This window comes from Acinetobacter sp. 1424608 (genome assembly GCF_000588255.1).
Classification (GTDB): domain Bacteria; phylum Pseudomonadota; class Gammaproteobacteria; order Pseudomonadales; family Moraxellaceae; genus Acinetobacter; species Acinetobacter nosocomialis.
On record NZ_JFXL01000014.1, the window covers coordinates 57,672 to 113,004 of the forward strand.

50 protein-coding genes and 6 pseudogenes (1 of these 56 running past the window's edge) are annotated in these 55,333 nt (G+C 37.3%); 24 read left to right on the forward strand and 32 right to left on the reverse strand.

Features of this window, described 5'->3' with window-relative positions:
• Positions 1–1,003: the 5' portion of an OprD family outer membrane porin gene (locus J678_RS17280; RefSeq protein ID WP_017393652.1), read on the reverse strand. 278 nt of this gene lie to the left of the window's left edge; only the first 1,003 of its 1,281 coding nucleotides appear in the window; its start codon is at positions 1,001–1,003; its stop codon lies beyond the left edge, outside the window.
• A 31-nt stretch (positions 1,004–1,034) separates the two neighbouring features.
• Complete coding sequence (locus tag J678_RS17285; RefSeq protein WP_017393651.1) at positions 1,035–2,381, reverse strand: MFS transporter; 1,347 nt, start codon at positions 2,379–2,381, stop codon at positions 1,035–1,037.
• Between the two features lie 492 nt (positions 2,382–2,873).
• Here J678_RS17285 and J678_RS17290 point away from each other — a divergent pair, with 492 nt between their 5' ends.
• Positions 2,874–3,950, forward strand: coding sequence for an aromatic ring-hydroxylating oxygenase subunit alpha (locus tag J678_RS17290; RefSeq protein ID WP_017393650.1), 1,077 nt, complete (start codon positions 2,874–2,876; stop codon positions 3,948–3,950).
• A 12-nt stretch (positions 3,951–3,962) separates the two neighbouring features.
• A complete protein-coding gene (locus J678_RS17295; RefSeq protein WP_017393649.1) occupies positions 3,963–4,907 on the forward strand; it encodes a PDR/VanB family oxidoreductase in 945 nt (314 codons plus the stop codon).
• 43 nt (positions 4,908–4,950) lie between these two features.
• Here the strand turns inward: J678_RS17295 and J678_RS17300 are convergent, their stop codons facing one another.
• The 3 genes and pseudogenes from J678_RS17300 to mhpT form a co-directional block, all read right to left on the reverse strand.
• Positions 4,951–5,643 carry a GntR family transcriptional regulator gene (locus J678_RS17300; protein WP_079378087.1) on the reverse strand — a complete coding sequence of 231 codons (693 nt, stop codon included), beginning with the start codon at positions 5,641–5,643 and terminating at the stop codon, positions 4,951–4,953.
• Between the two features lie 106 nt (positions 5,644–5,749).
• Entirely contained in the window at positions 5,750–6,208 is a 459-nt protein-coding gene (locus tag J678_RS17305; RefSeq protein ID WP_000252463.1) for a MarR family winged helix-turn-helix transcriptional regulator, read from the reverse strand.
• 70 nt (positions 6,209–6,278) lie between these two features.
• Positions 6,279–7,510 (reverse strand): annotated as a pseudogene (gene mhpT / locus J678_RS0104385) (3-(3-hydroxy-phenyl)propionate transporter MhpT).
• 247 nt (positions 7,511–7,757) lie between these two features.
• On the opposite strand from mhpT, the gene J678_RS17310 reads away from it, so the two are divergent.
• The 8 genes from J678_RS17310 (at position 7,758) to J678_RS17345 (ending at position 17,899) form a co-directional block, all read left to right on the forward strand.
• On the forward strand, positions 7,758–8,597 hold the full coding sequence (locus J678_RS17310) for a p-hydroxycinnamoyl CoA hydratase/lyase (protein WP_002040868.1): 840 nt from the start codon (positions 7,758–7,760) through the stop codon (positions 8,595–8,597).
• A gap of 37 nt (positions 8,598–8,634) precedes the next feature.
• A complete protein-coding gene (locus J678_RS17315) occupies positions 8,635–10,086 on the forward strand; it encodes an aldehyde dehydrogenase (RefSeq protein WP_017393647.1) in 1,452 nt (483 codons plus the stop codon).
• Positions 10,087–10,168: 82 nt separating this feature from the next.
• A complete protein-coding gene (locus tag J678_RS17320) occupies positions 10,169–12,055 on the forward strand; it encodes a feruloyl-CoA synthase (RefSeq protein ID WP_171057484.1) in 1,887 nt (628 codons plus the stop codon).
• Positions 12,056–12,129: 74 nt separating this feature from the next.
• Positions 12,130–13,269, forward strand: a complete 1,140-nt coding sequence (locus tag J678_RS17325) for an acyl-CoA dehydrogenase family protein (RefSeq protein ID WP_017393645.1) — start codon at positions 12,130–12,132, stop codon at positions 13,267–13,269.
• Between the two features lie 81 nt (positions 13,270–13,350).
• A complete protein-coding gene (locus tag J678_RS17330) occupies positions 13,351–14,601 on the forward strand; it encodes an OprD family porin (RefSeq protein WP_004888090.1) in 1,251 nt (416 codons plus the stop codon).
• 79 nt (positions 14,602–14,680) lie between these two features.
• Positions 14,681–15,070 carry a PaaI family thioesterase gene (locus J678_RS17335; RefSeq protein WP_017393644.1) on the forward strand — a complete coding sequence of 130 codons (390 nt, stop codon included), beginning with the start codon at positions 14,681–14,683 and terminating at the stop codon, positions 15,068–15,070.
• Positions 15,071–15,103: 33 nt separating this feature from the next.
• A complete protein-coding gene (locus tag J678_RS17340) occupies positions 15,104–16,855 on the forward strand; it encodes a tannase/feruloyl esterase family alpha/beta hydrolase (protein ID WP_017393643.1) in 1,752 nt (583 codons plus the stop codon).
• Between the two features lie 144 nt (positions 16,856–16,999).
• Complete coding sequence (locus J678_RS17345) at positions 17,000–17,899, forward strand: DMT family transporter (protein ID WP_017393642.1); 900 nt, start codon at positions 17,000–17,002, stop codon at positions 17,897–17,899.
• Between the two features lie 40 nt (positions 17,900–17,939).
• On the opposite strand, the gene J678_RS17350 is transcribed toward J678_RS17345, so the two are convergent.
• Positions 17,940–18,380, reverse strand: a complete 441-nt coding sequence (locus tag J678_RS17350) for a hypothetical protein (RefSeq protein WP_017393641.1) — start codon at positions 18,378–18,380, stop codon at positions 17,940–17,942.
• A gap of 20 nt (positions 18,381–18,400) precedes the next feature.
• Positions 18,401–19,471: an AraC family transcriptional regulator gene (locus J678_RS17355; protein ID WP_017393640.1), complete on the reverse strand. Its 1,071-nt coding sequence runs from the start codon at positions 19,469–19,471 to the stop codon at positions 18,401–18,403.
• 129 nt (positions 19,472–19,600) lie between these two features.
• Here J678_RS17355 and J678_RS17360 point away from each other — a divergent pair, with 129 nt between their 5' ends.
• A complete protein-coding gene (locus tag J678_RS17360; protein WP_017393639.1) occupies positions 19,601–21,061 on the forward strand; it encodes a coniferyl aldehyde dehydrogenase in 1,461 nt (486 codons plus the stop codon).
• A gap of 71 nt (positions 21,062–21,132) precedes the next feature.
• On the opposite strand, the gene J678_RS17365 is transcribed toward J678_RS17360, so the two are convergent.
• From J678_RS17365 to J678_RS17375, 3 genes are all read right to left on the reverse strand, one after another.
• Positions 21,133–22,596 carry an amino acid permease gene (locus J678_RS17365; RefSeq protein ID WP_004709911.1) on the reverse strand — a complete coding sequence of 488 codons (1,464 nt, stop codon included), beginning with the start codon at positions 22,594–22,596 and terminating at the stop codon, positions 21,133–21,135.
• Positions 22,597–22,928: 332 nt separating this feature from the next.
• A complete protein-coding gene (astA, locus tag J678_RS17370) occupies positions 22,929–24,023 on the reverse strand; it encodes an arginine N-succinyltransferase (RefSeq protein WP_017393638.1) in 1,095 nt (364 codons plus the stop codon).
• Positions 24,020–25,255, reverse strand: coding sequence for an aspartate aminotransferase family protein (locus J678_RS17375; RefSeq protein ID WP_017393637.1), 1,236 nt, complete (start codon positions 25,253–25,255; stop codon positions 24,020–24,022). Before J678_RS17375 ends, astA begins: the two co-directional genes overlap by 4 nt.
• A gap of 135 nt (positions 25,256–25,390) precedes the next feature.
• Between J678_RS17375 and J678_RS17380 the strand changes: the two genes are divergently transcribed.
• The 9 genes from J678_RS17380 to J678_RS17420 all read left to right on the forward strand — a co-directional run bounded on the left by J678_RS17380 (position 25,391) and on the right by J678_RS17420 (position 35,139).
• Entirely contained in the window at positions 25,391–25,813 is a 423-nt protein-coding gene (locus J678_RS17380; RefSeq protein ID WP_009501788.1) for an Lrp/AsnC family transcriptional regulator, read from the forward strand.
• Between the two features lie 311 nt (positions 25,814–26,124).
• Positions 26,125–27,555: a gamma-aminobutyraldehyde dehydrogenase gene (locus J678_RS17385; RefSeq protein WP_017393636.1), complete on the forward strand. Its 1,431-nt coding sequence runs from the start codon at positions 26,125–26,127 to the stop codon at positions 27,553–27,555.
• Between the two features lie 28 nt (positions 27,556–27,583).
• On the forward strand, positions 27,584–28,354 hold the full coding sequence (locus tag J678_RS17390) for a nuclear transport factor 2 family protein (RefSeq protein ID WP_017393635.1): 771 nt from the start codon (positions 27,584–27,586) through the stop codon (positions 28,352–28,354).
• Between the two features lie 59 nt (positions 28,355–28,413).
• A complete protein-coding gene (locus J678_RS17395; RefSeq protein WP_004888103.1) occupies positions 28,414–29,133 on the forward strand; it encodes a FadR/GntR family transcriptional regulator in 720 nt (239 codons plus the stop codon).
• Positions 29,134–29,198: 65 nt separating this feature from the next.
• Positions 29,199–29,906, forward strand: a complete 708-nt coding sequence (locus J678_RS17400; RefSeq protein ID WP_000193721.1) for a cache domain-containing protein — start codon at positions 29,199–29,201, stop codon at positions 29,904–29,906.
• Between the two features lie 195 nt (positions 29,907–30,101).
• Positions 30,102–31,433 carry an APC family permease gene (locus tag J678_RS17405; RefSeq protein ID WP_017393634.1) on the forward strand — a complete coding sequence of 444 codons (1,332 nt, stop codon included), beginning with the start codon at positions 30,102–30,104 and terminating at the stop codon, positions 31,431–31,433.
• Between the two features lie 19 nt (positions 31,434–31,452).
• A complete protein-coding gene (locus J678_RS17410; RefSeq protein ID WP_017393633.1) occupies positions 31,453–32,898 on the forward strand; it encodes an NAD(P)/FAD-dependent oxidoreductase in 1,446 nt (481 codons plus the stop codon).
• Between the two features lie 144 nt (positions 32,899–33,042).
• Positions 33,043–34,401, forward strand: coding sequence for an amino acid permease (locus tag J678_RS17415; protein ID WP_079378169.1), 1,359 nt, complete (start codon positions 33,043–33,045; stop codon positions 34,399–34,401).
• Between the two features lie 378 nt (positions 34,402–34,779).
• A complete protein-coding gene (locus J678_RS17420) occupies positions 34,780–35,139 on the forward strand; it encodes a hypothetical protein (RefSeq protein WP_017393631.1) in 360 nt (119 codons plus the stop codon).
• A gap of 141 nt (positions 35,140–35,280) precedes the next feature.
• On the opposite strand, the gene J678_RS17425 is transcribed toward J678_RS17420, so the two are convergent.
• Genes J678_RS17425 through J678_RS17435 form a run of 3 tightly spaced genes read right to left on the reverse strand, consistent with a single transcriptional unit; the run spans position 35,281 to position 37,012 of the window.
• Positions 35,281–35,958 carry a DUF799 domain-containing protein gene (locus J678_RS17425; RefSeq protein WP_002047990.1) on the reverse strand — a complete coding sequence of 226 codons (678 nt, stop codon included), beginning with the start codon at positions 35,956–35,958 and terminating at the stop codon, positions 35,281–35,283.
• On the reverse strand, positions 35,955–36,323 hold the full coding sequence (locus J678_RS17430; RefSeq protein ID WP_002047997.1) for a DUF4810 domain-containing protein: 369 nt from the start codon (positions 36,321–36,323) through the stop codon (positions 35,955–35,957). Before J678_RS17430 ends, J678_RS17425 begins: the two co-directional genes overlap by 4 nt.
• Before the next feature lie 17 nt (positions 36,324–36,340).
• On the reverse strand, positions 36,341–37,012 hold the full coding sequence (locus J678_RS17435) for a CsgG/HfaB family protein (protein ID WP_016804332.1): 672 nt from the start codon (positions 37,010–37,012) through the stop codon (positions 36,341–36,343).
• Positions 37,013–37,319: 307 nt separating this feature from the next.
• Between J678_RS17435 and J678_RS17440 the strand changes: the two genes are divergently transcribed.
• Entirely contained in the window at positions 37,320–37,790 is a 471-nt protein-coding gene (locus J678_RS17440; protein ID WP_025466152.1) for a hypothetical protein, read from the forward strand.
• Positions 37,791–37,984: 194 nt separating this feature from the next.
• Here the strand turns inward: J678_RS17440 and J678_RS0104395 are convergent, their stop codons facing one another.
• From J678_RS0104395 to J678_RS17490, 18 genes and pseudogenes are all read right to left on the reverse strand, one after another.
• Positions 37,985–38,416 (reverse strand): hypothetical protein, encoded by a 432-nt coding sequence (locus J678_RS0104395; RefSeq protein WP_016805890.1) that lies wholly within the window; start codon positions 38,414–38,416, stop codon positions 37,985–37,987.
• Complete coding sequence (locus J678_RS0104400) at positions 38,409–38,840, reverse strand: hypothetical protein (RefSeq protein WP_031956049.1); 432 nt, start codon at positions 38,838–38,840, stop codon at positions 38,409–38,411. The genes J678_RS0104395 and J678_RS0104400 overlap by 8 nt, the downstream gene beginning before the upstream one ends.
• Positions 38,833–39,274: pseudogene (locus tag J678_RS17445) on the reverse strand (hypothetical protein). Before J678_RS17445 ends, J678_RS0104400 begins: the two are co-directional and overlap by 8 nt.
• Positions 39,271–39,717 (reverse strand): hypothetical protein, encoded by a 447-nt coding sequence (locus J678_RS17450; protein ID WP_017393627.1) that lies wholly within the window; start codon positions 39,715–39,717, stop codon positions 39,271–39,273. The pseudogene J678_RS17445 and the gene J678_RS17450 overlap by 4 nt, the downstream one beginning before the upstream one ends.
• A complete protein-coding gene (locus J678_RS0104405; protein ID WP_017393626.1) occupies positions 39,710–40,150 on the reverse strand; it encodes a hypothetical protein in 441 nt (146 codons plus the stop codon). The genes J678_RS17450 and J678_RS0104405 overlap by 8 nt, the downstream gene beginning before the upstream one ends.
• On the reverse strand, positions 40,134–40,565 hold the full coding sequence (locus J678_RS0104410; RefSeq protein WP_017393625.1) for a hypothetical protein: 432 nt from the start codon (positions 40,563–40,565) through the stop codon (positions 40,134–40,136). Before J678_RS0104410 ends, J678_RS0104405 begins: the two co-directional genes overlap by 17 nt.
• 188 nt (positions 40,566–40,753) lie before the next feature.
• On the reverse strand, positions 40,754–41,494 hold the full coding sequence (locus J678_RS17455) for a tetratricopeptide repeat protein (RefSeq protein WP_017393624.1): 741 nt from the start codon (positions 41,492–41,494) through the stop codon (positions 40,754–40,756).
• Between the two features lie 278 nt (positions 41,495–41,772).
• Positions 41,773–43,524: pseudogene (locus tag J678_RS17460) on the reverse strand (RHS repeat-associated core domain-containing protein); the annotation flags it as partial.
• Positions 43,512–43,778: pseudogene (locus J678_RS0104420) on the reverse strand (hypothetical protein); the annotation flags it as partial. The pseudogenes J678_RS0104420 and J678_RS17460, both read right to left, overlap by 13 nt.
• A gap of 236 nt (positions 43,779–44,014) precedes the next feature.
• A complete protein-coding gene (locus J678_RS17465; protein ID WP_017393620.1) occupies positions 44,015–44,572 on the reverse strand; it encodes a TetR/AcrR family transcriptional regulator in 558 nt (185 codons plus the stop codon).
• Positions 44,573–45,351: 779 nt separating this feature from the next.
• On the reverse strand, positions 45,352–46,611 hold the full coding sequence (locus J678_RS17470) for a ParB/Srx family N-terminal domain-containing protein (protein ID WP_017393619.1): 1,260 nt from the start codon (positions 46,609–46,611) through the stop codon (positions 45,352–45,354).
• 95 nt (positions 46,612–46,706) lie between these two features.
• On the reverse strand, positions 46,707–47,003 hold the full coding sequence (locus tag J678_RS0104425; RefSeq protein WP_004888124.1) for a hypothetical protein: 297 nt from the start codon (positions 47,001–47,003) through the stop codon (positions 46,707–46,709).
• 27 nt (positions 47,004–47,030) lie between these two features.
• Positions 47,031–47,783, reverse strand: coding sequence for a barstar family protein (locus J678_RS17475; RefSeq protein WP_017393618.1), 753 nt, complete (start codon positions 47,781–47,783; stop codon positions 47,031–47,033).
• A gap of 48 nt (positions 47,784–47,831) precedes the next feature.
• The gene (locus tag J678_RS23900; RefSeq protein ID WP_017393617.1) at positions 47,832–48,122 is read right to left on the reverse strand and encodes a barstar family protein; all 291 of its coding nucleotides are present in this window, start codon (positions 48,120–48,122) and stop codon (positions 47,832–47,834) included.
• A gap of 1 nt (position 48,123) precedes the next feature.
• Positions 48,124–48,603: a hypothetical protein gene (locus J678_RS23905; protein WP_017393616.1), complete on the reverse strand. Its 480-nt coding sequence runs from the start codon at positions 48,601–48,603 to the stop codon at positions 48,124–48,126.
• 90 nt (positions 48,604–48,693) lie between these two features.
• Entirely contained in the window at positions 48,694–49,140 is a 447-nt protein-coding gene (locus tag J678_RS17480; protein WP_017393615.1) for a DUF6334 family protein, read from the reverse strand.
• Positions 49,141–49,391: 251 nt separating this feature from the next.
• On the reverse strand, positions 49,392–50,270 hold the full coding sequence (locus J678_RS17485; protein ID WP_017393614.1) for a MetQ/NlpA family ABC transporter substrate-binding protein: 879 nt from the start codon (positions 50,268–50,270) through the stop codon (positions 49,392–49,394).
• A 561-nt stretch (positions 50,271–50,831) separates the two neighbouring features.
• Positions 50,832–51,176, reverse strand: coding sequence for a DUF3969 family protein (locus J678_RS17490; protein WP_017393613.1), 345 nt, complete (start codon positions 51,174–51,176; stop codon positions 50,832–50,834).
• Between the two features lie 548 nt (positions 51,177–51,724).
• Between J678_RS17490 and J678_RS17495 the strand changes: the two are divergent.
• The 3 genes and pseudogenes from J678_RS17495 to J678_RS17505 form a co-directional block, all read left to right on the forward strand.
• Positions 51,725–52,081: pseudogene (locus J678_RS17495) on the forward strand (tyrosine-type recombinase/integrase); the annotation flags it as partial.
• Positions 52,082–52,153: 72 nt separating this feature from the next.
• The gene (locus tag J678_RS17500) at positions 52,154–53,032 is read left to right on the forward strand and encodes a TIR domain-containing protein (RefSeq protein WP_000027438.1); all 879 of its coding nucleotides are present in this window, start codon (positions 52,154–52,156) and stop codon (positions 53,030–53,032) included.
• Between the two features lie 333 nt (positions 53,033–53,365).
• Positions 53,366–54,079, forward strand: a pseudogene (locus J678_RS17505) (chromate resistance protein ChrB domain-containing protein); the annotation flags it as partial.
• 45 nt (positions 54,080–54,124) lie between these two features.
• Here J678_RS17505 and J678_RS23265 read toward each other — a convergent pair.
• A protein-coding gene (locus tag J678_RS23265) for an IS3 family transposase (protein ID WP_085944219.1) occupies positions 54,125–55,269 on the reverse strand; the annotation gives its coding sequence in 2 pieces (ribosomal slippage) (positions 54,125–55,005 and positions 55,005–55,269; 1,146 coding nt in all).
• Positions 55,270–55,333 lie beyond the last annotated feature (64 nt).

Below are 55,333 nucleotides of genomic sequence, written 5' to 3' on the forward strand. Positions count from 1 at the left end.
AGTCATATTCATAACGAATCGAATAGACTTTTTCATCTTTATTTGAATAGTCCGAACTCATAAAATCAAGCACGACTGGACTTTCAGTTCCCGACAAAAACGGTAAACCAGTCGAGCCAAACGACTGCATATAGCCCAAAGAAACCGTATGATTTTGATAGTTCAAACCAAATAAGCCACTAATATGTCGGTTATCAACTTCTCCAATTTTTTTGCTGCCCGTTTCTTCGCTATTAAAAAACCGCACGTCACTTAAAAAATTAAGCTGATCGTTTAAAGGTTGTTTTCCGTTAAAGCCTAAAAACTGTTGCTGGTAAATATCTTTAAGTTCAGCATGGTAAGCCCGTAAACGATAGTCTTTTAACTGATAACTTCCACCTAAAGTATAAAACGAGTCAGTGGTGGCAGCTTTGTCAAAACGATGATTGATATTGTCTGTTCCAACATCGGTATAACGAATCGAATCGCGCTGCCGCACTTCGTCGACATAAAAACCTTCGAGTTGAAGATTTGGAATTTCATTTGAAACAAAGCGAATACCGCGATAAGTCTGAGGGAACAAACGCGCTGGCGCTGAAAATATGGTTGGCAATTGTGGAACCAAATCGCCCACAAAAAGCTCATTTTTTCTAAATTTAGCCTTTCCTGTAATGCCGATTTTTCCATAATAATCATCACGCGAGTTATCGGTATTCACTGGGAGTAAGCCACTACGTGCATAGTCATCAGCACGGCTTCCCATCAGGTTAAAACCTGCCATTGCCAGTACATCAACACCAAACCCAACTGTCCCTTCGGTATAACCCGACTGTCCTTTAAAAATTAAACCCTGTGCCCAATCTCTAGCTGCGGTATACGGATATGGGTCTTTTTTATAGTCTCGGTCAAAGTAAAAATTACGCAGTGTCAGCTCAGCTTTACTGTCTGCTATAAACTCGGCATGCACAACTTGACTAAATAATGGGCACAAGCATACCCCCACCCATAATGGTGTCTTTTTCATTTTTTAACTCAACTATTTAATTTTTAGTGGATTAAGGTGCTGTTTTAAGTGAGAAGTTTTGCTCTTTTTGACTGCGGTAAAAAGCGCTACCCAAACTCAAAATCAGGAAAATAGCCAAAATAAACACCACACCGTAATAGGCATACAGCGTTGCAGGTGCAATACCTTTATCTAAGAAAATGCCTGCGACCGTTGGCGATAAAATTGCCCCAATCCGACCAAAACCAATGGCATAACCCACGCCGCGACTACGGATTTCAGCATCATAAATTGTTGGAGAAATAGAATATAAACCTGCCACACAACCGTTAATGAGGGTGCCAAGTAATAAACCGACTATGAGTGCAATGCTGACTTGAGATGAGACAGCAACAAATAGGAAAACACATGCCGAGGTTAGCCCTAAAAACAGACTTAAGGCATAAAAGACTTTCATGCGCGATGCCAATAAACCAATAATGGCCGCCCCGAAAATACCGCCAATACTAATTAAAATGCCGGTACTTACACCTTGTTCAGGCGACATTCCCATTGAAATCAGAATTTTTGGTGTCCAGCTCATGACAAAGTAAAAGCCAAACATCACTAAAAAGAATGCAAACCAAAGACAAAGTGTCTGGAACCCCTGCTGCCCTGAAAATAATTTACCAATATCACCTGTATTTTTTTGATTATTCTGGCCGTAATAAGATAAAGCTTTTAAAGCAGTTAACCCCATACGATTTACTGTTGCGTTAATACGTTCTAATGCCTGTTTTGGTCTTTTTGCCAACAAATAATCTAAAGATTCAGGTAATAACCAGGCACTAATCAGCAACATCACTATGGTTGTGATCCCCCCTGCCAAAAAGATTGAACGCCAACCTAAATGCTCAATCAAGGCCAGTGAGAGTACTCCGCCTAGTGTCGCACCAATGCCATAACCTGTAGACATTAAGCTCACTGCGAGACTGCGCCAGCGTGCATTGGCATACTCACTTGCCAAGACATTACTACTCGCAAGAATCCCGCCTACCCCAATTCCGGTAATAAACCGAAGTGCTGCCAACATGCCATGACTTTGCACCAAAGCACAGCCCAACATGCTAAGACCTGCAATCACTAAACAAACCAAGATAAGTAAACGGCGACCGATTTTATCGGCTAAAGGCGCAAGAAAAATTGAACCGGCAGCCATCCCAAAAAGACCTGAACTCAGCAATAAGCCAATTTGTGCCCCTGAAAGTGACCATTCTGCTGACACTGATGGAGCAGTAAATGCCATTACCATCACGTCAAAGCCATCAATAATATTGAGACAAATACAGATCAAAATGATGAACCATTGATAACGGCTCATATTATTTTGATTAATCTCACTTAGAACATTTCTTTCCATTTGTGCATCTCCCAATGTGGATAAGAGATACACACGACATTGCTAATATGAGCGATTGGGTAGTTATGCATATCCGTATCCATCATGACCTAGAGGAATATTTGTTTTTTTGGAGCATCCTGCTCTTTTTCTATACTGAATATCTGGATCCAAAAAATCAATAATATTTTTAAAATTTAATCATAATTAAATTAAATAACTGAAAAGTATAATTATAATTTATTTAAAATTAAAAATATGGATCCATAAAAATTTAACTATTTTCAATTTTACAACTCAAAAGAATTCCCCTTATCCCTCTTTTAACCCAATAAATATGGATCCAAATTAAACTTTAATGACCTAAACTTTTAAAAAATAAAAAAATCTGAATTAATATTAAAAATATACACAATCAAGGAAAGTAATGTAAAAAAAGATCCTGCTTATCAATTGACCAATATTTTTATTTATTATAAATTGGATCCAATAAGTGATAAGGAGTCGTCACAAATGTTTATTAAAAATGCATGGTATGTAGCCTGCCGTCCAGAAGAAATCCAAGATAAACCATTAGGTCGTACCATCTGTGGTGAAAAAATCGTTTTTTACCGTGGCAAAGAAAACAAAGTAGCAGCCGTTGAAGATTTTTGTCCGCATCGTGGTGCCCCACTTTCACTGGGCTATGTCGAAGATGGCAACCTTGTCTGTGGTTACCATGGCTTAGTTATGGGCTGTGATGGAAAGACTGTTTCAATGCCAGCTCAGCGTGTAAACGGTTTTCCATGTAATAAAGCATATGCAGTTGTTGAAAAGTTCGGCTTTATTTGGGTATGGCCAGGTGAAAAAGCTTTAGCAGATGAAGCAAAACTGCCAACTTTAGAATGGGCAGATCATCCCGAATGGAGCTATGGCGGAGGCCTGTTTCACATTCAGTGCGACTATCGTCTAATGATCGACAATCTCATGGATTTAACCCACGAAACCTATGTTCACTCAAGCAGTATTGGGCAAAAAGAAATTGATGAAGCCCTGCCAGTGACTAAAGTTGACGGTGACCATGTCATTACCGAACGCTATATGGAAAATGTGATTGCACCTCCATTTTGGCAAATGGCCCTTCGCGGCAATCATTTGGCAGATGATGTACCTGTTGACCGTTGGCAACGTTGCCACTTCTTTGCGCCAAGTAATGTTCACATTGAAGTAGGTGTAGCGCATGCCGGACAGGGTGGTTATCACGCACCAAGTGACAAAAAAGTTTCCTCAATCGTGGTCGATTTTATTACACCGGAAACTGAAACATCACATTGGTATTTCTGGGGAATGGCACGCAACTTCCAGCCAGATAATGCCGAACTCACCGATCAAATTCGTGAAGGCCAAGGCAAAATCTTTACTGAAGATTTAGAAATGCTGGAGCAACAGCAGCAAAACATTTTAAACAATCCACATCGTAAATTACTGATGCTCAATATCGACGCAGGCGGTGTCCAGTCCCGTAAGGTCATTGACCGACTACTTGCCGAAGAAAATAAAACGCCTCCTGAAACGTCCGCACAGAAGTTTCCAAACATTCGGATTATTTAAAGGAGCATGAACATGGACGTTATTATTCAAAAAATTCATCAACTCACCCCAACCATTCGTGCGTTTGAATTGGTTGCAGCAAATGGTACGGAGCTGCCGAGTTTTGAAGCAGGTGCACATATTGACGTGCACCTGAAAAATGGCCTCACTCGCCAATATTCACTTTCAAATTGCTGTAGTGAAAAGCATCGTTATGTGATTGGTGTTTTACATGATGCCAATTCACGCGGTGGCTCACGTTGCATTCACACCGAATATCGTGAAGGCGATCATTTAAAAATTGGTGAACCTCGTAATTTATTTGAAATTCATCCTCAAACCAAACAAGCGGTTTTATTTGCGGGTGGTATTGGTATTACCCCTATTTTGTCGATGGCGTATCGGCTTAAGTCGGCCAATACTCCTTTCGAATTGCACTACTTTGTTCGTAGTCATGAAATGATTGCTTTTTATGGCAATTTAACCGAGCACTTTGGTGCCCACGTCCATTTTCACATTCAAGACCAACCGGATACCGAATGTAATATGGCAGAGGCTTTGGGCCAAGCTTCACCTGATAAACATTTATATGTGTGTGGGCCTACAGGATTTATGCAGTTTGTCATGAACTCTGCCGAGCAAGCGGGTTGGCATAGCGAACAGTTACATCAAGAGCATTTTGTCGCGCAAAAGGTAGATGCATCTAACGATGAAGCTTTTACTATCGAAGTGAAAGGTACGGGCCGCCGAATTGAAGTCTTACCAGAGCAGACTGCTACTGAAGCATTAATTGCGAATGGTTTTGATATTCCAATCTCATGTGAGCAAGGTATTTGCGGCACATGTATTACCCGCGTTGTAGAAGGTACGCCAGATCATCGGGATCTATTTATGACCGATGAAGAACATGCTTTAAATGATCAGTTTACGCCCTGCTGTTCTCGTGCAAAAACTAAACATCTTGTGATTGAGCTTTAACTCGAAAGTTCCTTTATTCAAACATAAAGGAACTTCTTTCACCTTAAGCACTGAGAATATTTCTTAGCGTTTCACCTAAAATTACCACACTACTGTGTTCACGCATTAAGGTTTCAGCACGCCCTGCCTGACGATTTACTAATGCATCGAAAATCGAACAATGCTGCAAATGTGCATAGTGCAAACGGCGATATTCCGACAAAGCTTGGTTCTGATCATAAGTAATGGCTTGAGCAGAAGCCATCGGCAATTGGTTGTTTTTCGCTAAGGCTTGGATGAGCGCAACGTTTTGCGCGCCCTCAATAATGGTGTCATGAAAGATGATATTAAAATGATGATAACGTTCTAGTTCAGCATCACCAAACTCGTCCTTTTCATTAAAGAGTTTTTCAGTTTCCTGAATGCAATGTTGCAACGTCTTTTTCTGCTCTTCGCTTAAGCCTTGTTCTGCCAAAGTTTTCGCAGCCAATCCTTCCAGTACCCCTCGCACTTCAAGTGCGTCATGCACCAGTTTTCCGGAAATTTCACGAACCGTGTAACCACGAGTTGGTTTTTTAATGAGGAGACCTTCTTGTTCAAGCAACCGAAAGGCTATACGAACAGGCTGGCGCGAAACACCAAGTAACTCGGCAGTAGGAATCTCGGCAATTCTGGCACCGCCTTCAAGTTCCCCTGAAATAATCATTTTTCTTAGTTTTAGTAAAACTTGTTGTCCTGAAGACATTCGTTGCCACACATCATCAAAAACGTCACTTCGATGCTAGCAAGTTCATTTGCAAAATGAAATCAATTTTCTGTGTGAATCAGTACTTAGCAATTTATCTCAACCTAAACAAATACACTTATTTAAAATTTTTAAGATTATTGACCATAATATCGAGGTTATTTCGAATTAAATAAGCCAAGTTAATATCAATACCTTCAAGCATTTTTTCTTCGACTTTTAAAACCACTTCATTGCATTTGTTTAACTTTTCAATCCCGCTTTCGGTCAAGGTAATTAAAATACGGCGGCCATGTGTCGGATCCGGTTTTTTCTCAATCCAGCCATTCACCAGTAAATCTTGCAAAATTTTATTGGCAGATTGCGGCTTTATAAAAGAACGCTCAGCGAGCTTGGCATTAGATAAATTACTTTTTGAAGCTAAAACAGAAAGTGCGGTAAATTGCGGTAAGGTAATTTCAAGCTCTTTTAAATGTTCTGTTAAATGTTTACTAATAATTCGGTCAACACGAGCAATCATGTAACTTAACTTAGGCTCATCTTCTACTTTTTTTTGAACTAAATTCGAACGTACCATAACCTTTCAATCATCATAAGAAAATCTGTAGTGAAAGTATGAGGTTCTAACCCCATACTTTCGTTAAAACTTAGCGAGCACCTGAGCTTTGTACTAAATGTACAGGCTGTTTAGGTTTTTTGACAAGAAGTAATGCAGAGATCGCTGCAATTAAAATCACTGGAATACTTGAACCAATCACAATGGTCGAGCTTTGTCCAAGTGAAAGTAAAAAACCAGCCATTAAAGGCCCAGCAAATGAACCAATACGCCCGATTGCAACCGCTGCGCCAACTCCGGTTCCACGCATTTCGGTTGGATAATACATGGCAGCCAGACCATACAACGCCGATTGTCCACCCACAATAAATAAACCACAACCCACTGCCGAAAGTGCAAGTAAAGCCACGGTTGGAGAAATTGCTAAACAACACAGCGAAAATAAAATGCCGAGATAAATCAGCTTAATCACAAAGCTCATGCGTAATTTATCAAGCAAGACGCCCATCAGAACCGAACCTAAAATTCCGCCAACGTTGTAGCCCATCTGTACATAGTTCGCCTGTAGTTTTGATAATCCCTGCGCACCCATGAGTAACGGCAACCAGTTCAACAAGAAGTAGAGCACCACTAAGGTGCAGAAAAAACTTATCCAAAGTTGAATGGTTGACATACGACGCTCTTTGGCAAATAAAACCTCAAAGAATGGCGTGGTTTGCTGTGCTTGAACTTTGCGTTGCAGGTAGTCATTTGACTCAGGTAAAAAGCGCATAATTAGTGGTATTAATAAATAGGCGCAATCCCCCCGATATAGAAAATATGACGCCACTCTGCATCGCCTGCCAACGACATAGCAACGACGGAAGTGAGTAAGCCACCAAAAGGAATGCCACTATACATCACACTAACCGCAGTACCTTTGTGCTGGTCAGGTACAGCTTCAGAAGCAAGTGTAATCATCATGGGTAGCGCCCCACCCATTCCCAAGCCGGTACAAAAACGAATGAGTAGTAACAGACTAAAATTGGCCGCATAGGCGGTTAGCAAAGACATAATTCCAAAAAGTAAGATACTAAAAATCAGAATTTTCTTACGCCCGACAATATCAGCAAACCGACCACCTAATATTGCGCCTGGGAGTGTTCCCAAAATTGCAGCACTAAATGCCCACGCCATCTGGGCATTATCTAACATAAACTCAGCCCGCATTCGTGGAGCGGCTACCCCCATTGATTGAAGATCAAAGCCTTCAAAAATCGCTATGGCAAAGCACAGTAGCAACGTGATTTTTGCCCTTGAAGGCTGTCCTGATATTTTTTCCATTGTGTTGTCCTTTATTGACTAGTCGTTCCATTTAGCCCTTTGTGTATTATTTTCAAACACACCAAAAATATCAGTTAAACTTATTAAAAAATCAACACATTTTTATTTAAAATTAATTTTTAAAATAATTAATTTTTAAAATACAACAATTTATAAAATATTTATGAAATTTTCCAAAAAAGACTTGAATGTAAGTTTAACTGATATTAGATTAAATCCCAGAACAGCAAGAAATCATTCAAGGAGTATGAAGATGAGTTATGAAAACCGCTGGGAAACAGTAGATGTTAAAGTTGAAGATGGAATTGCATGGGTCACTTTAAACCGCCCTGAAAAGAAAAATGCCATGAGCCCAACCCTCAATCGTGAAATGATTGATGTGCTTGAAACCCTTGAGCTTGATCAAAATGCTAAAGTTTTGGTTCTGACTGGTGCAGGCGACTCTTGGACAGCGGGTATGGATTTAAAGGAATATTTCCGTGAAGTCGATACTCAACCAGAGATTTTCCAAGAGCGTATTCGTCGTGACTCATGTCGCTGGCAGTGGCAACTTCTTCGTATGTATTCAAAACCAACCATTGCCATGGTTAACGGCTGGTGCTTTGGAGGCGGTTTCTCACCTTTAGTGGCGTGTGACCTAGCAATTGCAGCAGATGAAGCAACTTTCGGTTTATCTGAAATTAACTGGGGTATCCCACCGGGCAACCTTGTAAGTAAAGCAATGGCAGATACCGTAGGTCATCGTGCATCTTTGTATTACATCATGACGGGTAAAACTTTTAGCGGTAAAGAAGCCGAAACCATGGGCCTTGTGAACAAAAGCGTACCGCTTGCCCAATTAAAAGCAGAAGTAACTGAACTTGCAAATTGCTTACTCGAGAAAAACCCTGTGGTTCTTCGTACTGCTAAAAATGGCTTTAAGCGTTGCCGTGAACTCACTTGGGACCAAAACGAAGATTACTTATATGCCAAGCTTGATCAATGTATCCACCGCGATACTGAAAACGGTCGCCAAGAAGGTTTGAAACAATTCTTAGATGAAAAATCGATTAAACCGGGTTTACAGAGTTATAAACGTACTGGTTAACTTTTGATTCTTTAATGGCAATGTAAGGACACAACCCATGCAAAATGTACAGTTACTTATTCACGGTCAATCTGTTGATGCATCAAATCAGGCAACTTTTGAGCGTATTAGTCCAATTGATGGATCAGTGGCAACTAAAGCTGCTGCTGCAACGTTGGAAGATGTTGATCGTGCAATCGATTCAGCGCAGCAAGCTTTTAAAGTATGGTCGAAACTCTCGCCTACCGAGCGCCGTTTACGCTTATTAAAAGCAGCCGATTTAATGGATCAAAAGACCGAGCAATTCATTCAAACTGGAATGCAAGAAACAGGTTCAACTGCAACATGGTATGGGTTTAACGTTCAGCTTGCTGCCAACATGTTACGTGAAGCAGCAGCAATGACCACACAAATTGACGGAAGCCTGATTCCGTCAGATGTGCCGGGCAATCTTGCAATGGGTGTACGGGTTCCTTGCGGTGTCATTGTTGGCATTGCACCTTGGAATGCACCTGTGATTTTGGCAACACGTGCGCTTGCCATGCCTTTGGCTTGTGGTAACACGGTTGTGTTAAAAGCGTCGGAAGCCTGCCCAGCAACGCATCGTTTAATTGGTGAAGTGTTACATGAAGCAGGACTAGGTGAAGGTGTCGTGAATGTGATTACACATGCCGCCGAAGATGCCCCACAAATCGTGGAGCGCTTAGTGTCTCATCCAGCTGTGAAACGCATTAATTTTACCGGTTCAACCAAAGTCGGAAAAATTATTGCCGAGACTGCTGCTAAATACTTAAAACCAGTTTTACTTGAACTTGGTGGTAAAGCCCCTGTTGTGGTTTTAAATGAGGCTGATATTAATGAAGCCGTAAATGCAGTCGCTTTTGGAGCATTCTTTAATCAGGGGCAAATTTGTATGTCGACCGAACGTGTTTTGGTTCAAGACAATATTGCCGACCAGTTTATTGAAAAACTGATTGAGAAAACCCGTTCCATCCAGGCAGGTAATCCAACCTCAAAAAACAATGTACTCGGTGTTTTAGAAAGTCGCCGCGCTGCAAACCGTATTCAGCATTTGCTTGAAGATGCTCAAAACAAAGGGGCTGACTTACCTTTAGGTATCCATATTGAAGACACCACCATGCAACCGACGTTAGTGCTCAATATTAAACCTGACATGCTGCTTTATCGTGAAGAATCTTTTGGGCCTGTATGCACAGTTCAACGTTTTTCAAGCATTGAGGAAGGTGTAGCACTGGCAAATGATAGTGAGTTCGGCCTTTCTTCAGCTGTGTTTAGCCAGAATATTTCACAAGCATTAGAAGTCGCTAAACAGATTGATTCGGGTATTTGTCATATTAACGGCGCAACCGTACATGACGAAGCTCAAATGCCATTTGGCGGAACAAAATCAAGTGGATACGGACGATTTGGTAGTAAAGCATCTATTGCCGAGTTTACCGATTTACGCTGGATTACCATTCAAACCCAATCACGTCATTACCCGATTTAGTCAGGCTAATGCGAATACCGACATATTAAATAAAAATTGCATGATGCAAAAAAATAAAGCGCAGTGATGCGCTTTCCATGGAGTGAAAGAAATGCAAATGAATGCCACTCAATCACAAGACCGCGAACGGTTCGTAAAATTAGGGCAACACGATATTCATTATCACTATAAAGATCAAACGCTCTATATCAGCCCAAAAGAGCAATTAAAACCGTATCCACAAAAACTGACAGATCGGTTAATTCATTTTGCACAAACCAAACCCGACCATATTTTTGCAGCAAAACGCAATGCTCAAGGCGAATGGGTCAAACTGAGTTATGCAGAAGTTCTACAACGCGCATGGCACATTGCTCAAGCTTTGCATGACCGTAATTTAAGCCAAGAACGACCACTCGTTATTTTAAGTGGCAATGATCTCGAACATTTAACACTTTCTATGGGTGCCATGCTAGCGGGTGTGCCTTTCTCGGCTATTTCCCCTGCCTATTCTCTTATTTCTCAAGACTTCGGCAAACTCAAACATGTGTTTGAAGTGCTCACACCTGGTATGGTTTATGCCAGCGATGGACAAGCTTTTGCCAAAGCCATTCAGGCATGCATTACATACGATATTGAAGTGGTGACCAATAAAGGTATTGTAGGCGATCAGATCTGCACGTCTTTTCAATCGCTGTTAGATACACCGGTTTCAAATGTTCAAGAGTTTTATCAAACCCTTGATGAAAACCAGATTGCCAAATTCTTATTTACATCAGGTTCAACCAAATTGCCTAAAGCTGTACCGACCACACATTTAATGTTGTGTGTTAATCAGCAAATGTTATTGCAGACTTTCCCTGAGTTTGAAGAAACGCCGCCTGTCCTACTCGACTGGCTGTCTTGGCACCACACTTTTGGCGGCAGTCACAATGTCGGCATCGCGCTCTATAATGGCGGTACGATTTACATTGATGATGGCAAACCCGTTGCAGGAAAATTTGAAGAAACCATTCGTAACCTCAAAGAAATTTCTCCAACAGTTTATTTAAATGTGCCAAAAGGTTGGGAAGAACTCACCGAAGCGTTAGAAAAAGATGAAGAATTAAGAGACCGCTTTTTTGCCAAAGTTAAAATTTTATTCTTTGCAGGCGCAGCGCTTTCAGAAGCGGGCTGGAATAGGCTCGACAAAATTGCTCAGCAACATTGCGGAGAAAAAATTCGCATCATGAGCGGATTGGGTATGACTGAAACTGCTCCCTCTTGTGCTTTTACAACTGGCCCACGCGTAATGGCTGGCTTTATTGGTTACCCTGCTCCGGGATGCGAAATCAAGCTAGTGCCATGTGGTGACAAACTTGAGTTTTGTGTTCGTGGCAAACATGTCATGAAAGGCTATTGGCGGTTAAAGGCAGACCAGCAGAGCACTATTTTTGATGATGAAGGCTTTTTCCATACAGGCGATGCAGTTCGTTTAGTCGATGTCAATGATCCAACTAAAGGTCTCATGTATGACGGACGAATTGCCGAAGACTTTAAACTCAATACGGGTACTTTTGTGAATGTGGGCACACTACGCAATAAAGTACTGATTCAGGGTAATTTACTGATTCAAGATGTTTGTATTACAGGTTCAAACCTAAATGCGGTTGGCTTTCTGATTTTTCCAAAATTAGAAGCTTGCGCTCAATATGCAGGTCTTAAGCTTGGTGAACATTCTCAAGCAGAGATACTGCAACACCCTAAAGTCCAACAATGGTTCCGCCAATTTTTAACAACCTTTAATAAAGATGCGACTGGCAGCTCAAATACAGTCTCAATGCTTTATTTAATGACCGAGCCACCTCAACTCGATGCAGGCGAAGTAACCGATAAAGGCAACCTCAATCAAAGCAGTATTACCAAGCGTCGTGCTGCTTTAATTGATGAACTTTATCAAAAGCAGACTGATAACCCACTAATTATTCGGGTGCCCACCTTAAAACAATAAGCAATTGAAATAAAAAAGGAAGCTCAAACTTCGGTTTGGGCCTTAGCCTCACTTTTGCCAAAAAAAGGTTCAACATGCTACACGATACAGAATTTGAACTATTTCGGAACAGCTATCGCAGGTTCTTAAAAGAACAGGTTGCTCCGTATTATGAACAATGGGAACACGAAGGCCTCATCCCACGTGATCTATGGCTTCGTCTTGGGGAAAATGGTTTTTTGTGTGTCGATGTGCCTGAGGAATATGGCGGCTATGGCGCTCCTGTTCATTACTCCCTCATGCTGATTCAAGAAACTGCTCAAGCTGGCTTTGCGTCTTTGGCAGTCGCCATTGGTGGGCAAAATGAGCTGGTCTCTCCTTATCTACAAAATATTGGATCTGAAGAGCAAAAACGTTATTGGCTACCCAAAATGGTGACAGGTGAAGTCGTCACTGCAATTGCCATGACAGAGGCCAATGCGGGTTCAGACTTACAGGCTATACGCACTCAGGCCATTTTAGAAAATGACCAATATCGTGTGAATGGTTCAAAAACATTTATATCAAATGGCTTGCATGCCGACCTGATTGTTCTTGTAGCAAAAACCGGTCCGCAAGCCAAAGCAAAAGGCATATCAATTTTATTAGTGGATGCTGCTTTAGACGGCGTTAAAAAAGGTCGCTCTTTACAAAAAATCGGACTCCATGCCCAAGATACAGCCGAACTATTTTTTGATGATGTTTGTGTGCCTGCAACTCAGCGTTTGGGTGAGGAAGGACAAGGTTTTGCTTATTTAATGCAAGAGTTACCGCGTGAGCGTTTAAGCATTTCAATGATGGCTTTGGGGTCAATTTTAGGCGCCATCGAACTGACCAAAGACTATGTATTAGAACGTAAAGCCTTCGGACAACCTTTAAGCCAAATGCAAAACACGCGATTTGTACTAGCAAACGCGCAAATCAAAGCAAAAGCCGCCCAAGCCTTTGTAGATCAATGTGCAACGCTGTATCAACAACACCAGTTAAGCGTGACTCAAGTTGCCGCACTGAAATGCTTTATTACCGATGTCCAATGTGAAGTGATTGACCAATTACTTCAGCTTTTCGGTGGCTACGGCTACATGCAGGAATACCCGATTTCACGCTTTTTTGTGGATGCACGGGTACAAAAAATTTATGGGGGAACCAATGAAATTATGAAAGAAATCGTGGCCCGAGAACTGCTCGGAAAATAATTCGATTTAAAAACCGAATAAGACAGACACAACAACTATGCCTTGTTGAAAACAAAAAATGTTATTTCAGGAAGAAATGCTATGTCGAAATTATGGATGTACTCTACCCTTATGCTCTCAGGCTCGGTCTGGGCTGGCAGTTTTATTGATAATAGTTCAGTAGAACTCACCACACGAAATTTCTATTTTGACCGCGACTACCAAGAGCAATCCGCTTACCCTGCTGCCAAGGACTGGACACAAGGGTTTATTCTTAAAGCCAATTCAGGCTATACCGAAGGAACCGTTGGTTTTGGGCTGGATGTACTTGCAACGGCAGGCTTTAAACTGGATGCCAGCGCAAAATACGCAGGTACAGGAAACTTACCTAGAGACACGCGTACCAATGAGCCTGCTGACTCTTATGGAGAAATTGGCGTCACAGCAAAAGCTAAAATGAGCCAGACCGAGCTACGCATCGGTACATTAATGCCAATGAACCCTGTTTTAGTGGCTTCACCTGCTCGTTTGCTTCCTCAAACCTATCGAGGAATTTCACTCACCAGTAAAGATATTAAAGATTTTGATTTACAGGCAGCTTACCTCGATAAAGTGAATCATCGTGATTCGACCAACTATGAAAAAATTAAAATTTCAGGCGTAAATGGACGATTTAAAAGTGCTGAAACTGATGGGCTTTATTACTTAGGTGGAAACTATCAGTTTAATCCTGCACTAAAACTCACCGCTTTTTACATGGATGTTGATAATCTTTATAACCAAACTATGGTCGGTGCATTACACCAATATAAAATTAATGATACGTCCAATCTGAGTTCACAATTACGCTACTACCGCAGCCGAGACGACGGACAAGCAAAAGCAGGCTTAGTCGATAATGACCTTTACCATGCGCATTTCGAACTCAAACATCAAAACCATAAGTTTATTTTTGGAACTTTCCAACATCACGGCGATACCGCTTTCCCGTATTTGACTGGTGGTGAAACTGGACTCCTTATTGATACATGGCCGGGCGAGTTTTTAAACCCAAAAGAAAAGGCCTATAGCTTCCGTTATGAATATGACTTTAAAGATTTTGTACCGGGTTTACGTTTTATGACCCGTTACACCACAGGTCACAATATTTATGCACCTAACTTAGGCGGAACTAATCTAAAAGAGCGAGAAACAGACTTTGATTTAGGCTACACCGTTCAAAGTGGCTGGTTAAAAAATCTAGGATTACGCGCACGCTATGCCATATATGACAACAATATGCTCTCTACAGCCAATATCAAACCTGTAAACGAAACCCGTCTCAACATCGACTACACATGGAAATTTAAATAATTCAAAACAGGAGGTTCTGTTACACATAGAACCTCTTTTTATTTTCGGGAAATAAATAATTCAGCATGGAGCCTTCATTATGGATCAAAAAACTTTAGAACACTTACCGCCCATTCATCACCATTTGGGTGGACACAATATCCATTGGAATGAAGAAAATACTGAACTTAACATCCACTACACAGCGCTAGAAAGCTTTACCAATCCACGCGGCACGGTTGAAGGCGGCATGATCTGCGCCATGCTTGACGACGTGATGGGACTTTTTGCATTTCTCGTCAATGACCATAAACCCGCCACCACCATCAACTTAACAATGGATTTTTTAAGGCCCTGTGCTGTGGGCGAAGTCATTACAAAATGCCGATTCATTAAACAAGGCAAAACCGTACTGAATCTCGAAAGTGAAGCTTGGCAAAACAACAAAATGATTGCTCGAAGCACAGCTAATTTTCTGGTTTTAGATTAATTACGACCATTCATTCAAAAAGGATTTGAATAAATGAATTACACCAACAATAAGCGAATTTTGACCCACTCCGCTTTAGTGCTTGCCATGCTTGGCGCTTTGGCAGGCTGTGGAAGTGATAATGATGACACATCGGCTCCTTCTACAAACAAGCCACCGCAGTTGTCTCCTGCTGTTGGCGTAAAAATGACAGGAAGCTGTTCAGACTTACTCGGATTTCAGTACAACAATACCGTTATTAGCTCAGCTACCCTTCAAGAAGCAGGCACATTGTCTGTCGCCAACAAACCGATTGGCGCACATTGTTTGGTCAAAGGATATATGGATCAACGGGTAAGCCCTGTTGATGGACAAACTTATCAAATTGGTTTTGAAATGCGCTTACCAATAGACTGGAACGGCCGTTTTCTCTATCAAGGCAATGGCGGAACCGATGGCAACTTAGTGCCTGCAACAGGTCAGGTCGGCAGCGGTGGTCCACTGACCAATGCCCTGCATGATGGTTTTGCTGTTATTTCCTCTAATGCCGGACATAATGCTTCACAAAATCCAATGTTTGGTTTAGACCCTCAAGCTAGAATTAACTACGGCTATGGTGCAATTACCAAACTCACGCCTATGGCAAAAAACCTAATTAAAGCCGCATATGGTAAATTGCCAGACCGCTCCTATGCAGGTGGTACATCGAACGGCGGGCGTCATGCCATGATTGCAGCAACTCGTTTGGGTGACCAATATGATGGCATTTTAGCAAGCACACCAGGTTTTCACCTACCTCGTGCAGCTGCAGCCCAACTCTACACCGCACAACAGCTTCGTCGTGTCGCAACAGATGAAAATGACTTAAGTACCGCCCTGACCCTTTCAGAACGTAAAGTTTTAGCAAAAGCGATTTTAGATCGATGCGATGCTTTAGACGGTATTGCAGATGGACTGGTTCAAGACGTTGAGGCTTGCCGTACAGCTTTTGATATTCACAAAGATGTACCTGTTTGCTCAAGCACAAGAGATGGCACCTGCCTAAGCACTGAACAAATTGATGTATTAGCCAACATTTACCGCGGCCCAGTAAACTCTGCTGGACAAGCGCTCTATGCAACCCAGCCTTTCGACCCCGGTTTAGTCGGTAGTAACTGGGCAAGCTGGAAATTTGAATCTTCAGTGGGAACAGCACGTGACCCCGTTGCTGTTGGCATTCTTTTTCAGGTTCCACCAGACCCAACTGTGACTCAAAACTCTAGACAATTTGCCTTTAATTTTAACTTCGATACCGACTATCCAAAACTCTCGGCAACCAATGATGTGTATACCGAAAGTTCGATGTCATTCATGATGCCACCTGACGAACTTAATCTAGACAAACTCCGTAATCACGGTGGAAAAATGATTGTGGTACAAGGCACAGCAGATGGCGTTTTCTCTGTAGATGACACCCAAAATTGGTACGATCAACTGCTACAACACTATAAAAGTGATGCGAAAGGTACAGCGCCTGAATTTGCGCGTTTCTTTAGAGTTCCGGGCATGAACCATACCCGTGATGGCATTGCGACCGATCAATTTGATGCATTGACTGCTTTAGTTAACTGGGTAGAATACGGGCAAGCACCTGACAAAATCATTGCAACCGCACGCGGTGCAGGTAACCCAAGTGGTCAAATTAATACTGAGCTTCCACAAAATTGGGCGCCAGACCGCACTCGTCCACTTTGCCCTTACCCACTGATTGCTCGTTACAACGGTCAAGGTGATAGCGAAAAAGCTGAAAACTTTAGCTGTAAATAGCACCCTAAAAATTAAAAGAGAGCTGACCTAGGCTCTCTTTTTTTATTCTAATAAGTATCACTATTGAATCATTATCAAATGATATTTCATCCAATGCCTGCATCACTGCTAAGATAATACCGAAAACCAAAAACTCATTTCGATATGCAAAATCAGACTGCTCCAAATCTCCCCTCTACACAACTTGGAAAAGCACTGCTTTGTCTTATGACATCGGCATTATTATTTTCCATTATGGGAGTGTGCATTCGTTTTGCTTCGCAAACGGTAGACAACGCGACCGTCGTGTTTTTTAGAAATGCAGTCGGCTTATTTATTTTTATTCCGATGCTCTTTAAACAGGGTCTAGATTTTATTAAAACCGATAAACTCTGGATGCACACGTGGCGAAGTCTAGTTGGGTTAGCCGCCATGTATGGCTTTTTCTATGCGATTGCGAACTTAAAACTATCAAACGCTATGGTTTTTAGTTATTCATCTCCTATCTTTATTCCACTGATTGCATGGCTTTTCTTAAAAGAAAAAATTACAAAATCAATGATTTTTGCCGCTGTGATTGGTCTCATTGGGGTTTTATTTGTCGCTAAACCCGATAAAGGTCTATTTAACGCATTATCTTTTATTGGCTTGGGCGCCTGCTTTTTATCAGCAATGGCCTTTGTCACTGTAAGAGCTTTAACCAGTACAGAGCCGCCTGAGCGTATTGTTTTTTACTTCTGTATTTTTGGTAGTTTAATTTCCTCTATTCCAATGTTCTGGCATTGGCGTATTTTCACTTGGCATGAACTAGCCCTGCTCATTGCCGCAGGACTTTTAGCAAACATTAGCCAACTGTTTATGTCTTATGCCTACAGCCTAGCCCCGGCAGGACAAATTGGCCCAATGAACTACATTGCTATTATTTTTGCAGGAATATGGGGATTTGTTTTTTGGCATGAATTACCGGATCTGTTTAGCATTATCGGTATATTTATTATTTTATTTGCCATTTTGCTCTGCAATCCATTTTTGCAGAAAAAGTTACTTTCTCTATTTAAGGTTTAGATATAACTCCTTCTAATATTAGTTTTATAACAATTGAAAACTAATCAATTGTTATAAATATTTCCTCATATTCAACCTCTTCAAAAACTCTAGCTCTGCCATGTGCATTTAATCCCTCATATTTAATTTTTGCATTCCACGAATCAACGATTTTTTGCGCGATTAATAAAGCCTGCTCCGCTATCATCTCGTCATGTAGGCTGGTCAATTCTATGAGATTCATCCAAAACTGAGTTCTATTTATCTCTTCCATCTTTCGCAAATTATCAAATTTGACTTGATCAAACTCACTCGCTAAAAAAATATGATTTTCAATTATAAGGAAATCAGGAAAAACTAAATTTAGAATCTTAAAAAGTAAATCTACGGGTAGCTCTTTAATTTTAAAAATTGAGTAAATATATTCAATATCACCAAAGAAGTTTGGCTTATTTATATTTTTAAAACTTTCAAAACTTAAATCACCATCTTTTTCATCCATACAATTCAACCCATCACTATTTATAAAACTAATTTCTCACGATACTCATTTGGTGAAATGCCTGTCCAGTGACGGTAGGCTTTTCTAAAATTAGAAGTATCTGAAAAGCCAATTCTCTCAGCAATTTCGTCTATGGTTAAAGTTGTCTCTCGCAAATATTCGTCCGCAAGACGGCGCCGAGTCTCATCTAATAATTCTTGATAGGTTAAATCAAAACCTGCCAAGCGCCGGTGTAAAGTACGCTTTGAAATATGTAAGCATTCAGCCATTTCTTGAGCCGACGGAAAAAGCCCCGTTCCATCCAATAATATTAAACGAATCGTTTTCACCAACTCAGGCTCTTCAAGTTCAGCAGCGCCTAGCATCCGCTCACAAAACGACTTACACATATCAGCAGTAATCGGGTTAGCATTTGGGCAAGGTACATCGAGCCATTTTAAATCAAAGTGCCATTGCATGACCCCAGCATTAAACTGAACGGGACAATGAAAAACTTTTTCATATTCTTCTGCATAGTCAGGCGCTGGATAGGGCAACAAAAGCTTCTTCGCTTGAAACGGTCCTTCAAGCACCCGTTCAATTAAGGTTTGCATGGAGCTAAACCAAAACTCGCACACCAAAGGCAGAAGCTTACCCAGTGCAATAATGTCCTGCCCTTCAAAAATGGCAACGTCATCTCGAATATAAAAAGACTTCTTTAAAATAGGCCCTGCAAGCTTAATGTGTCGAATGCCAAGCTCTACCGCTTGTCTAAAATTACGCGAAGAATATAGTGCGTAGCCATACACCCCAAAATCTGACAGTCGCTGCTTTTGCCCTGCGCGCAGACCAATAAGTGGATCATTTGATAGCTTTTGAATATTTTGAAATAGCTGAATTTTTTGGACTTGAGAAATATATAAAGAAGGCTGATTTATAGCTTCTGGCAAAATATTTGTGCCCGACAGAACTTCTACTATTGAATGACCTTGCAGGCCCATTTCATCAAATAAACTGGTCAAACCCAGCAAATATGTATTCGAGCCTAAGGATGTATTATCATAGTTTCCTTCGATAATAGCATTTGCACTTTTATAAAGCTTTTTAGGCATTTAACTCACACCATCCTTAGAGTGACGTGCATAATGGCACTAAACTACCTCTTGTTGTCTCAATTTAACATCGACCATACAACGCTTCAAGCATAAAGTATGATAAGCAAAAGTATGGAAGGAATAATAATGGAACAGTCCACCTTAAAAGAATATAACGGCTCTGCCACTGAACATATGGAACTTATTTTTTCCAAACAACGTGCCAATTTTGAGGCAGATCCCTACCCAAGCCTTGAGTCACGCCGCACAAAACTGTATCAACTCAAAAAACAAATTATTCGTTATCAAGATGCTTTAGCTACCGCGATTAATGCTGACTTTAGCTCAAGATCACTCGATGAATCTAAATTACTCGATTTACTTGGCTCTGTGTTGGAAGCCGATCATGCGATTCATCATTTACGTCGCTGGATGCGTCCAAGTAAACGCCGTACCGAGCTTTTATTTTTATCAAACCGTTTAAGTGTGCAATACCAACCTAAAGGTGTAGTTGGTGTGATTGTGCCTTGGAACTTCCCGGTTTATTTAGCACTTGGCCCACTCATTGCCGCGTTAGCTGCCGGCAACCGAGTCATGATCAAACTCCCTGAAATTACCCCCAATACCAATGCCATGCTACGACGCATGCTTGCCGAAGTTTTCAATGAAGATGAAGTGGCGGTTTTTGGTGAAGAAATTACAAATCCTGCTAGATTTACCACTTTGCCATTTAATCACATTGTCTTTACTGGCTCTCCTGCCATTGGCAAAGTCGTCATGCGAGCTGCTGCTGAAAATCTAACGCCTGTTACGCTTGAGTTAGGTGGTAAATCACCAGCAATTGTAAGCCGCAATTACCCGCTCGCTGATGCTGCAAAACGTATTACCCATGGTAAAGCAACCAATAGCGGTCAAATCTGTGTAGCACCTGACTATGCATTGGTTCCCAAAGAAAGTATTGATGAATTTGTTGAAGCTGCAAAATCAAGCTTTATAAAAATGTTTGGTCAAAACATCACAAACAATGAAAATTACACATCGATTGTCAATGACCGTCATTTAAAACGTATTCAAGATATTTTGACCGATGCACAAGAAAAAGGTGCACGCATTATTCCTTGCGACACTTATAGTTTTGATCAACAAGGCCGTAGGATGCCTGTACAGATTGTGCTGAACTGCACGCCAGACATGCGCATTATGAAAGAAGAACTTTTTGGCCCTATTTTACCTGTGGTTGCATATGATTCTTTAGATGATGCAATTACCTATGTGAAATCGGACGAACGACCTTTAGCACTTTATTGCTTTACACATAGTTCAGTAGAACGCGACCGAATTTTACGTGAAACTCATTCAGGTGGTGTGACCATCAATGACTGGGGTTGGCATGTAGTTAACCATGACGCTCCTTTTGGGGGTATCGGCAACTCAGGTATGGGGTCATATCATGGTGAAGAAGGTTTCCGTGAACTTTCACATGCAAAAACTGTATTTATCCGTCATCGATTTTTCCCGACCCAGCTTTTCCACCCTCCTTATGGAACATTCTTGCAAAAACTGGCAATTCGCTTTTTCTTGAAAAAAGGCGATCCAAATATTAAATAATAGATTATAAAAAAAGCCTCGTAATGAGGCTTTTTATTATTTTTTAAACAAATAAAATCACTACACTTTGTTTAAATATAATCAGCCTTTTGTGCTTTTAAAATATCAAGCTGCAACATCTTTTTCTTTTTATATTTATAGGCAATAAATAAACCAATAAACCAGATTGGTGAGCATTCAAGTGCAATTAAAGTGTCGTGATCTAAAGCTAAAATGACAATAGTAAATACTAAAAACAACATAGTCATCCATGCCATAAATAAACCACCAGGCATTTTATATTTTGATTGAATATGTAATTCTGGACTTTTCTTACGATAATAAATATATGACATCACAATCAGCATAAATGTAAAAATACATAAAATTGAAGTGAGCGCTGAAATAATCGTAAATGCCGTCATGACATTTGGAACAATAAATAAAATCGAGGTTCCCACTGTTACGCACGCCATTGAAAACACGAGTCCACGAATTGGAACTTTTCTTTTTGACAGCTTACTAAAGCTTTTAGGTGCATCGTTGTCTAATGCTAAACCGTATAACATACGACTGGTCGCAAAGATTCCACTGTTTGCAGAAGATAAAGCGGAAGTCGCAACAACAAAGTTAATTAAACCGGCTGCAATAGGTAAACCAACTAGAGTGAACATTTCTACAAAGGGACTTTTTTCCGGTGAAACTTTTGCCCAAGATGTAACTGCAATAATACAAACTAGTGCACCAACATAGAATAATAAAATACGTAAAGGAATAGAGTTGATGGCTTTTGGAAGTGAAGTATGCGGGTCTTTTGTTTCTGCGGCAGTTGTACCTACCAGCTCAATACCTACAAATGCAAAAATAGCAATTTGGAAGCCCGCCAAGAAACCTGTTACACCATATGGAAACATCGACTCTGTTTCAAATAAATGGCTCACCGAAGCCTTGACCCCATTTGGAGAGGTAAATCCGGTACCAATTAAGTAAATACCCGCCAAAATAAATAAAATAATTGCGGTAATTTTGATGAGTGAGAACCAAAACTCCAGTTCACCAAACAAACGAACGGCCACAAAGTTGAGTATGGTTAATATGGCTAATGAAGTAAATGCAGGAATCCAAACGGGTAAATCAGGATACCAAAACTGCATGTACCCCCCGATCACAATTACATCGGCAATCGCTGTAATAATCCAGTTACACCAATAAGACCAACCGAGAAAAAAACCTGCCCATGGACCTAAATAAGCGGTTGCGAAATCGGCAAATGTTTTAAAGTTCGTATTTGCAAGCAATAACTCACCCATTGCTCGCATCACGAAGAAAAAGAAAAAGCCAATAATTAAATAGGTTAAAATAATTGAAGTACCGGAAACACTTAATGTTTTCCCAGAACCCATAAATAATCCGGTACCAATTGCACCGCCAATCGCAATCATTTGAATATGGCGATTTGTCAATGAGCGTTGCAATTTTTCCTCTTCTTGACCAGTCATATGTTGACTGCCAAGGAGGTCTCCTTCCAGGAACTGCTTTCCTTTATTATTACTCATGTAATATTAACTCCAATTTATAGCAACCGTTATAAATATGTTTTAATAATATGAGTTATGAGTTTCGCTTGAACCGAATAAATCATCCTACAAATATTATTAAAACCACTTATAATTTAGTAAATTCCATTTTTAAATCTTAAAATAGTTATTTAAAACAATAAAATATTAACCATAGAATTATCCCGTTATGCCTCATCATCTTAATCGATAAAAATGAACCTATAAGTCCCTTTCATTCTATTAAGATGATGTATATCCATATCAATTTTTTGACTCAGGGATAATATAGTATTCCACATGAAATTTGGTGAGTTATGAAAACTCACTGCCTAATTAACCACCATTTGCAAATACTGGGTATTTTCCGATCTATTTGCTGCTTTTGGTTTTGAAACCTGTTTAACATTAATACTCAAGACGCGGACTAATGCTCCATTTTCAACGTTCAGTTCTTGAGCCTGTTCGGCGCTTAGCTGTAGTTGTTCCTGATAAGGTGAGCTATACACCACAATTGCCCGATAGTTTTCATAATCGTCATTAGCAACAATATAAGGCTCATCGCCTAAATTTAGACGAGTAGAGTCTACAACTTTGACTGCTAAAATCTGACTTTCTTTAATAGCGCGTAAATTTTCAATATCTGCCTGTAGCGTCGCGCCACCGTCAAAAATATCTATATAACCTTTATAACGCAGCCCTTCTTCCAGTAAGAGGTTGTAGGCTGGTCGAGTATTTGGATGAACCATACCAATTGCCGCTTTAGCATCGTCTGGCAACATATCGACATAGAGCGGATGTCTCGGCATCAGCTCGGCAATAAAAGCCTTTTGCCCTATTCCGCTTAAATAGTCCGCTTTGGTAAATTCAATATTAAAAAATTTATGGCCTACCGCATTCCAAAATGGTGATTGCCCATTTGCATCGGAATAACCACGCATTTCGGCAACAATGGTTTCTTCGAAATATTGACGAAATGCAGACAAGAACAAGAATCGTACTTTAGATAAAAATTTACCATTTTTATTTAAACGGTAGTCTGGATCTAAAAATAACGTACAAAGCTCGCTACAGTTCGTGTGGTCATTACTCAAATACAAAGTTGGTAAAGCGTTATAGACACTTAAAGGTTCCGAGGCATGCACTTGGGTGCCCACATGGAAATTGTACCAAGGCTCTTTTAAACCAAGCGCAACTTCAATACCGCAAACACCTACCACTTTATTGAGCTCGGTATCTTCTAAAACAAATAAATAAACCTGATCAGCTTTTGGTAATTCACCTGCTACTGTTTTACAAGCCCGTTCAATGCGTGCAGCCAATTTTTCCATATTTGGCTGCAAAGATGTCAAACCAAAACCCGCTTTTTGAGCCAAAAGGTAAAGATCATTAACATCCTTAGGTTCAATGTAGCGAATAATCATCATGCTGCTTGTTCATCCTTTTGAATTTCTACAAAGCGAGCAATTGCACGTTCAAAACGTTTTAGACCTTCATCAATGTCAGCAAAAGGAATAATTAACGATGGTGTAAAACGTACAACGTTTGGACCAGCAATCAGACTTAATAAACCTTCCTCACCCGCAAGGTTATTAATATCTTTTGCTTTACCTGCAAATTTATCTTTTAAAACACAACCAAGAAGTAAACCTTCGCCACGTATTGTTTTAAAGACTTCATATTTTTCATTTAATTGATTTAAAGCATTTTTATAGTAATCATGACGCTCTTTAACGCCTTCAAGTACTTCTGGTGTATTAATAAATTCGAATACAGCACCTGCAACTGCACTTGCCAGCGGGTTACCGCCATAAGTCGTACCGTGTGTACCCACTGAAAAATGCGGCGCAAATTTATCAGTTGTTAACATTGCACCGACAGGGAAACCACCGCCCAATGCTTTTGCAGTAGTAAGCACATCCGGTGTAACACCGTAGTTCATGTAAGCATAAAGTGAACCTGTACGACCGACACCTGTTTGCACTTCATCAAAAATAAGTAAGGCACCAAACTGATCACACAGTTCCCGTAAACCTTTTAAAAATTCGATATCAGCAGGAATTACCCCACCCTCACCTTGTACAGGCTCTACAATTACTGCACAGGTTTGCTCATTAATAACTGCTTTAGCCGCTTCTAAATCATTATAGGCAACATGGCTAATGCCGTTTGGAAGTGGTGCAAAGTCTTGTGAATATTTTGGCTGACCACCAGCCGAAACGGTAAATAAAGTACGACCGTGGAACGCGTTGTTAAATGCCACAATACCGCTTTTACCCGCAACACCGCTGTCGAGTCCAACTTTACGAGCAAGCTTTAATGCTGCTTCATTTGCTTCTGCACCTGAGTTACAGAAGAATACTTTGTCAGCAAATGTATTTTCAGTGAGTTGTTTAGCAAGACGCAGTACGGGTTCATTGGTATAACCATTGCCGACATGCCAAAGTTTTTTTGCTTGTTCTGTTAACGCATTGACTGCCACTGGATGCGCATGACCTAATGCATTTACTGCAATCCCGCCTGCAAAATCGATATATTCTTTATTTTCTTGATCCCAGATACGTGAATCTTCACCACGTACCGGAATGAAATTTGCCGGTGCAAATACTGGAACCATCCATTCGTTAAAGTCATTTCTGGAAACTGCAAAATTATTCATTGTGGCTTGCCCATCAAATTAAGATTATTAGGATTATCGATGGGGCTATTATTAAAAATCAAAATGACTCACAAAATTTGTAATTTAGTAAAAAATGAATTATTTTTTATCAATCTGATAATTGACAATGACATTATGGACAATATTGATCAAATTATTTTAGGTTTACTTAAAGATAACGCACGGATGTCTGTAACCGAGATAGCCGAAAAAGTTCATGTTTCAAGAGCAACGGTTAAAAAGAGAATGGAATATCTCGAGTCTTCCGGCATCATTACCGGATATACGGTTCGTTTTAAACCAAATGCTGAACGCAATGTCATCCGCGCATGGATGAGCATTATGGTCGAAGGTACTAAAGCACAGTCTGTGATTAAAGAACTACGTCTAGAAAGCGCGGTTGAATGTCTGCATAAAACTAATGGTAAATGGGATATTTTGGTCGAGCTACGCTCCGACACCTTAGAAAACTTCGATAAAGTATTAGAGAGAATTCGAAATATTTCAGGTATTTACAATAGTGAAACTAGTATTTTGCTGGCGAGCCATAAGACCTAATCATCACGTTAAATCTCAAATTAAACATGGGGTGAGCCAACTTACGGCTGAGCTCATCCATTTCCCTTTCATTCAAAAAATTCTCTATGGCCGCTCATTAAATCTAAAAACACCATTCCAACGATGAATCTATTCTAATAATCCTCAATAAATTTTTAAATAATCAAAATCAAAAACTTAAAACACCTTCTCAGTTGAACTCACCCTTTTTCTACTTAATCCCCTCATCAAAGCATTTGACAGAAAATTTAAAACATAATACATATAGTATTATATGTTATATGTTAAAACCTAAGGACAAGGTATAAAAAATGGCTAAAACTCAACTACAACACTTCATTAACGGCGAATATGTTGCTAGCAAAGGAAATGATTTCTTCGATTTGGTAAGCCCAGTCACTGGTGAAGTCTATGCACAATCGCCGAATGCGACCGAGGCAGAAGTTGATGCAGCTTATGCTGCTGCAAAAGAAGCATTTAAAATTTGGGGACGTAGTACACCTTCGACTCGTCAAAAAGCATTACTGAATTTGGCAGATGCTATTGAAGCAAATGCTGACCGTTTGATTGAAGCGCAAAGCCGCAATACAGGTCAGTTAAAACATTTAATTGCATCTGAAGAAGTTGGTGCATCGGCAGATCAAGTTCGTTTCTTTGCAGGTGCTGCCCGCTTACTCAATGGCACAGCAACTGGTGAATATTTAGAAGGTTTAACTTCTTCTATTCGCCGCGAACCAGTCGGCGTGGTCGGCCAAGTTACACCTTGGAACTATCCACTCATGATGGCAATTTGGAAAATTGCTCCTGCTTTAGCAGCGGGTAATACTGTCGTATTAAAACCAAGTGACACAACACCTGAAAGTACCCTTTTACTTGCAGAAATTGCTGCACCATTTTTTCCGAAAGGTGCATTTAACGTGGTGTTAGGCCAAGCGCAAGTTGGTTCAAAAGTGGTATCACATAAAACTCCTGCTCTCGTTTCTATTACAGGTTCAGTTCGCGCCGGATTACAAGTTGCTGCTTCTGCTGCGGCAAATTTAGCAAAAGCTCATCTTGAACTTGGTGGTAAAGCACCTGTACTGGTTTTTGAAGATGCAGATCTTGATAAAGCCGTAGAAATGATTGCTTTAACAGGCTATTTCAACGCAGGTCAAGACTGTACTGCTGCAACACGTGTGATTGTGGCTGAATCTGTTCATGACGAGTTTTTAGCTAAACTTGTTGAAGCTGCAAAAAATACACGTTTTGGCGATCCAGATGATCAAGACGCGCTTTATGGTCCACTTAACAATGCCAATCAATTAAAGAATGTTAAAGCGTTTATCGACAACTTACCTGCTCACGCCAAAGTTGAAACAGGCGGAAAACAGGCAGACCGCTCAGGTTTCTATTTTGAACCGACTGTTATTAGTGGTTTAAAACAACACGACGATGCTATTCAAAATGAAATTTTTGGACCAGTGATTACCGTTCAGAAATTTACCGATGAAAATGATGCCATTGAAAAAGCCAACGATGTTGAATATGGCCTAGCTTCAAGTGTTTGGACCAAAGACCATGCTCGCGCAACTCGCCTGTCACGTGAACTTGATTTCGGTACAGTTTGGATTAATACCCATATTCCTTTAACCGCGGAAATGCCACACGGCGGCTTCAAAAAATCAGGATATGGTAAAGATTTATCTGGCTACGGTTTTGAAGAATATACCCGTGTTAAACATGTGATGAGTTCAAACGAATAATAACAATGCGTTTTGAAAGGAGATCAAAATGAATAAGCAAGAAATGAAAGACTTGGTGACTAAAGCACACCACGAGTTATTTAATTTGCATGACACCACTGCTCTAGACCGTTATTTTTCTGAAGACTTTATAGAGCACTCACCACTCGTTGCAAATGGTATTTCAGGTTTACGTCAACTGGTAGAAGACTGCCCAGATATGCAACACGAAGCTGTACGTGTACTTGCAGATGGTGACTTGGTTGCAATTCATGGCCGCTTTCAGGGCTTAGATGAAAACCCATTGGTTGGTTTTGATATTTACCGAGTAAAAGACGGCAAAATTGTCGAGCATTGGGATGGTCTTGTGGCAGAAGCTGCGCCAAATGTAAGCGGTAGAACTCAACTAGATGGTCCAACTGAAATCGTAACTCACCATGACCCAGAGAAAAACCGCGAGATTGTGACGTCTTTCTTTAAGAAGTCATTAATTGATGGCAATTATGATGCCTTTAAAGAATATACCGACGGCGACCAGTTCATTCAACATAGTCCAGATATTGGTGATGGCGTTAAAGCAGTCATTGATTTTTTGAACAATATCCGTAATGAAGGACAAGGTTTGGTATACTCAAAAACGCATCGCTCCATTACTGATGGTCAATTTGTATTGACACATTCCGAAGGCAGTATTGCTGGTAACCGACATGCATATTTTGAATTATGGCGTGTAGATAATGGCAAAATTGTTGAACTTTGGGATGCAATACCGGCTGTGCCTGAAGATGAACAGGCTGTCCATGGTTATGGCGTGTTTTAATAACTATTTATCCGCTTCATTAAGCTAAGTCTTTTGACTTAGCTTTTAGAGAATTCGCCATGTCAGCATATACGATAATTTTTGCACCTATTGCTCAAGCAACTCGTTCGGAACAAGTTGTAGAACGCTTGGAAAATGCAATTATCTCTGGTTTGCTCAAAAGCAATGAACAACTTCCTAATGAAGCAGACTTAGCACGCTTAATGGGAGTTTCGCCAATCACTGTTCGCGAAGCATTAAATACTTTACGTGTAAAGGGTTTAATTGATACACGTCGCGGCAGAAATGGTGGAAGTTTTGTTTGTGAGCTACCTTCTGATTTACTTTTAAATCAACATCCTTTGCGCCAAGCTTCAAATGAGTATCTTGCCGATTTAGGCGAGTTTCACAGTGCAATTTTAAGTCATAGTGCCTATCTGGCCGCTCAAAGAACCACTGAATATGAACTTAATAAAATAAAAGAGTTAATTGAACAATTTGAACAAGCTGTTGAAGCAGATACACGTGCACAGCTTGATTTACGTTGTTTGCTTACGCTTACCTCATTTGCCCAATCTGCAAGGCTGGCAAATCAGGAACTCACGATTCAGGCTGAATGGGCTCCGCTTATCGCCGTACTTTATCAAGATGATGATTTTCACCGTGAGGTTGTAAAACAATATCACCATCTTTTGTCGTCTTTTAAGGAAAACAATGAAAATGAAGCTGTGATTCAAGCCCGAAAAATAGTTTCAATGCTCACTGACCAAATGCTTCGGTATAAGTTATCGAGTGAATAAAAATAATAAATATGATGGCTTATCAATAATCAAGTTAGAAATATGGAATTTTAGGAGTTATAGGAATGACCCAACAGTTAGATATAGAAGAGCTACAAAATTTGTTAAAGACGGTGGTTGACGAAACAACCTCTATTACAGAAAAACTCGCAACTAAGGCGAGCAAGATTTTGTCAAAGCATGCATCTGAAAAAAATGCAGATATTAAGCTTTCAACTTCAGAACGCTCTGCTTTGCAAAAGGAAATTAAAAAAGCACTTAATCAAAGCCATTATAGTCAAGGAACTGGTTTTGCGAGTTATAGTCCGGCAACTCAAGAGGAACAAGACTACTGGACACTCGAATGGTGGTATAAAAAAGAAGATCAATTACAACAAGCAAAACTTGAAAACTATCAAAATGCGCAGCGCTTTTTAGATTTCCGCTCATTTGAGTGGTTCCATAAACCTGCACAAAATAAAAGTCCATGCATACATGGACCTTATGTTGATTATATCTGTAATGGTGCCTACACCATTACCATTGCCCACCCTGTCATGATTCATGACCACTTTATTGGCGTCATTGCGACCGATATTTTAGTTTCGGCTCTCGAAAAACTGCTTATGCCCAAACTCAAAAATATTAAGCAAAAGACTGTCATTATGAATGATTCATCTCGGGTCATTACTTCAAATGACATTAGCATCAGAACCGGGACATTATTTAAAGAAAAGACTGATCAACAGTTTTTCTCGCAACCATGTCAGTCTTTCCAGCTGGTTGTCATCTAAAAAGCAAAGAATATTGGCCTTTTATTCTCGCTTTAGTGTGCCATCAAGGTGATATAGCACTTTAAGCCCTTAGCTGTTGTTCAAACTTTCTTCAAATAGACTTGTTTATTCAGGTCTAGGGGAAGTTTTGGCCTAAAAATAGCATCGCCTTTCTGGATGAAAAGCAAAAACAACGAAATTTGAGGTTGAAAAGACATGGAAAATAAAGCGTCTTCCTTAAAAAAATTATCACTATGGCAAGTCACAATTATTGGTATTGCCTATATGACCCCCATGACGGTTTTCGATACTTTCGGTATTGTTTCCGGAATTACCAATGGTCATGTTCCCCTCGCATATTTACTTGCTTTAGGCGCGATGCTGCTTACTGCTTGGAGCTATGCGAGGTTTAGTCAAAATTCAGAAAGATCAGGTTCGGCCTATAGTTATACTGCAGAAAGTTTAGGGCCTAGAAGTGGATTTTTCGTTGGCTGGTGCTCTCTACTCGACTATCTGTTATTACCGCTTATTAATGTGTTACTGGCTGCAATTTATCTCACCGCACTCATTCCGAGTATGCCTTATTGGTTTTGGGTGCTGGTATCGGCGGGCCTTGTGACTTTAGTCAACTGTTTCCGTATTCGGTTACTTGCCAACTTAAGTCTCGTATTTGTGTTTGCTCCGATTATCCTCATGGTCATTTTTGTATATTTAGTGGTTAGAGGTATTGGTTCGACCCAAGGTTATGAGCATGTGCTTACTCTGGCTCCACTATGGCATGGTCAACAATCGCTATTACCGCTTGTTGCTGGTGCTTCGGTTTTATGTTTTTCATTTTTAGGTTTTGATGCAGTTACTACTCTTTCAAATGAAACCAAACAGCCCACCAAGAATATTCCCCGAGCAGTCATGTTAACCACACTTGCGGGTGGGCTTCTTTTCTTCACAGCTGCTTGGTTTATTCAACTTTATTTTCCAAACAATGTCCGTTTTCATCATCCTTCAGAAGCATTACCAGAAATTGTGCTTTATGTGGGTGGTGCTTTGTTTCAGTCCATATTCTTATGCGGCCAAATTATGAACACAGTCGCCTCAGGCCTTGCCTCACATGCCAGTGCTTCGCGTTTACTGTATATAATGGGGTCCGACAATATTTTTCCTAAAAAGTATTTTGGAACCATCCATAGCTCTTTAGGGACACCATTTTTCTCGGTTTTATTTGTCGGGCTTATTTCAATGTCGGCTATTTTCTTAGATTTAGCTCAAGTTGTTAGTCTGATCAGTTTTGGTGCGCTCGTTGCTTTTACAGCCGTAAACTTCTCAGTTTTTATGAAATTTTATATTAAAGATAAACAACGTTCAGGTTTTAAAAATAAATTTCTAAACCTATTTTTACCGTTGTTATCGGTCATTAGCATTATTTGTTTATGGCTCAATCTCGACTCATCTTCACTGATTTTTGGATGCTTCTGGTTAACTTTAGGCATTCTCTTATTCATTTATAAAACGATTAAAAAACAAAGTATTGCAATTAGTAATGCTTATTAATTTTTTAAGGAACGTCGTCATGAAAATTATTTCTAAACCTCAACTTTTAAAAGATGTGGAATATAAACCAAGTAAGTCTTTACAAGTGGGTAAAGAATGGAGCTGGTTAAATCCAAAACACGCGCAATTTGACTCAACTACGGTTAATGGCACTTCGGTAAATAACCCAGCAAACTACTATGAAAGTTCCCTGTCCGATTGGCATACATTTGACAGTTTAAATGCTGATATTGAATGTGATGTCGTGGTTATTGGTGGTGGTTTATTGGGTTCATCGACTGCCCTACACTTAGCTGAACAAGGCGTAGATACCGTTTTATTAGAAAAAAACCGTATTGGTAGTGCAGCTTCAGGGCGAAATGGCGGACAACTTACCCCAGGTTTAGCACGCTGGGAAGCTCAAGAAATGGCTGACCGATTAAGTTATGAAGATGCAAAAAAACTATGGCATTTTACTTCTACGGAAGCCATGCAACTCATTGATGATATCTCTGAAAAATACCAACTCAACTTTGATCGTAAATACGGCCATATTACCGCCGCCGTTCATGAAGGACATTTGGTTGGCTTAACCCAAGGTGCCGATGCCCGAAAATACTTAGGTGAAGACCATACCCGTATTGTGGGTAAACATGAACTCATGGACTTTATTAAGTCAGACTACTATACAGGTGGTTTAATTGATGAGTTAGGTGGACAAATTCATCCGTTGGCTCTAAACCGTGGTTTAATTTATGGCTTTTGCCAAAATGGCGGTACTGTTTATGAACAAACAGAAGTTATTTCAATAGAAGAAAAGGCAGATGGTATTTATGTTCAAACAGTAAATGCTGTCGTAAAAGCTAAAAAATCTGTAGTTCTGGCAGTACACCATGCCTCGTTTAAACTTTTATCTGAACAGAACAATACCACTATTCCATTTTATACCTATGTCGCGACCACCGCTCCTTTAGAGTTTGACACCAAAGAGCTTCTGCCATTTGGACATCCGGTTTATGACACTCAGTTCCAGATTGATTACTACCGCCCTGTGTTTAACAACCGCTTATTATTTGGTGGGCAAGGTACTGGCACATGCTGGGGGCCAGAGAAAACTTTAAATTATCTAGAGCATCGAATTCATACCGTGTTCCCGCAAATTAAAAATCTAGAAATGGATTTCGTCTGGAGTGGCACTACTGATTTAACCGTTAATGGTGCAGTCGACAGTCGTAAATTCGGCAATAAATTCCCGATTTATGCAGTTCACGGCTGGAGCGGTCACGGCGTGGCACAGACAGTACGTATTGGTAAAGCCATTGCAAATGACTTTGTTGGGCAATCTAATGACTTTGAAATGTTATCTAAAATTGACCATCAAAATATTATTTTTGGCCGTACGCTTGCCCCTGTCGTTATTCCACTTGCGAAAAGTATGTATGGCATCGGTGCAATGATTAACCCGGGCAAAATGGTATCTTTCTAATTTATAAAAACATCATTTTCTAAAAAGGATTCGTACAGTTTTGTGCGAATCTTTTTATATAAAGGCAATATTGCTTTTCAAACTAGGTTATCCCTATTCAATCCATTACAATAGCGCCAGCTTTTTTAGACAGCGCATAGTATTTTGAGTAACTCATCTTCCCAATTAAAACGTGGACTTAAAAATCGTCACATCCAGTTAATCGCTATGGGTGGTGCTGTGGGCACAGGACTTTTTTTAGGCTCTGCACAAGTCATTCAGTCTGCTGGTCCTTCAATCATTTTGGGTTATGCCATTGTTGGTTTGGTTGCATTTTTAATTATGCGCCAAATGGGTGAAATGATTGTCGAAGAACCTGTAGTTGGCTCTTTTAGCTATTTTGCACAAAAGTATTGGGGAAGATTTCCCGGTTTTTTATCGGGCTGGAACTATTGGGTTGTGTACATTTTAGTTTCGATGACTGAGCTTACCGCCGTGGCTAAATATGTACATTATTGGTGGCCTCATATCCCAGCATGGGTTTCGGTTTTATTTTTCTTTGTGCTGGTCACGTGCTTGAACTTAGGCAATGTTAAATTTTATGGCGAATCTGAATTTTGGTTAGCCATTATTAAAGTTACCGCAGTCATTTCAATGATTGTGTTTGGCTTATATTTATTGCTTACAGCCGGCAATGATTCTATAGCGAGCTTTTCAAACCTGTGGCAGCATGGCGGATTTTTCCCGCATGGCTTTTCGGGTTTGTTCTATATGCTCGCCTTTTTAATGTTTGCATTTGGCGGTATTGAACTGATTGGAATGACCGCTGCTGAAGCAGAAAATCCTGAAAAAAGTATTCCACAAGCGATCAACCAAGTTATTTTTCGAATTTTGGTTTTTTACGTGGCCTCGCTCGCAATTATTATGTCCCTTATTCCATGGAACCAACTGGACCTTGGTGGTTTAGATAAAAGCCCCTTTGTCATGATTTTTAGTCAGCTTGGCATTGGTTGGGCGGCACATTTACTTAACTTTATTATTTTGACTGCTGCACTTTCAGTTTATAACAGCGGCATGTATGCCAACAGCCGAATGTTGTATGGACTGGCAGTACAAGGCAATGCCCCTAAAGTCTTTGCCAAAGTAAGCAAACAAGGTGTACCCACAGCTGCTGTCGTCTTCTCTTCTATCCTGATTTTTGGGTGTGTTTTACTCAACTACTTTGTACCAGAAGAAGCTTTAAGCCATCTTATGTATATGGCTGTTGCAGCTTTGGTTTTGAACTGGGCGATTATTAGCTTTACCCATTTAAAGTTTAAGCAAGCTATGAAACTAGATGGAAAAGTTGCCAAATTTCCTGCTCTATTTTCGCCTTTGAGTAACTATGTCGTGCTCGCTTTTATCGGCATGATTTTATACATTATGTGGACTCAAGGCTTTAAAGAATCAGTAATTTTAATTCCGATCTGGATTACTTTAATGCTTGGTTTATATAAAGTTTTAAGGTTAGATAAATCACTCTGAACGTCCTAAAAGGCTTATTCAAACAGAATAAGCCTTTATTGTTTTAAGCGGCTGTAAACAAGTCTCACCTCTTTGCAAATTTCAACAGACCAAATATCTGCATCTCGTCTGATCAATCATCCATCACTTAGTAGTTTTTAGTTATATGCTATCCATTTAAAAATAGTGCTTAAGACATTTTTAAGAGATGATTATTAAGGTACAAGTGTTTACATGATCTATAAATATTTGTGTCAATGTTCAGCTAAAATCGTGGCTGACCAGATATATCGCGATCATCAATCAGGAAAAGACGCTTCATAAATAGCTCTTTTATCCACTTTACTGATTTTGCTCCATTCACTGCGTCGCTTAATGATGAAAGACAGGAAAAATTTTATGGAAAAAACGCTGCAATGCCCAAAGTGTGGTTCTACAGAAATTGAAACACGTGACCATAACAAACTACTTAAAACCACTGGCGGTGTTTTACTAACAGCTGCAGGGACTACAGCGGGTACCGTAGGTGGTGCTGCAACAGGTGCTTCTATAGGAGCAGCGATTGGTACTGTAGCTGGACCATTAGGTGTAATTGTTGGCGGTACTGTAGGCACATTTGTCGGTGCAATCAGTGCAGGTATTACTGGCGGTGTAGTGGGTAATATTTTTGGTAAAAAAGCAGGTGTAATGATCGATAAAAATATATTTCAGGACTACCGCTGCCTAAAATGCAAATACCGTTTTAAAGTAAAGAAATAAACTAATTTCAATTGAATTAAGCAGGTAAAATCAATTTTCAACTGACTCTCCTGCTTAAACTCAACTTTTATAAAGTGCTCCAAATCATAAAGATATGAAGCAACTTGTCTAATAAATTAAAACCCAAATTTAGATTTTAATTTACTTCGCAATTCCATCTTGTTGGTACTGAGGTGAGCGTGGGCCATATAATAAGCCTGTACCCGGACTATAAGGAGTCGGGGTAAACAGTTGAGCATTTACCATACTTGCTATTGGATAAGCGCGATCATTAAAGTTGCTAGAGATCTGTTCAACCAAAGCACCGACTACAGCACCAAGTAAACCAGAGTTACCATCACTACTTGATTGGGATAACTTTTTCTCACCTGTCCAAATCACATCACCTGTTTTTAAATCAACAAGTTTTGCATCTGCACTTACTGTGGCGACACTTTGAATCACTTGATATTTAGAGCCATATTCTTTAATTCGAATGTATAAAGCAGCATCTGCACCAAAAATCTCTTGTAATTTTTGAGGAGCAATAGACTGCGCATCACTGCCATTGGTGACACCATTCTCTTTAAACATGTTGTCTACAACAGAGATGGGAAAAACATAATAGCCAGCTTCTGCTACAGGCGCTATTACGGTTGGCCAATAACTGTAAGTCGCTTTTACATCCGGTGAATCATTGACTGGTGGCAATACCAAAATTGACTTTGGCATGTGAGCTTTATAAGCAGTTATGTCTTTATTTGGTGCTGGAGTAACTGCACAACCAGTAAATGTAATGCTAGAAATAACCAAACCAGCAATTAGAAACTTCTTAATCATGATTTTGTATTCCCACCATTCGCATTCATTTTTTGCAATAAGCGATCCATTAAAACTGTAGACTCTGGATAGACTTGACGTTCAAGCTGGAAATACTCGATTGCTTTTTGAGAATTATTTTCTTGTAAATACAATAACCCTAAATGCGCATATAACCCCGGCGGAACAGCTAGGCCCTTACCTTTAGTTTTTTGAATCTCAGCTTCTAATGTCGTGATTTGTGCACTTGGTGTCGCTTTTTCAGGTGCGGTATACATCAAATAAGTTTGATGTGGATAACTTCCCCAATTATATAAAGATTGAGGACCAGTGGCACAGCCCACCAATCCCAAAGCAAGAACACTACTTAAAACAATTTTTTTCATCTAACACATATCCAAAATTATTGAATTGACCAACGGTTATTTTGAATATCTGTTACAAGATTATTTACTGCTTCACGAACAGCTAAATCGAGCACTTTACCATTTAAAGTAGAATCGTAAGAGGCAGTAGAACCAAAGCCTAAAACTTCACGTGCGCCTAATGCATATTCACCAGCACCTTGTACTGAGTGCACAACTTCTGAAGTTTTTACATCAATAATATTTAAATTAACTTTTGCATAAGCAACTTGCTGTTTACCGCGGCCTAAAATACCAAATAGTTGCTGATCACCAACTTCTTTACGGCCAAACTCAGATACATCGCCAGTAATCACGTAACGAGCACCTTTAATAGATTGAGCAGAATTGCTATAACCTACTTCTTGTTTAATTTCAGATAAATTGTCGCGATTTAAAACTGAGAAATAACCAGTTTGCTGTAAATGTGTCTCAAGAATCGTTTTCGCTTGGCCACCTAAACGGTCTACATTATCTGAGAAAACTCCTCTCATATAACTAGAGCGGTTATCAAACTTACCAATAGAAACAGGAGCTTTTACCCCATTATATTTAATTGCAGAAGTAGCTGCGGTGACTTGAGGACTTTGTATCGTTCTTGATGTTTCAGTGGTTGAACATGCGATTAAACCAAAAGAACTCGCCATAGTAATGATTAATATTTTTTTCATGTTTACTCTATAAAGATATCTAAAATACAAAGAATACATATTATATACAAAAAGACTATCAAATGAGCTTCTAAATTAATCTATGAGCAAAAATCTAATCAATTAAATTAAAACTTTTAAGTAACCTACTTATTATTTTATGAATAGTTAATCATAAGAATCATATAAATAGTCACTCAAATGAGCTGTGTATACCTACGAAGTCAGTGAGAGAAATTCTATCTGTCCAATCAAAATCAGCTACTTACTTTACGCTACTTATAAGATATGAAAGAATTGCGACCTCATATAACTTTTGAAATTTAAAATGAGAAAAATATTATTTTTAAGTTTAGTCAGTATGCTTAGCTCATATAGCTTTGCAGAAGATAATAATTCGGTTTATAGAGGACTTGGTACAGGGCCTCAGAATTTTTTAAAGTTCCAAATACTCAAACAAAAAGGCTTTTTAGCCAATAAACCTAATATTTCACGAGCAGACTATAACGATATATACAAACTGAAAAAGCCTTATGAGTTTATGGGGCAAAATGTTGTACTCATTTCAGATGAATATATGTCTGAATATGTAGGCTGTTGTGTGAGTGAAGGTTGGGGAGCTGTATTTAAGCAAACTTCTAATTTGAAATTGATTGAAAAATTTGCAAAAACAAATCAATGTAGTGTCGGTCCTATAGAGTCAACTAGTGATTACTATGGCTTTAAAATCCGTTCTTTACCAAAAGGTAATTACTATGAATTATCATGTCGCGAACGTGACTTAGCTCAGTCTCAATAGATAGGAATTAAATTCCAAAAATAAGAGCCAAACAAGTTGTTTGGCTTAGAATTTCAATAGTGAAAATATTGTTTAAAAAGCCTCTTTAATAAAATAATTATATTTTTATCGTCTTATAATTTTGACTAGAATAGCTAGTTTACAAAATCAATAGCAACAAAACTGTTTTTCCAGCTAGTTATTTAACCAAGAAATTATTCACACAAATCATCTCCCCACTTATAGTATCGATACAAAACCGTATTAACATCATAATTAGTTATTTTCAACTCCCTGCCTTTATAATCTTGAATCTTGCCAAAGGTTAGGTTGACTATATTAATTTTGTTATTTGGACCTAAACAATATGTATCAACTCCCTGCCCTTGCCCTTTTAACACCCATCCATCTTTATCTAAATACCTGACTATTTTATCTAATTTCCTAGAGTCTTTAGTAAATTCAAAATAAGAAACTTGTGCTTCATATTTATTTATAGAATCTATAATTTCAATATTATCGCCTAATAATGCTTTCATTTTCACTTCAAATGGGTATTTATCCACAGGCTGTTCATACACTCCTTTAGAACAACCCACCTGTAAAAAAAAGAAAAATAATGCTATATATCTGAATAAATTACTCACATAAATCCTCACCCCATTTATTATAGCTATAAGATATCGCATCAAAATTGTAATCTGTTATATTTAGTTTTCCGCCTTGATAGTCATAAACACCAATTGTAGTGGGGCTAACAATATTAATACTATTATTAATCCCTAAACAATATGTGTCTACCCCTTGTCCATGGCCCTTTAATATCCAACCATCTTTTTCTAATTGATTGATTACTTTTTTCAATTTATTAGGATCTTTTTCAAATCTAAAAGAAGAAATTTGAACTTCTGCTTTACTCAATGAGTTCACAATTTCAATATTATCGCCTAATAATGCTTTCATCTTCACTTCAAATGGATATTTATACGCAGGCTGTTCATAAACTCCATTAGAACAACCCACCTGTAAAAACAAGAAAAATAATGCTATATATCTGAATAAATTACTCACACAAATCCTCACCCCCATTTATTATAGCTATAAGATATCTCATCAAAATTGTAATCTGTAATATTTAGTTTTCCGCCTTGATAGTCATAAACACCAATTGCAGTGGGGCTAACAATATTAATACTATTATTAGTCCCTAAACAATATGTGTCTACCCCTTGTCCATGTCCCTTTAATATCCAACCATCTTTTTTTAATTGATTAATTACTTTTTTCAATTTATTGTGATCTTTTTCAAATCTAAAAGAAGAAATTTGAACTTCTGCTTTATGCAATGAGTTTACAATTTTAAGATTATCGCCTAAGAGTGCTTTCATTTTTTCTTCAAATGGATATTTATTAGAAGCTTGCTCATGTACTCCATTAGAACAACCTATTTGTATTAACAAAGAAAATGAAAATATTAATTTTAATAAATTTCTCATATAAATCATTTACATATATCCAAACCCGATTTATTATAACTATAAGAGACTATATCTTTATTATAATCAGTCACATATAAATCGCCACCCTTAAACGTAGTAACAGTTTTATAAGTAGGTCTAACAATATTGATACTATTATTTACGCCTAGACAATAGGATTCAGAACCTATTCCAGCTCCTTTATATGTCCAACCATCTTTTTTCAATAATTCAACAATTTTAGATGTCTTATCTGAATTTAATGGCAATTCCAAATAAGCTAATTGAGCCTCCGCACGGTTTAACGAATTAACAATTTTTACATCATTACCTACTACTTGTTTCATTTTAATAAAGAACATATATTTGTCAGCATCTTCTTTATGAGTTCGTTTATAACCACCAACTTGCAATATTAAAAAAAGCAGAACTAGCACTGAAAATATTTTTTTCATTAGGAATTTATTCACACATATCTATTCCCCATTTATCATACATGTAAGACACACCATTCATACTATGGTCCGTTATATTTAATTCTCTTCCTTTATAGTCATAAACATTATTTGATATAGGAACAACAATATTTATTTTATTATGTAAACCTAAACAGTAAGTATCTACTCCTTGACCATGTCCTTTTAATACCCAGTCATCCTTTTTTAACTGACTAACTACTTCATCTATCTGATTAGTATTTGTTGGTAAATCAAAAGAAGAAATCTGAACTTCTGCTTTACTCAATGAGTTCACAATTTTAAGATTATCCCCTAATAAAGCTTTCATTTTTACTTCAAATGGATACTTATCTGAAGGTTGTTCATATATTTGATTAGAACAACCCATTTGTATTAATGAAAAAAATATAAATATAAATTTCCACAAATCATTCACACATATCATCTCCCCATTTATCATAGGAATATAAAACAGCATTCACAGAGTAATCTGTTCGTTTTAATTTCCCACCTTTAAAATCATAAAGTCCACCAGAAGTTGGTATAACAACATTAATTCTATTATTTCTCCCTAAGCAATAAGTATCAACGCCCTGCCCTTTTCCTTTCAATACCCATCCATCTTTTTCTAATAAACTTACTATACTTTCAATTTTATTATTATTCTTAGGTAATTCAAAATATGAAATTTGTACCTCAGCCTTTTTCAATGAATTTATAATTTCTATTTGATTACCGAGTAATTCTTTCATTTTATTTTCAAATGCATACTTATCTGAAGGTGGTTCATAAACATTACTACTACATCCGACTAGTAGTAAGATAGTAACAATTCCAAAACTCAATTTATTTAATTTCATATTTACACTAATTTTAAAATACTCTCAGCAGCTTTATTTTTAAATTAAAAACATAAAGCTTAAAACCAAAAAAAATACCAAAATATAATTATTACCTTCTATAAATATAAAAGGAAAACTTACATATCCTCTTAAAAATTATCTTCAATAATTTAGTTTTTTAAAACAAAAAAACACCTCTTAAATACTTATTTTTCACCTGAAAGCCTACTATAATTCTCATATGCTCCAGAAAATCCGTTATCATAAGCTTTTCTATACCAATACAATGCTTTTTCTTTATTTACCTTAACTCCCCCTTCCCCATTTTCATACATCCAGCCTACATTATTTTGAGCTAAAGGATCATTTCTTAAGGCCGCTTTTTCAAAATATTTAAATGCTTTTGTTAAGTCTTTATTTATAATTTTACCATCATAATACTGTACTCCCAACTCTGTTATAGCAGGAGTAAAATCTGTTTTTTCAGCAAAATCTAAACTCTCTAACATCTTCTCAGGGTTATGTTCTTTTATATAAATCAAACCTAACTGATATGCTGCTAAACTATCACCGAGTTTCTTTGCTGAAAGAAGCCATTTCTTAGAATCTTCTAATTTATTTTCTAAATAGTATAAATATCCTAGAGAATAATGTGCTGGTGAGAAACAATACTTAGCAGAATTTATCAAATGTTTTTCAGCTTCTTTTAAATCAACCAACTTTGTTTTCCCATCTAAAAAACTCACACCTAAAATATACTCTTTATAAAATCCATCAGGTAAGCCATTTATTACCTTATCAATCTTTTTTAGATTTCCTTGTAAACTTAAAATATTGAGATCAAAATTAGAGTTTTTAATTTGATTAGAATATTCAATTTTTTCACAAGCAAAAGTAGATTTAATCAAAGATAAAAAAAATAAAAAACTACATAAAATTAGCTTCATAATAACCGACACTCCATATACTTAAACAAAGAAACAAACCTACCAGCCAATATGTTAATCTTATTAGCTTAGTAATTTTTTGATAATTATTTTTTTTCTTAAAAACAATATCGCTCATTACTTTGTTAAAACTATTATTCTTTGAAAAAAAATTCCAGATATCAGTTGCCATTTTATTACTAATATAATACCTATATAAGAAATATATCATTAGAATAAAATTAGATACGAATAAAAAAACCGCAATCCATCTTAAATAAAATAGTATTTCCATATAATTAGAACCTTGGAAAATTAAATGGTTGAGCCGGAATTACTGGCATCTTTTCCGGTGGAATACTGTAGACTGGTTGTTCAGGTATATAATCTGATGTATTTTGCCATCCATCCGTAATCCCTAAACCAGCTCCTGCTCCACTTCCACCTTTTATGACCGCATAAAATGATTTTCCAGACCAAGAGTACCCACCACAAATTTGTCCAAACCAATTAGCACCGACACCTCCGCAAGCTTCTATATATCTACCATCGGGTTTATTACCTATATTAAGTATATCTCGCGTAGTACTAGCCGAAACACCAAAACCTAACGTTCGTCCAGTAGAATGCACAGCCCGCCCACCTCCTGCATAAGTAGTGCTATGAGTTATACCCAATCCTAGTGCACCACTAATATTAGCACTTGTTCCATTCAATGCTCTATCGGTTGCCTGAACTAATGTTGATCTATCTTTCAATCTTGGATCTCCTTTCATACCAGGAATTGAAATATCAGGAGATAGTCCATACGGATCAACCCACTGAGTTGGATTACTTACATAACTAGAGCTATTCATACCTCCCTCTAGCCCAATCGGATCTTTACTCATATATCTTGCACTATGAGGTTCATAATAACGATAACGGTTATAGTGCAGCTCTGTTTCATGGTCGTAATATTGCCCTTGAAAGCGTAAATTATTTTGTTCAAATGGATTATCTTGATTTACTGCTTTAATTTCTAATGCCGTTCCCCATGTGTCTTGGATAATTTCCCATACACATTCACCGCGGGTATTGGTCATGGTTTGAGGTGTTCCGACCTGATCACAATGGTAAAATGTAATCTGCTCTACATCAGTACGCTTTTTGCGAGTATTACTATTCCATACTGGGTCTTTATAAATAGAATAAGGTTTTGTTTGATATTCCTGATAATCAGGAGTTTCTATCAGTTGAATGAAATCCTTATAACCTGTTTGTAATAGTGGAACAAAGCTATCAGGTTCATAAGTATAGTGCTTTGTATAACTAGTCTGTGCCGATTGGACAGACTCCCATATCATTAAATCGCCATCCCAACCAAATAAGGTTAATTCATTAGATGTTTTTTTGTAGAGTCGACGACCAAAGACATCATAACCATATTCTGTAACTAGACCATTATTAATACTACGAATAAGTCTGTTTTGGTTGTCCCAAGTCAGCTTAAGGTTTTTACCAGCCTGAATAATCTCTGTCACATTACCTTGTGCATCGTATTGGTAGTGTTTACCTTTATAACTTTTAATAAGGTTATTTTTAATTTGTGCTGGACTTAATACCGAGTCAGAATCAATTAAGTTACCAGCTGGGTCAAAATTAAAACTTTCTGTTTTATGTAAACTTTGAGCTGTGATTAAGCGCCCAATTGGGTCATATTGATAATTGAGCTTACCCAAACGGCTATCTTCAACTTGACCAAGCAAATAGTTTTGATCGTATTGATAGCGTCTATGTGCTTGATATTGTAAATAGTCTTGAGTTTCTTGCTCAGGTTGAATGAACTGTGAACTCAGTAATCCCACATCATTATATTGTTTAGTTTGAATAAGCCCATTTGCTAGTAATCGTGTTGTTTCTCTATGCAAATCATTACGCTGAAATGAAGCAACTTCTTGATTATTTAAACCAATTGCATAAATATGCCCTGAACCATAAACAAGATGATTCAATGTTTGACCATCAGGCCGAATTGTTTTAATTAAATTTCCAAGCTCATACCCGTAGTACGGAAAAAACTTCCTCGATCTGTTATTTGGTCAACAGCAACCTGCACCCCAATAAATGTCTTAAGTGGAATGTGAGCATTGGTTGATAAACAAATCAACTCAGCTGTCATGCCCTGATTAAGATAATGTTGCCCATCTATACGTTGTAAAAAAACCTGACTATTCAGGGATGCATCTGAAAATTGAAGATACACCGAACGATGTTGTGAGAGAAAACCAACACTCTCTAAGATCTGAAAAGTATTATTAAACATCACTTATTTTATAAATTTGAGTTACAATCGACTATATCTTATAAAAAATAGACAGATTTGTCTATCTTGTTTGTATTAACATCAATTTCAACCTTAGTCTGTCAAAGATTTTATATAAAAAAAATATAATGCTAAAACTTAAGTAAATAGTAATAACGCTGTATGAAATAGAATTAAAATAAAACATAATAGATATCCCCAAGGCCATATACTGAGTGATGGGTCATAATTTTTCTCTATACCACCGACATAAAAAACCGCTCCACAACCTTATCTCTTTCGTCCAAATTATTTGTACTTAAAAACTCAAACATTAAGCCATCTATTAAGTTTAAAACCATGTCAGCACTTGGTCTTAAATCACGAGTTTCTAGAGAAAATACCAAATCAAAAAGTTCTCTAGTCAGCCATTTTCTATACTCAATTGCCATACGGTAAGCTTGAGGATAAGTCACTTTAATTTCAAAAAAAGCTTTAAGGAATAAGTGATACAGACTGCTGTAATTGACATGTAAAACTACAATTTCTTTAAGCTTATCAGTTGGTGTGCGGTAATGGCTGGAGTAAATAATGGCGAGCACCTCTTCTTTAAGCAGGCTTTTTTGAAAAGCAATGCACATTTCAATCAGACCTTCTTTTGAGCGAAAATAGTTATACAACGTCGCCTTGGGTACTTCGCACTGTTTGGCAATCAGATCTACACCTGCTGTATGAAACCCGTAGGTTGTAAATAGACCAATAGCTGTTCGAATAATGTGTAATTTTTTGGAAGAGATTTCTAAATCATTTGACATAGTTTTACCGTTATAAATTCTTGTTGTTTCTAAAAGAGAAAAAAGCCTGCGCCCTTTTTGGGAGAAAAAAAGGCACAGCAAAGCCATAAAGACTGTGCTTGGCACATCTCAAGTTTTATTGTTGATACAAATTTTTGAGCCGTAATGACTTAAAGCCTGAAAACCCTAAAGGCCAACAAAATATTTAAAGATGATTTAAGTGGTGTCGTTATAGCTTTTGGCATCGAGAGCCAAGAAATAATGGATGTGCAAAGCCAACTCCTTTTTATTGGGAGTTCTGCCAAAACATTAAAATTATGGTGGCAGAACGAAAGAGGGTTGACGAACTGGTCACACGAGGCCAGCACACCCGAAGGTGTCCCTCTCCCGTCCTACCGCTACGAGAGGGAGACGAGGAGCTGCACAAAACTATCCCTCAGAAGGAATAATTCTGATACTCGTGTGATTGCGGTTCGTCAAAACCGACTGGCAATGTGGCCAGCAAGCAAAGAATAGTGTCCAAGTTTCTTGCCGTCAAGCACACAAAATGACATTTGCTTTAAATTAGATCACTAAAAAAGTAAGGCTAAATAATCAACAAGTTATTGTTAATTTGAGGTTTATAAAAATAGTGAAAATCTTAATAGCATGTGTAAGGTGAGGTGTTTAGGATTTAAGTGAGAGCAAGTTATGTTTTTTTATTTTTAAATAATTAATTCTATTCTGATCAAACGCTAATGTTTTATCCATACAAAAAAAGAGTGAATTTACTCACCCCTTTCTTATTAAATATTCGTGAATTACCAACCCCAGCACGTTCCTGTAGCCGGTTTTCCACATAACTTGTAATTTACCGCATACCAAATACTTCCACCTGTACGAGGCGTTTTATCTTTCTTAATTTCGTCACGGGTCAAATCTGCAAGATTAGAAATTGAAGTCGCCGTAACAGAACCTTTAGCGGCATTTTTCATAAGCTGTAACGCGCCCAAATCTGCGGCAGTTGAAGTACCATAAATAATATCAGTCGGTTTGGTACTTCCCATCAGTAAGGAATAATCAGCAACCGCTGCCTGATAGCCTGTTGCACTGCCCGATACAGTTAAGTCACTTTTTATTTCAGTAGTTGCCAATACATCTGCAGCACCATACACACTCGCATCGGTATGATAAAAACTTAAAGGATGAACCAGATTATTAGCGATTTGCTTGTTAAACCAATCTTCCCATAAAAACTCAGTATAGTCCGTTGCATTAGCAACTTTGCTATAACCAATATCACGTGTGAAATAGACCAGTGAACGATATGGATTATTTTGCATACCGTCAGGGTTAGTTGCAGATTTCAGGCCTAAGTTTTTAGGTAATTGTTGATATGAAATCGGTTGGTTTTTCCCATCTCTTAACCATGCTTGGCCATTGGCAAGCATTTTCGCCCAAAACTCATCCGCAGTTTTACTATCGCTATAATTGCCAACAACTTTTACCCATACTTTAAGTTGACCACCGCCATCAGGCAGCTCACGGAATTCGGTCATTGTATGATGACCATCAGTCAAATAAAGGCGCCCATCATAACCCACAACCACTGTTTTCAAATCAGCCGTTTCAGTGCCCGGCTGTTCTTGACAGTTAAATGTCTCCAATTGTTTTAAATTGGCTTTTTGAAGGTCTTGCAGAGTTGTAAAATCATCACGACCTTTTGCACCAATCGCTTCACAATAATCGCTAAACTTCTTACCAATGGTTTTATTTAAATAAACTAATTGATTGACTGGATCTGCTTGCCAAGTTGGGCGCTGTAAATCACCTTGCCAACGCCCTAATTTATAATAAATTTGATCATAACCAATTGCACCCTGCGTTGGGATCAAATCAGCAATCGTAACTTGAATTACGTCATTTGTTTTTGCTGTTAGAAAACGCTGGTCACGGGTATCTGTAGGTGTTGGGGAAACTACTGTAGATTGCTGATCTTGGCTATCATTGCAGGCAGTAATAGCCATCATGCTCGCAACAAGAAATACTAAACTTAGAACTTTATAAGATTTTTTCTGCATGTCTGGAAACTACCCCAATAAATTGGATTATTTTTAATCAACAGAGTTTCATTTAGATGACTAATCGATGTCATTTTGATGAATATAGTTATAGATCAATCGATTAGAGTAACGAAAAAATCGTCAATAATATTATAGTCCATATTAAAAATGGTCTTGTAATATGCTATTTTTAAATTATGCACTGATAAAATATCTATCTTACAAACATAGACCAATACTTCGTATAGATCAGTTGCTAGACTGATACTATCTAATTTAAAAACTAGAGAATTAACATCTTCAAATATATCTAAATTATGAGCGTTATTTTCATTAAAAAGCTTTTTTAACTTTTCTATTGAAATATTTTCAATATTCAAATAACTATTATCTAATGTTTTAGCATGCATATTATATACAATACCCTCTATTTAACATTACGTAATATTTAAAGTAGATTTTTCGTTTAAAAGTTCAATTAAGTATTCAAAATCATCAGGGTTATCATAGTTATTAAAAGAATACTTTGTTTCTTCAAAATACTTCCAAGTAATGTTCAAAGGTACAGTTATACAACCAATGCCGCCAGTGAGACTATCCGACAAACCACCAAAACTAGAACCAAAGTAGCCCATCAATCCATTCACTTCCTCACCTATACAGCATAAGAAATCATTAAAGGACTTAATATTCCTACCATCTATAACTATTGAACTTACTAGGTCTAGAGGCTTGTACTGTTGAACCCAATGCGAAACTTCTATCCACTTCTTTTTCTCTTCTTCGTTTAAATTACACCAATCTTGTAATCTAAGCTGATTTTTTCGATATTTCTTAATTAAATCAAATTTAAACTCATCAAAATAAGTCTCCTCTTCGCATAAATTTAATATCAATTTATTATCTTTCACTTCAAAAGATTCAATACTAGAACCTAAAACCCCGAAATATTCGTTATTTTCTTTTAAGAAGAATAAATTAATGCCATAGATATCATACTTATACTTTTTACTTTTTTTATCTTTATTTATTTCACCCTCATCCAAAAAACCATGAAAAACAACTTGAGTATCAGTGATTACACAATTTTCTGAAAGATATCCGCTCCAAATAGTTACATCATCATCAAACTCACTAAATTCACTTATTTCAATATAAAAAATATACTCTTCTGTAAGTTCAGAACTCATATAATATTTTCCTCTATCTCTGCTTTATTTTTAAATTTTGACGGGTTACTAATATGAAATTTCTAATGACGAGTATTTTTTTAACACTTCAATAAAATCATCTAAATGATAAAAATCTTCTTTCGACTCAAAATTATCTTTAGAGTACTGAAAATTTATCCATTTAACTTTTAAAGGCAAATCCCGCAGTACATCAGCAAATGCATTAAAGTTATAACCTAAGTATCCTAATACCCCATAAACCTCCTCTCCAAAATAACAATACACATCTTCTTCACACAGTAGGTATTTACCATCAACTGTTATATTTAATGATAAAGGTTCCCCTCTTTCGTTCATTCTAAAATAAGCAAAATCTAACCAGCATTTTTTTTTCTAGCTTTGTAAAATTTAGCCATCTCTTTTTACCTATAGTTTCATTTGAAAGACGAATCAATAGCTCTTCTTTCTTTTTAAATTTTTCAAAATCTTCTAAGTTGTTTTTTGTTATAAGATCAAAATCTGGATCAAATTCAATAGAGAGTTCTTCACCATTAAAAGTAAAGTTTTCAGAAAGAATTAAACGATTTGCTATATTATTTTCTTTTAATTCTGTAGTGAGCTTATGCCGAGATTCAATCATTATATAACAATAGCAATAATTATTTTTTCCGAGATAACTATTAAAAATCTCCAAAGACTTTTCAACCTGTTGCAAATTATTAAAATTACTTACTACAACTTTATTATTATCAACGCATATTTTTTCAAAATAAATTTCATCAATAATTTCTTTTTTTTCTTCTTCATAAATGTACTTACATAAGTTTAGTTCAAACAATTTTCGATTGTCCTAATTCTCAGATATATTTATTAAATATCTTATCATATATATCTAATATTGAATAATTTTTATAGATACATGTATGAACTAAATCAGATATGTATCAACTCCTGTTTTTCTTAATTCATATTGCAACCCAGAAGCCAAAGCAACAATCGTTAATACAGCAAAAAATGGATTCCTCTTAGATTCTTTCAATGAATGGTCGTAAAGCATGAGCTTACTCCCATCTGTATATCCTCTTTCATTGACGATAGCGAACATTGTTCCAATTTCTAATTCTTTTAGACTTGATAAATTATCTGAATATCGTTGTTGTATTGCCTTATTTGGTAAGCAAGATAAGACCTTTAATTCAATTTCATCAAAATTATGATTAACTGTAATAACCCAAAACTTTTTATTAATTTCAAATATTATACTTTCGACTGGGTCTTCAGAATTGGACTCTCCATCTACAACTAAATAAAGATCATCTATTTTTCGAACTTCATCAATATTTTTAATTGCATCAAAAATATCGCTTTGCACCATATTTTTACCTTATTATCAATTACCAATTCCAAAAGTTATATATTTAAAAAAAATACTCTATGAGTAATTTAATTTCTCAGACTATAACTACTAACGCAACAACTAACTTTAAATATCTTCCCTACTTAATTTTCTAATGAAGTTAATAAATATTTTATTATAAGTTAGCTTAAGTACAACATTATAAATAAAAAGCTAAGCCCCGATTAGTGTGGCTTAGCTTTGAAAAATAATTTTAATTAAAAAATTACTTATTTGATGTCTGCAAATTCAGAAACAGGTTTGTTCACTTCAACTTTTGTGCCACCGAATTTTTCATTCACGAATTTTTGTACTTTAGGTAAGTGGTAAAGTTCACCAAGTTTCGTATAGATTGGGTCATTTTTGTTTGCTTCAGCTACACCCAATAAATTGACATAAAGTTTAGTAGACTGATCAATTGGCTCACGGAAGATAGAATCTTTCATTACATTGAGGCCACCTTCAAGTGCCAATGTATTACCAAGTACAATTGCATCTACATCGTTTTTAACACGAACTGCTGTAGTCATTTGAATTGGTTTTAATTGTAAATTTTTAGGGTTTTCAGCAATGTCGTTCGTAGTCCCTTTTACAGGGTCAAAGTTCGGTTTAAGTTTAATCAGTTTAGCAGACTGTAATAATGTTAATGCACGAGCTTCATTGGCAGTATCATTTGGAATAGCAATGGTAGCGCCTTGTGGGAACTCATCAACAGTTTTAATTTTATTTGCATAAATACCCATTGGTTCCAAGTAAGTTGTTGCAACAGCAGCAACTTTAGCTTTATTTGAAGCATTGTATGCTGCCAAATAGTTGAATGACTGGAACGCATTTACATCTTGCTCACCATTTGCGACAGATGTATTGAGCACAACATAGTCAGTTAAGTTAGTCACTTCGAGTTTAATACCAGCTTCTTTAGTCTCAGGAAGCGTTGCAACGTATTTCCATACGTCAGTATCTGAACCTGTTGAAACCAGTTTAATTGTTCGAACTGACTCACCTTTGTCTTTAGCTGGTGCAGTATTTTCAGTTTGTGCAGGTTGTTTATTACATGCTGTCAGTGTGAGTACAGATGCGCTGAACAGTACACTAAATAATTTTTTCATAGATACATCCTAAAATAGGAAACGCCTAACCCACAAAAGAGTGAGGCATTCCCAACCATTGGGTCGAAATGCAAAATTTGGCTGGAAATAATTTCCAGATATAGGGTTTAGAAGCCTGAATTCAGCATTATTCTTTCCGTGAACTTGCTCGCTGAACAATAGAATTATGTTTTGAAACAGTCTCTAAATATTGGTTCATCATATATCAATAAATGAATATTCTACAAATAACTTGTTCAATTTTGATATATAGACAGGCTCTCAGTAACCCACTGAAAACAAAAAATATATTATATAAATAAAAGAATTTTGATCAAATTATATACTTAATTGATTTATATGAAATTTTCAGGATTTGTTATCAATATTTAAGCTAAATATCAGTTTAATTTGTACTTTAATTTTATGTTTAGGAAAGACAATTCATCTCATAAACTTTTCTTTAACAGTATAGAACACTGATTGAAGAAGAACAGATAAGTTCTCATTTCTTAAACACATCACTTGCTGTACAGCCATATCTAAGGTGTCAGTAATATTTTCTTATATCTTAAATATATCTCAATCATACTTATCAAATAGATTTTGATCATACCATTTTTCAGATTCAAAACTGGTTTCAGGTAAATTCTTAATCATATCCTCACATTCCTTAAAGATTTTTTCGACTTCACCTTTAAAATCTATATTAAACCTATCTAAATCTTCTAGCTCAGTCCCTCTATGAATTATATTAATTAAGTCAATAGAGTAGCTATTTTCTTTCAAAAGTTTAAGCATATATGGTGTATACAAAAAATACTCAGCTTCATTTATATCTATATAATTATTTTTTAAAGAATGTAAAATCCCGAGATTAACTAATAAAATTAACTTTTCCAAGTCAGTTTTTCCAGATCTAAACATTTAATTCTCCCATTATTTTTCCATCTTAACTCAAAAACTTTAAATTGGCTTTGGAAATAATAGATATATACTTACTAAAATATATTTTTTACAAACAGCATTACTCTATTAAATTTTTCTATTTTAAATTTATTCAAATTCTAAAAAATGTTTAAGGATATTTATTAAATTAGAATTATATATCCTTATATTTCCATCCCCTACAAATTAAATATGGTAGTTTCTCAATTCCAAGACCAGATATTGACTCAACTCGATCGATTTCAGCAATAAAAAAAAGCCCCTGCTTTTAACAGGGGCTTTTAGAATTTGGCGGAAGCGGTGTTAGTCAAATTAAACAACCAAACCACTGATAAACATACAAAAAATAATTTAATTTTAGTTTTTTACTGTTATTTTTACTACAATAAAATTTCAACCAATCATTTGTTTATATTTCATTCACCTGACACTATTCTTGCTTAGTAAGCTAATGATTGTAAATTACAAATCATCTTAAACTACCCATTCTAAGACAGTTCATGTAATTTTACCTCAATTAAGAGTTCATTCGAGAATATATTCAATTAGAAGATTTTATATTCCCCGCCCCACGTAGTGGTGAAATGCTTTCCGACATGCCATTGACTACACTAATCAAGCGTATGCATGAACAAGAACTAAAAAATGGCTTAGGCTATATTGATCCAAAACAGAATCGTATAATTACCACACATGGCTTTCGGTCTACTTTTCGTGACTGGTCTGCGGAAAAAACTAATTATGCGCGTGAAGTCTGTGAACATGTATTAGCGCACAAACTACCAGATAAAGTTGAAGCTTCTTACTTGCGTGGAGATTATCTAGATAAACGTAAAGAATTAATGGCAGATTGGGCAGAGCACTGCTCTACGCTTACAGAGTGATGTAACACATAAACCTTGTATTTCGCCTAACCAAATAATAATCTTACCCTTTATATTTATCATAGAGCCAACATGTCAATACAAACTATAAGCAGTACCATAACAAGGTTAAATAAGGAGTTAGCAGATATTACTCATCGAATGAGCTTAGAGCAGAAAAAGGGAGCTGATATAATTTCTAAAATTTTACAAATTCAAAATTCTATCGGGAAGACAACTAGCCCCTCTACATTAAAAACAAAGTTATCAGAAATTAGTAGGAAAGAACAAGAAAACGCTCGTATACAATCAAAACTTTCAGACTTACAAAAGAAAAAGATTGATATTGATAATAAGCTGCTGAAAGAAAAGCAGAACCTTATAAAAGAAGAAATACTGGAAAGAAAAAAATTAGAGGTCCTGACTAAAAAACAGCAGAAAGACGAAATTGAACATCAAAAGAAGCTGAAACGTGAAATTGATGCTATTAAAGCTTCTACCCAATATATTACTGATGTTTCAATATCATCTTACAACAATACAATACCTGAGACGGAACCAGAATATGATTTGTTTATTTCACACGCTTCAGAAGATAAAGAAGATTTTGTCAGACCGCTTGCAGAGACATTACAGCAACTTGGAGTAAACGTTTGGTACGATGAATTCACGTTAAAAGTTGGGGACAGTTTACGTCAAAAAATTGATAGTGGTCTCCGAAACTCTAAATACGGTACCGTTGTTCTTTCAACTGACTTTATTAAGAAAGACTGGACCAACTATGAACTTGATGGCTTAGTAGCTCGAGAAATGAATGGCCATAAAATGATTTTACCGATTTGGCACAAAATTACTAAAAATGACGTTTTAGATTATAGTCCGAATTTAGCCGATAAAGTCGCCTTAAATACTTCTGTAAATAGTATTGAGGAAATTGCCCATCAATTAGCTGATGTTATCTTAAATCGATAAGCGCCTTCTAAAAATTAAAATTTTGACTGAGATTTACAAATAACCTAATTCTCAGTCAACTTTTGAACACCCTACAATTTAGACACTTTACAATCAATAATTTAATTATAACTAAAACAATTTTTTTTGTGATGAGTAATACTGAATTCACAAATATTGATGTATATTGAAACAATAAAACCAAATAATTTATATAAAATCAAAAACTTAAAAAATTCTTCTTTAGCCATTTCCGCCCTTTAATATTTCTTTTGATATAAGAAATCGATTCTTCATATTTGTATCCAAGCCAAATTAATGTTATATATTTAACAAATAAGTTGAGTATACAACATGAAAATATCTTTACTCATATCCTCTTTGCCTACACAGAACACATCTACACGTATGAGAGTATGGCGTTCTCTTAAAGCAAGTGGAGCCGCAATCCTTAGAGATGGTGTGTATTTACTTCCCATTTCTCATAGCGAGAAATTTGATCCTATTGCAAGTGACGTTATTTCAGAGCAAGGCTCTGCGTATGTATTCCATGCGGAGCAGCCTTTAAACCTTGAATTAGCTCCTTTCTTCAGTCGAAAAGAAGAATACGATGTCCTCTATAAACAACTCTCTGAGTTAAGAGATCGTCAATCTAAAGATGAAAAGAAAGAGCTGCTCAAGCAAATCCGTAAATTAAGAAAAAGTATCGATGCACTCGTAGAAATTGACTATTACCCCGATGAGACTCAAGCACAGGTACTAAATGAACTTTCTGCTTTAGAGCTTTCAATAGCTCGACTTGGTGAAGTGAATGAGCCTCAAGCAATACAAGCACATATTCAACTTCTAGATAAAAATAGTTATCAAAACAAAATATGGGCAACTCGTAAGAGACCTTGGATTGATCGTCTAGCCTCTGCATGGCTAATCAAGACTTTTATTGATTCAACTCCTACATTTATTTGGTTAGAAACACCAAGTGAATGTCCAGAAGAAGCTTTAGGATTCGATTTTGATGGTGCAGCTTTCAGTCATATCAATCACTGGGTTACAGAGGTGGTCCCACATGTTTGAACAACTAAAAGCTTATTTATAAGTGATACTCTGCTCTAGTTAAGCTACCTTATTTTGTTGTGGTAGCTGGTCATAGTAAAACTCATCTGGAGTCATTTTGTCCAGACTCGAATGAGGTCGTTTCAAATTATAAAATTCAAAATATGCGTTTAATTGCTTCTTCGCATCCAAAACATTGCTGTAGGCTTTGAGATACACCTCTTCATATTTAACGCTCCGCCATAATCGTTCAACCATCACATTATCAACCCATCGACCTTTACCATCCATGCTGATTTGGATGTCATTTGATTTCAATACATCAATAAATGCATCACTGGTAAACTGACTGCCTTGGTCTGTATTAAATATTTCAGGTCGACCATATTTTTCAATAGCTTCATTTAATGTTTCTATGCAAAATGTAACCTCCATACTAATCGATACTCTATGCGCAAGTACCTTGCGGCTATGCCAATCAATCACAGCACATAAATAAACAAAGCCTTTTGCCATAGGGATATACGTTATATCCGTAGACCACACTTGATTACTGCGCTGAATAGCCAATCCTTTGAGCAGATATGGATATTTGCGGTGAGCTTGATTAGCCTGGCTTAAATTTGGTTTGCAATATAACGCATTAATGCCCATTTTCTTCATTAAAGTACGTGTATGACGTCGTCCTATATGATGTCCTTGACGATTCAACAAATCACGCATCATACGGCTACCTGCAAAAGGGTATTGCATATGTAACTCATCCATACACCGCATCAGCTTCAGATCTGATGCACTCACAGGTTTTGGGCGATAGTAATAACAACCACGGGAGACTTTCAGCAGCTGAGCTTGCTTAGATACTGAAATCTGAAGTGAGTCATCGATTAACTTTTGTGGTTGAAGCGGCCCAGTTTCTTCAACACACCTTCTAAAAAATCAATTTCTAATGCCTGCTCACCGATTTTTGCATGTAGTTTTTTTAGATCGATGGGTGGTTCTGTTGGAGCTTTTGATTGATCGAAAGCTTGCGAGGAAGCTGAAATCAGTTGATTTTTCCAGTCGATAATTTGGTTTTGATGAACATCAAATTCAGCACTCAATTCAGCAAGTGTTTTTTCTGCTTTAATCGCAGCAAGTGCTACCTTAGCTTTAAAATCATTTGAATGATTTCTTCTTGGTCTACGTGCCATAAAATACTCCATATATTGATGTTTATAACATCATTTGGGGAGCAAAATATCACTTATAAGTGTTGTTCAAATTTCC

Bases quoted from the DNA above. Each gene is read 5' to 3' on its own strand.
- J678_RS17285 (WP_017393651.1), bottom strand. From the start codon at position 2,381: ATGGAAAGAAATGTTCTAAGTGAGATTAATCAAAATAATATGAGCCGT.
- J678_RS17290 (WP_017393650.1), top strand. From the start codon at position 2,874: ATGTTTATTAAAAATGCATGGTATGTAGCCTGCCGTCCAGAAGAAATC.
- J678_RS17295 (WP_017393649.1), top strand. From the start codon at position 3,963: ATGGACGTTATTATTCAAAAAATTCATCAACTCACCCCAACCATTCGT.
- J678_RS17305 (WP_000252463.1), bottom strand. From the start codon at position 6,208: ATGGTACGTTCGAATTTAGTTCAAAAAAAAGTAGAAGATGAGCCTAAG.
- J678_RS17310 (WP_002040868.1), top strand. From the start codon at position 7,758: ATGAAGATGAGTTATGAAAACCGCTGGGAAACAGTAGATGTTAAAGTT.
- J678_RS17315 (WP_017393647.1), top strand. From the start codon at position 8,635: ATGCAAAATGTACAGTTACTTATTCACGGTCAATCTGTTGATGCATCA.
- J678_RS17325 (WP_017393645.1), top strand. From the start codon at position 12,130: ATGCTACACGATACAGAATTTGAACTATTTCGGAACAGCTATCGCAGG.
- J678_RS17330 (WP_004888090.1), top strand. From the start codon at position 13,351: ATGTCGAAATTATGGATGTACTCTACCCTTATGCTCTCAGGCTCGGTC.
- J678_RS17335 (WP_017393644.1), top strand. From the start codon at position 14,681: ATGGATCAAAAAACTTTAGAACACTTACCGCCCATTCATCACCATTTG.
- J678_RS17340 (WP_017393643.1), top strand. From the start codon at position 15,104: ATGAATTACACCAACAATAAGCGAATTTTGACCCACTCCGCTTTAGTG.
- J678_RS17345 (WP_017393642.1), top strand. From the start codon at position 17,000: ATGCAAAATCAGACTGCTCCAAATCTCCCCTCTACACAACTTGGAAAA.
- J678_RS17350 (WP_017393641.1), bottom strand. From the start codon at position 18,380: ATGGATGAAAAAGATGGTGATTTAAGTTTTGAAAGTTTTAAAAATATA.
- J678_RS17355 (WP_017393640.1), bottom strand. From the start codon at position 19,471: ATGCCTAAAAAGCTTTATAAAAGTGCAAATGCTATTATCGAAGGAAAC.
- J678_RS17360 (WP_017393639.1), top strand. From the start codon at position 19,601: ATGGAACAGTCCACCTTAAAAGAATATAACGGCTCTGCCACTGAACAT.
- J678_RS17365 (WP_004709911.1), bottom strand. From the start codon at position 22,596: ATGAGTAATAATAAAGGAAAGCAGTTCCTGGAAGGAGACCTCCTTGGC.
- astA (WP_017393638.1), bottom strand. From the start codon at position 24,023: ATGATGATTATTCGCTACATTGAACCTAAGGATGTTAATGATCTTTAC.
- J678_RS17375 (WP_017393637.1), bottom strand. From the start codon at position 25,255: ATGAATAATTTTGCAGTTTCCAGAAATGACTTTAACGAATGGATGGTT.
- J678_RS17380 (WP_009501788.1), top strand. From the start codon at position 25,391: ATGGACAATATTGATCAAATTATTTTAGGTTTACTTAAAGATAACGCA.
- J678_RS17385 (WP_017393636.1), top strand. From the start codon at position 26,125: ATGGCTAAAACTCAACTACAACACTTCATTAACGGCGAATATGTTGCT.
- J678_RS17390 (WP_017393635.1), top strand. From the start codon at position 27,584: ATGAATAAGCAAGAAATGAAAGACTTGGTGACTAAAGCACACCACGAG.
- J678_RS17395 (WP_004888103.1), top strand. From the start codon at position 28,414: ATGTCAGCATATACGATAATTTTTGCACCTATTGCTCAAGCAACTCGT.
- J678_RS17400 (WP_000193721.1), top strand. From the start codon at position 29,199: ATGACCCAACAGTTAGATATAGAAGAGCTACAAAATTTGTTAAAGACG.
- J678_RS17405 (WP_017393634.1), top strand. From the start codon at position 30,102: ATGGAAAATAAAGCGTCTTCCTTAAAAAAATTATCACTATGGCAAGTC.
- J678_RS17410 (WP_017393633.1), top strand. From the start codon at position 31,453: ATGAAAATTATTTCTAAACCTCAACTTTTAAAAGATGTGGAATATAAA.
- J678_RS17420 (WP_017393631.1), top strand. From the start codon at position 34,780: ATGGAAAAAACGCTGCAATGCCCAAAGTGTGGTTCTACAGAAATTGAA.
- J678_RS17425 (WP_002047990.1), bottom strand. From the start codon at position 35,958: ATGATTAAGAAGTTTCTAATTGCTGGTTTGGTTATTTCTAGCATTACA.
- J678_RS17430 (WP_002047997.1), bottom strand. From the start codon at position 36,323: ATGAAAAAAATTGTTTTAAGTAGTGTTCTTGCTTTGGGATTGGTGGGC.
- J678_RS17435 (WP_016804332.1), bottom strand. From the start codon at position 37,012: ATGAAAAAAATATTAATCATTACTATGGCGAGTTCTTTTGGTTTAATC.
- J678_RS17440 (WP_025466152.1), top strand. From the start codon at position 37,320: ATGAGAAAAATATTATTTTTAAGTTTAGTCAGTATGCTTAGCTCATAT.
- J678_RS0104405 (WP_017393626.1), bottom strand. From the start codon at position 40,150: ATGATATGTGTGAATGATTTGTGGAAATTTATATTTATATTTTTTTCA.
- J678_RS0104410 (WP_017393625.1), bottom strand. From the start codon at position 40,565: ATGAAATTAAATAAATTGAGTTTTGGAATTGTTACTATCTTACTACTA.
- J678_RS17455 (WP_017393624.1), bottom strand. From the start codon at position 41,494: ATGAAGCTAATTTTATGTAGTTTTTTATTTTTTTTATCTTTGATTAAA.
- J678_RS17465 (WP_017393620.1), bottom strand. From the start codon at position 44,572: ATGTCAAATGATTTAGAAATCTCTTCCAAAAAATTACACATTATTCGA.
- J678_RS17470 (WP_017393619.1), bottom strand. From the start codon at position 46,611: ATGCAGAAAAAATCTTATAAAGTTCTAAGTTTAGTATTTCTTGTTGCG.
- J678_RS0104425 (WP_004888124.1), bottom strand. From the start codon at position 47,003: ATGCATGCTAAAACATTAGATAATAGTTATTTGAATATTGAAAATATT.
- J678_RS17475 (WP_017393618.1), bottom strand. From the start codon at position 47,783: ATGAGTTCTGAACTTACAGAAGAGTATATTTTTTATATTGAAATAAGT.
- J678_RS23900 (WP_017393617.1), bottom strand. From the start codon at position 48,122: ATGAACGAAAGAGGGGAACCTTTATCATTAAATATAACAGTTGATGGT.
- J678_RS17480 (WP_017393615.1), bottom strand. From the start codon at position 49,140: ATGGTGCAAAGCGATATTTTTGATGCAATTAAAAATATTGATGAAGTT.
- J678_RS17485 (WP_017393614.1), bottom strand. From the start codon at position 50,270: ATGAAAAAATTATTTAGTGTACTGTTCAGCGCATCTGTACTCACACTG.
- J678_RS17490 (WP_017393613.1), bottom strand. From the start codon at position 51,176: ATGTTTAGATCTGGAAAAACTGACTTGGAAAAGTTAATTTTATTAGTT.
- J678_RS17500 (WP_000027438.1), top strand. From the start codon at position 52,154: ATGTCAATACAAACTATAAGCAGTACCATAACAAGGTTAAATAAGGAG.